54 protein-coding genes (1 of these 54 only partly in view) are annotated in these 55,971 nt (G+C 67.7%); 27 read left to right on the forward strand and 27 right to left on the reverse strand.

Annotated elements, in window-relative coordinates:
* Positions 1–23 precede the first annotated feature (23 nt).
* Together ACQP2T_RS40860 and ACQP2T_RS40865 are read left to right on the forward strand one after the other, a co-directional pair.
* Complete coding sequence (locus ACQP2T_RS40860) at positions 24–857, forward strand: hypothetical protein (protein WP_433510201.1); 834 nt, start codon at positions 24–26, stop codon at positions 855–857.
* Positions 858–1,006: 149 nt separating this feature from the next.
* Complete coding sequence (locus ACQP2T_RS40865) at positions 1,007–1,534, forward strand: hypothetical protein (RefSeq protein WP_433510202.1); 528 nt, start codon at positions 1,007–1,009, stop codon at positions 1,532–1,534.
* A 225-nt stretch (positions 1,535–1,759) separates the two neighbouring features.
* Here ACQP2T_RS40865 and ACQP2T_RS40870 read toward each other — a convergent pair whose 3' ends face one another.
* From ACQP2T_RS40870 to ACQP2T_RS40910, 9 genes are all read right to left on the reverse strand, one after another.
* Positions 1,760–2,329, reverse strand: coding sequence for a transposase (locus ACQP2T_RS40870; protein WP_433509575.1), 570 nt, complete (start codon positions 2,327–2,329; stop codon positions 1,760–1,762).
* Positions 2,284–2,829 (reverse strand): winged helix-turn-helix domain-containing protein, encoded by a 546-nt coding sequence (locus ACQP2T_RS40875; RefSeq protein WP_433509576.1) that lies wholly within the window; start codon positions 2,827–2,829, stop codon positions 2,284–2,286. The genes ACQP2T_RS40870 and ACQP2T_RS40875 overlap by 46 nt, the downstream gene beginning before the upstream one ends.
* 95 nt (positions 2,830–2,924) lie before the next feature.
* The gene (locus ACQP2T_RS40880; RefSeq protein WP_433510203.1) at positions 2,925–3,407 is read right to left on the reverse strand and encodes a hypothetical protein; all 483 of its coding nucleotides are present in this window, start codon (positions 3,405–3,407) and stop codon (positions 2,925–2,927) included.
* A 126-nt stretch (positions 3,408–3,533) separates the two neighbouring features.
* Positions 3,534–4,019, reverse strand: coding sequence for an SUKH-4 family immunity protein (locus ACQP2T_RS40885; protein ID WP_433510204.1), 486 nt, complete (start codon positions 4,017–4,019; stop codon positions 3,534–3,536).
* 510 nt (positions 4,020–4,529) lie between these two features.
* Positions 4,530–4,985, reverse strand: a complete 456-nt coding sequence (locus ACQP2T_RS40890; protein WP_433510205.1) for a hypothetical protein — start codon at positions 4,983–4,985, stop codon at positions 4,530–4,532.
* A complete protein-coding gene (locus ACQP2T_RS40895; protein ID WP_433510206.1) occupies positions 4,985–5,713 on the reverse strand; it encodes a polymorphic toxin-type HINT domain-containing protein in 729 nt (242 codons plus the stop codon). Before ACQP2T_RS40895 ends, ACQP2T_RS40890 begins: the two co-directional genes overlap by 1 nt.
* A 248-nt stretch (positions 5,714–5,961) precedes the next feature.
* Positions 5,962–6,303 carry a hypothetical protein gene (locus ACQP2T_RS40900; RefSeq protein ID WP_433510207.1) on the reverse strand — a complete coding sequence of 114 codons (342 nt, stop codon included), beginning with the start codon at positions 6,301–6,303 and terminating at the stop codon, positions 5,962–5,964.
* 46 nt (positions 6,304–6,349) lie between these two features.
* Complete coding sequence (locus ACQP2T_RS40905; RefSeq protein WP_433510208.1) at positions 6,350–6,769, reverse strand: hypothetical protein; 420 nt, start codon at positions 6,767–6,769, stop codon at positions 6,350–6,352.
* A gap of 5 nt (positions 6,770–6,774) precedes the next feature.
* Positions 6,775–13,452 carry a polymorphic toxin-type HINT domain-containing protein gene (locus ACQP2T_RS40910; RefSeq protein ID WP_433510209.1) on the reverse strand — a complete coding sequence of 2,226 codons (6,678 nt, stop codon included), beginning with the start codon at positions 13,450–13,452 and terminating at the stop codon, positions 6,775–6,777.
* Between the two features lie 604 nt (positions 13,453–14,056).
* Between ACQP2T_RS40910 and ACQP2T_RS40915 the strand changes: the two genes are divergently transcribed.
* Both ACQP2T_RS40915 and ACQP2T_RS40920 read left to right on the forward strand, forming a co-directional pair.
* The gene (locus tag ACQP2T_RS40915) at positions 14,057–14,485 is read left to right on the forward strand and encodes a hypothetical protein (protein WP_433510210.1); all 429 of its coding nucleotides are present in this window, start codon (positions 14,057–14,059) and stop codon (positions 14,483–14,485) included.
* A gap of 91 nt (positions 14,486–14,576) precedes the next feature.
* Positions 14,577–14,822 (forward strand): hypothetical protein, encoded by a 246-nt coding sequence (locus ACQP2T_RS40920; RefSeq protein ID WP_433510211.1) that lies wholly within the window; start codon positions 14,577–14,579, stop codon positions 14,820–14,822.
* A gap of 67 nt (positions 14,823–14,889) precedes the next feature.
* Here ACQP2T_RS40920 and ACQP2T_RS40925 read toward each other — a convergent pair whose 3' ends face one another.
* Complete coding sequence (locus ACQP2T_RS40925) at positions 14,890–15,894, reverse strand: metallophosphoesterase family protein (protein WP_433510212.1); 1,005 nt, start codon at positions 15,892–15,894, stop codon at positions 14,890–14,892.
* Positions 15,895–15,977: 83 nt separating this feature from the next.
* Here ACQP2T_RS40925 and ACQP2T_RS40930 point away from each other — a divergent pair, with 83 nt between their 5' ends.
* Positions 15,978–17,216 (forward strand): hypothetical protein, encoded by a 1,239-nt coding sequence (locus ACQP2T_RS40930; RefSeq protein WP_433510213.1) that lies wholly within the window; start codon positions 15,978–15,980, stop codon positions 17,214–17,216.
* Positions 17,217–17,419: 203 nt separating this feature from the next.
* On the opposite strand, the gene ACQP2T_RS40935 is transcribed toward ACQP2T_RS40930, so the two are convergent.
* Complete coding sequence (locus ACQP2T_RS40935) at positions 17,420–18,436, reverse strand: MFS transporter (RefSeq protein ID WP_433510214.1); 1,017 nt, start codon at positions 18,434–18,436, stop codon at positions 17,420–17,422.
* A gap of 96 nt (positions 18,437–18,532) precedes the next feature.
* On the reverse strand, positions 18,533–18,964 hold the full coding sequence (locus tag ACQP2T_RS40940; RefSeq protein WP_433510215.1) for a hypothetical protein: 432 nt from the start codon (positions 18,962–18,964) through the stop codon (positions 18,533–18,535).
* Positions 18,965–19,440: 476 nt separating this feature from the next.
* Here ACQP2T_RS40940 and ACQP2T_RS40945 point away from each other — a divergent pair, with 476 nt between their 5' ends.
* On the forward strand, positions 19,441–20,424 hold the full coding sequence (locus ACQP2T_RS40945; protein WP_433510216.1) for an MBL fold metallo-hydrolase: 984 nt from the start codon (positions 19,441–19,443) through the stop codon (positions 20,422–20,424).
* A gap of 80 nt (positions 20,425–20,504) precedes the next feature.
* Here ACQP2T_RS40945 and ACQP2T_RS40950 read toward each other — a convergent pair whose 3' ends face one another.
* Together ACQP2T_RS40950 and ACQP2T_RS40955 are read right to left on the reverse strand one after the other, a co-directional pair.
* Complete coding sequence (locus ACQP2T_RS40950; protein WP_433510217.1) at positions 20,505–20,723, reverse strand: hypothetical protein; 219 nt, start codon at positions 20,721–20,723, stop codon at positions 20,505–20,507.
* Positions 20,724–20,821: 98 nt separating this feature from the next.
* Positions 20,822–21,967 (reverse strand): lipase family protein, encoded by a 1,146-nt coding sequence (locus ACQP2T_RS40955; RefSeq protein ID WP_433510218.1) that lies wholly within the window; start codon positions 21,965–21,967, stop codon positions 20,822–20,824.
* A gap of 211 nt (positions 21,968–22,178) precedes the next feature.
* On the opposite strand from ACQP2T_RS40955, the gene ACQP2T_RS40960 reads away from it, so the two are divergent.
* On the forward strand, positions 22,179–22,757 hold the full coding sequence (locus ACQP2T_RS40960; protein WP_357961346.1) for a hypothetical protein: 579 nt from the start codon (positions 22,179–22,181) through the stop codon (positions 22,755–22,757).
* A 3-nt stretch (positions 22,758–22,760) separates the two neighbouring features.
* On the opposite strand, the gene ACQP2T_RS40965 is transcribed toward ACQP2T_RS40960, so the two are convergent.
* Positions 22,761–23,699: a helix-turn-helix transcriptional regulator gene (locus tag ACQP2T_RS40965; RefSeq protein ID WP_433510219.1), complete on the reverse strand. Its 939-nt coding sequence runs from the start codon at positions 23,697–23,699 to the stop codon at positions 22,761–22,763.
* A 100-nt stretch (positions 23,700–23,799) separates the two neighbouring features.
* On the opposite strand from ACQP2T_RS40965, the gene ACQP2T_RS40970 reads away from it, so the two are divergent.
* Positions 23,800–24,633 (forward strand): NAD(P)H-binding protein, encoded by an 834-nt coding sequence (locus tag ACQP2T_RS40970; RefSeq protein WP_433510220.1) that lies wholly within the window; start codon positions 23,800–23,802, stop codon positions 24,631–24,633.
* Positions 24,634–24,684: 51 nt separating this feature from the next.
* On the opposite strand, the gene ACQP2T_RS40975 is transcribed toward ACQP2T_RS40970, so the two are convergent.
* The gene (locus ACQP2T_RS40975) at positions 24,685–25,110 is read right to left on the reverse strand and encodes a ClpX C4-type zinc finger protein (RefSeq protein WP_433519900.1); all 426 of its coding nucleotides are present in this window, start codon (positions 25,108–25,110) and stop codon (positions 24,685–24,687) included.
* Positions 25,111–25,216: 106 nt separating this feature from the next.
* Between ACQP2T_RS40975 and ACQP2T_RS40980 the strand changes: the two genes are divergently transcribed.
* From ACQP2T_RS40980 to ACQP2T_RS41015, 8 genes are all read left to right on the forward strand, one after another.
* Positions 25,217–26,515 (forward strand): alpha/beta hydrolase domain-containing protein, encoded by a 1,299-nt coding sequence (locus tag ACQP2T_RS40980; protein WP_433510221.1) that lies wholly within the window; start codon positions 25,217–25,219, stop codon positions 26,513–26,515.
* A gap of 43 nt (positions 26,516–26,558) precedes the next feature.
* Positions 26,559–27,716: an epoxide hydrolase family protein gene (locus tag ACQP2T_RS40985; protein ID WP_433510222.1), complete on the forward strand. Its 1,158-nt coding sequence runs from the start codon at positions 26,559–26,561 to the stop codon at positions 27,714–27,716.
* Between the two features lie 88 nt (positions 27,717–27,804).
* Positions 27,805–28,911 (forward strand): winged helix DNA-binding domain-containing protein, encoded by a 1,107-nt coding sequence (locus ACQP2T_RS40990; protein WP_433510223.1) that lies wholly within the window; start codon positions 27,805–27,807, stop codon positions 28,909–28,911.
* Positions 28,912–29,265: 354 nt separating this feature from the next.
* Positions 29,266–30,768: a hypothetical protein gene (locus ACQP2T_RS40995; RefSeq protein ID WP_433510224.1), complete on the forward strand. Its 1,503-nt coding sequence runs from the start codon at positions 29,266–29,268 to the stop codon at positions 30,766–30,768.
* A gap of 55 nt (positions 30,769–30,823) precedes the next feature.
* Positions 30,824–31,234, forward strand: a complete 411-nt coding sequence (locus ACQP2T_RS41000) for a roadblock/LC7 domain-containing protein (protein WP_433510225.1) — start codon at positions 30,824–30,826, stop codon at positions 31,232–31,234.
* A complete protein-coding gene (locus tag ACQP2T_RS41005) occupies positions 31,231–31,578 on the forward strand; it encodes a DUF742 domain-containing protein (protein WP_433510226.1) in 348 nt (115 codons plus the stop codon). The genes ACQP2T_RS41000 and ACQP2T_RS41005 overlap by 4 nt, the downstream gene beginning before the upstream one ends.
* Positions 31,559–32,137: a GTP-binding protein gene (locus ACQP2T_RS41010; protein ID WP_433510227.1), complete on the forward strand. Its 579-nt coding sequence runs from the start codon at positions 31,559–31,561 to the stop codon at positions 32,135–32,137. Before ACQP2T_RS41005 ends, ACQP2T_RS41010 begins: the two co-directional genes overlap by 20 nt.
* Positions 32,134–33,459: a cytochrome P450 gene (locus tag ACQP2T_RS41015; RefSeq protein WP_433510228.1), complete on the forward strand. Its 1,326-nt coding sequence runs from the start codon at positions 32,134–32,136 to the stop codon at positions 33,457–33,459. Before ACQP2T_RS41010 ends, ACQP2T_RS41015 begins: the two co-directional genes overlap by 4 nt.
* Before the next feature lie 82 nt (positions 33,460–33,541).
* Here the strand turns inward: ACQP2T_RS41015 and ACQP2T_RS41020 are convergent, their stop codons facing one another.
* Positions 33,542–34,495 carry a LysR family transcriptional regulator gene (locus ACQP2T_RS41020; RefSeq protein WP_433510229.1) on the reverse strand — a complete coding sequence of 318 codons (954 nt, stop codon included), beginning with the start codon at positions 34,493–34,495 and terminating at the stop codon, positions 33,542–33,544.
* Between the two features lie 73 nt (positions 34,496–34,568).
* Between ACQP2T_RS41020 and ACQP2T_RS41025 the strand changes: the two genes are divergently transcribed.
* Positions 34,569–34,820, forward strand: a complete 252-nt coding sequence (locus ACQP2T_RS41025; RefSeq protein WP_433510230.1) for a CBU_0592 family membrane protein — start codon at positions 34,569–34,571, stop codon at positions 34,818–34,820.
* Positions 34,817–35,461, forward strand: coding sequence for a cyclase family protein (locus ACQP2T_RS41030; protein ID WP_433510231.1), 645 nt, complete (start codon positions 34,817–34,819; stop codon positions 35,459–35,461). Before ACQP2T_RS41025 ends, ACQP2T_RS41030 begins: the two co-directional genes overlap by 4 nt.
* Before the next feature lie 136 nt (positions 35,462–35,597).
* On the opposite strand, the gene ACQP2T_RS41035 is transcribed toward ACQP2T_RS41030, so the two are convergent.
* Positions 35,598–35,948 carry a hypothetical protein gene (locus ACQP2T_RS41035; protein WP_433510232.1) on the reverse strand — a complete coding sequence of 117 codons (351 nt, stop codon included), beginning with the start codon at positions 35,946–35,948 and terminating at the stop codon, positions 35,598–35,600.
* Between the two features lie 469 nt (positions 35,949–36,417).
* Between ACQP2T_RS41035 and ACQP2T_RS41040 the strand changes: the two genes are divergently transcribed.
* On the forward strand, positions 36,418–37,779 hold the full coding sequence (locus ACQP2T_RS41040) for a S41 family peptidase (protein ID WP_433510233.1): 1,362 nt from the start codon (positions 36,418–36,420) through the stop codon (positions 37,777–37,779).
* A gap of 30 nt (positions 37,780–37,809) precedes the next feature.
* Here the strand turns inward: ACQP2T_RS41040 and ACQP2T_RS41045 are convergent, their stop codons facing one another.
* Complete coding sequence (locus ACQP2T_RS41045) at positions 37,810–37,986, reverse strand: hypothetical protein (RefSeq protein ID WP_433510234.1); 177 nt, start codon at positions 37,984–37,986, stop codon at positions 37,810–37,812.
* 32 nt (positions 37,987–38,018) lie between these two features.
* Here ACQP2T_RS41045 and map point away from each other — a divergent pair, with 32 nt between their 5' ends.
* Positions 38,019–38,867, forward strand: coding sequence for a type I methionyl aminopeptidase (gene map / locus ACQP2T_RS41050; RefSeq protein ID WP_433510235.1), 849 nt, complete (start codon positions 38,019–38,021; stop codon positions 38,865–38,867).
* Here the strand turns inward: map and ACQP2T_RS41055 are convergent.
* The 5 genes from ACQP2T_RS41055 to ACQP2T_RS41075 all read right to left on the reverse strand — a co-directional run bounded on the left by ACQP2T_RS41055 (position 38,854) and on the right by ACQP2T_RS41075 (position 45,138).
* On the reverse strand, positions 38,854–39,243 hold the full coding sequence (locus ACQP2T_RS41055) for a sensor histidine kinase (protein ID WP_357961296.1): 390 nt from the start codon (positions 39,241–39,243) through the stop codon (positions 38,854–38,856). The genes map and ACQP2T_RS41055 overlap by 14 nt on opposite strands.
* Positions 39,244–39,451: 208 nt before the next feature.
* Positions 39,452–41,428, reverse strand: coding sequence for a cytochrome c oxidase assembly protein (locus tag ACQP2T_RS41060; protein WP_433510236.1), 1,977 nt, complete (start codon positions 41,426–41,428; stop codon positions 39,452–39,454).
* Complete coding sequence (locus tag ACQP2T_RS41065; RefSeq protein WP_433510237.1) at positions 41,425–42,060, reverse strand: copper resistance CopC family protein; 636 nt, start codon at positions 42,058–42,060, stop codon at positions 41,425–41,427. The genes ACQP2T_RS41060 and ACQP2T_RS41065 overlap by 4 nt, the downstream gene beginning before the upstream one ends.
* Before the next feature lie 44 nt (positions 42,061–42,104).
* Positions 42,105–43,388 (reverse strand): helix-turn-helix domain-containing protein, encoded by a 1,284-nt coding sequence (locus ACQP2T_RS41070; protein ID WP_433510238.1) that lies wholly within the window; start codon positions 43,386–43,388, stop codon positions 42,105–42,107.
* A gap of 232 nt (positions 43,389–43,620) precedes the next feature.
* Positions 43,621–45,138: a helix-turn-helix domain-containing protein gene (locus ACQP2T_RS41075; protein WP_433510239.1), complete on the reverse strand. Its 1,518-nt coding sequence runs from the start codon at positions 45,136–45,138 to the stop codon at positions 43,621–43,623.
* Between the two features lie 93 nt (positions 45,139–45,231).
* Between ACQP2T_RS41075 and ACQP2T_RS41080 the strand changes: the two genes are divergently transcribed.
* The 3 genes from ACQP2T_RS41080 to ACQP2T_RS41090 all read left to right on the forward strand — a co-directional run bounded on the left by ACQP2T_RS41080 (position 45,232) and on the right by ACQP2T_RS41090 (position 49,121).
* Positions 45,232–47,400: a xanthine dehydrogenase family protein molybdopterin-binding subunit gene (locus ACQP2T_RS41080; RefSeq protein ID WP_433510240.1), complete on the forward strand. Its 2,169-nt coding sequence runs from the start codon at positions 45,232–45,234 to the stop codon at positions 47,398–47,400.
* A gap of 29 nt (positions 47,401–47,429) precedes the next feature.
* The gene (locus tag ACQP2T_RS41085) at positions 47,430–47,660 is read left to right on the forward strand and encodes an EF-hand domain-containing protein (RefSeq protein WP_433510241.1); all 231 of its coding nucleotides are present in this window, start codon (positions 47,430–47,432) and stop codon (positions 47,658–47,660) included.
* A gap of 75 nt (positions 47,661–47,735) precedes the next feature.
* Complete coding sequence (locus tag ACQP2T_RS41090; protein ID WP_433510242.1) at positions 47,736–49,121, forward strand: NCS2 family permease; 1,386 nt, start codon at positions 47,736–47,738, stop codon at positions 49,119–49,121.
* Between the two features lie 15 nt (positions 49,122–49,136).
* Here the strand turns inward: ACQP2T_RS41090 and ACQP2T_RS41095 are convergent, their stop codons facing one another.
* Positions 49,137–50,123, reverse strand: coding sequence for an excalibur calcium-binding domain-containing protein (locus tag ACQP2T_RS41095; RefSeq protein WP_433510243.1), 987 nt, complete (start codon positions 50,121–50,123; stop codon positions 49,137–49,139).
* A 221-nt stretch (positions 50,124–50,344) separates the two neighbouring features.
* On the opposite strand from ACQP2T_RS41095, the gene ald reads away from it, so the two are divergent.
* Complete coding sequence (gene ald, locus ACQP2T_RS41100; protein ID WP_433510244.1) at positions 50,345–51,466, forward strand: alanine dehydrogenase; 1,122 nt, start codon at positions 50,345–50,347, stop codon at positions 51,464–51,466.
* A 66-nt stretch (positions 51,467–51,532) separates the two neighbouring features.
* Here ald and ACQP2T_RS41105 read toward each other — a convergent pair whose 3' ends face one another.
* Positions 51,533–52,114: a DinB family protein gene (locus ACQP2T_RS41105; RefSeq protein ID WP_433510245.1), complete on the reverse strand. Its 582-nt coding sequence runs from the start codon at positions 52,112–52,114 to the stop codon at positions 51,533–51,535.
* Between the two features lie 93 nt (positions 52,115–52,207).
* Here ACQP2T_RS41105 and ACQP2T_RS41110 point away from each other — a divergent pair, with 93 nt between their 5' ends.
* Entirely contained in the window at positions 52,208–52,762 is a 555-nt protein-coding gene (locus ACQP2T_RS41110; protein WP_433510246.1) for a cysteine hydrolase family protein, read from the forward strand.
* Positions 52,763–52,805: 43 nt separating this feature from the next.
* Complete coding sequence (locus ACQP2T_RS41115) at positions 52,806–53,003, forward strand: hypothetical protein (protein ID WP_433510247.1); 198 nt, start codon at positions 52,806–52,808, stop codon at positions 53,001–53,003.
* A gap of 23 nt (positions 53,004–53,026) precedes the next feature.
* Here ACQP2T_RS41115 and ACQP2T_RS41120 read toward each other — a convergent pair whose 3' ends face one another.
* Positions 53,027–54,496 carry an alpha/beta fold hydrolase gene (locus tag ACQP2T_RS41120; RefSeq protein ID WP_433510248.1) on the reverse strand — a complete coding sequence of 490 codons (1,470 nt, stop codon included), beginning with the start codon at positions 54,494–54,496 and terminating at the stop codon, positions 53,027–53,029.
* Positions 54,497–54,666: 170 nt separating this feature from the next.
* Here ACQP2T_RS41120 and ACQP2T_RS41125 point away from each other — a divergent pair, with 170 nt between their 5' ends.
* Positions 54,667–55,971 carry the 5' portion of a sensor histidine kinase gene (locus ACQP2T_RS41125; RefSeq protein ID WP_433510249.1) on the forward strand. It continues 18 nt past the right edge of the window, so 1,305 of the gene's 1,323 nt are visible here — the first part of the coding sequence; it begins with the start codon at positions 54,667–54,669; its stop codon lies off the right edge, out of view.

Here is a 55,971-nt window from a genome sequence, read left to right on the forward strand (position 1 = left end):
ACTGCCGTATTACGCTAGTGATCATGAATCGCCTGAATTTCGATTTCGAGTACGCCAACGGCATCACCCATGCCCGGCTGATCGCCGAGTTCGGGCAGGGCGTCATCGAACGCCACTGGACTGGCCTCTACGAGCTCGACTATCCCGACGACCCGCAATGCAATCCCTTCCTCCGCTACGGCGTGAACAACAACAACCAGGAAGAAGTTGCGGTCTATCTCGGTCTGGCCTGGGCGTTCACCGCCGGACAACATCGGTTCGCTGTCCCGACCTGGGCACGCGACGAAGCGATCCGTTATCTGGGGCGGCACGCCTACGACTTCATCACCTGGGAATACGAGATCGATGCCGAGCGACCGGACTGGCCGACCCGCGACCGCGGATTCGTCGTCCCCCGCGTCATGCTGCCCACTCGACCGGCTCCCACCGAATGGCAACGCGCGCATCTGCACGAGGCCGGACTTTTCCCTGCCCGCGACCTGCGTGAACTGACGGCCTTGACCACCACCACGCTGATGGACGTCGACGGCAACGTGAACCTTTTCGGTCTCGCTGACGCTGACCGCAAGAACCGGCTGCTTGAGTCACTGCGCGGACAGTCGCAACCCGAACTGGCGACCCTGCTCACCCCAGGTGACGTTTTCGTCAACATCACCATCGGCTGCGACCTGGGAACCTACGACTCCCTCCTCGTGGTTGCCACCGGCGACCACCGACATACCTGGCAAGCGATCACCGACGAGTACCGACGTCGCATCCACGCCTACGAGAAGGCCATCGACTCCTTCCATACCTTCAATGGCCTCTGCTTGGCATTAGCCGCGCTGCAGAGTCCAGTCAACGACAACACCGAATAGCACCCAAGCGATCTCCAGCAGTCCCTCGCACTCAGTACGCGCCACGCCGCCGACGATCGCGTGTCCGCCTGGCATTTGGAGCGAACCGAGCTGCTGCCGGCCAAAACGGCGCTGACAAAGGGAATTCCGAGATGACCTTCCATGATCACATGCGGAGCGCAGCGGCCACAGCGCTCTCCTCCATCCCCGCCGCTGACGCATCGGACATCTACGCGATCTCCTTCTACGTCTATGACGAGGACGATGATCCGCGGCGCCCTACTCTCACCATTGGCTACAACACGGAATCCCAGGTCCGCCGGGTTACCGATCCCAGCAGCCGCTACCCCGATCCGACGGAGGCCCGGTGGAACTACGCCTACTGGCTGCAGAACGAACTCATCGTGATTGCCGACATGATCCTCGACCCCGACGGCTCGATCCACCGTGACCAATGGATCACCGAGCTTCCACACGCCGCTCACCAACACGACCATGTCACCGCCCGCTTCGTCGAAGCCTGCATCCACCTGGCCAGCGACCTCCACACGGCCGGCGTGATCGAACGCGCGATCGGGCGTCCAGCTCCCGTGCTGATCCACGAGCTGGAGCACTACGAGCAGATCGCACGACAGACCGAGGCCGCCAACCCGCCAGGCCTCGCCAACGAATTCACGGAGTGGGTTCGTGATCAGTAGGCATTCGGACAGTTGGAATATCCGAACGCGGCAGTACTCGGGTACGGACTCCGAGGAACCATCGCACGCCTCCAGACTCACATCCCCGAGCCCCGTCAGCATGACTCGCCCGACTCTTTTCAGACACCCTCGACTGCCGTCACCCCACGCAGAAGCCCCGCCAGGACGCACCTGACGGGGCTTCAAATTTGCGCGGCTGGATCTAGAGAGTTTCAAAGGCTGTGGTTATGGCGGTTTGAAGTCGAGATGGGTCTTGGCGATGAAGCCGCTGATCAGCTGAGGCCGGTACTGCATCTTCTTCAGCCTGGTCTTGATCAGTCGGGCGAGCTCGTCGAGGGTCTTCTTGGTCAGGTTGGCCAGCGAGCGCTTCAAGTGGGCCCAGACCGCCTCGACCGGGTTGAGTTCGGGTGCGTAGGTGGGCAGTCGGATGACCGTCAGCCATGGGCGGGCGTTGATCAGCGTGCGCATCTTCACGCTGATGTGGGTGTTGAGGTTGTCCCAGCAGACCACGATCGGGCCGCCGAGCTGCTGGTGGGCGGCGTCCAGCAGGGCCGCGTAGTCGCGTTCGGAGAAGGACTTGCGTTCGCCCTTGCGTCCGCGGCGTAGCCGGATCCGGTAGATCAGCCGCGGGGCGCAGCCGGGTTTGGTGGCCACCAGGCCAGCGATCATGACCGTGCCCGAGCCGCCGCCCGACACCTTCACCACCGGGGTGGTCCCGCGCGGTCCCCAGCTACGGCCCTTGGGCGGCCTCAACCCCTGGCCAGCCTCGTCCTCGAAACATAACCAGGCGCCCAATCGTGCCGCGGTCCTTTTCCCTCGCTCCAGGCATGTTCCCGCCAGGCGGCGATCGCGTCCTCGTCGCGTTCGGCGGCCCGGCGGGCGGGCGCCTGCCAACTCCACCCCATCCGATGCAGCAGGTAGTCCACCCCGCCCACCGTGTAGGACACCCCGAACAGCCGACCGATCAGATCCGCGATCCGGGCCAGGGTCCAGCATTGGTCCTCGGCCCAGCCGTGCGCGGCAGGCCCTTGTTCCAGCGCCGCCGCCAAGGCCTCCACCTGTGGGCCGGTCAGTTTGCACTTCTCCCCGCCCGGCCCCTTGGAGGCCAGCGCGTCCATCCCGCCTTGGTCAAAGGCCCGGTGCCAGCGGTTGGCCGACATCAGGCTGACCCGGAAGTGTTCGGCGACCTGCCGGTCACTCGCCCCGGCGGCGAACATCTCCCCGGCCGCGAACCGCACCTGCTCCCGGCGGGCCCGCGCCTGCGCGGTCAGCCCGCCACTGTCGGGATATCTCATGTCTCCGGTATGAACGGCGACCGCCCACATGTCACCCCAGCCGTGACGATACAACTACATAACGTCAACCTTTGAAGCTCTCTAAAGGCGGTCCCCTACGTTTCGGGAATCTCCAGACCTGCTTCCCGCGCGAGCGCACGCACATGCTGGTTACGAGCGAGCGAGGGATATTCCGTTACTACCCGCTCCAGCTCCTCCCGAATGAAATTGATGCCTGCCGCCACGAATTCATCGACGGAGCAATGCAGTTCGGATTCCAGGTAGGTCGGAACTACGCGGAGGCCATCTCGGTCCAGCTCGAAGCTAATGAATTCGTCATTCTCGGTGAAGTCGATCTTCCCAAGCGCGTTTCCCCCTTGAGCGAAGACCATCACCTGCTGCACGCAGTACATCGCATCGAACAGCGGCACCCAACCCCACGGGGGTCCAACCTCAACGCCGGAGCGGGAGATCGAAAGACGTCCGAGGAAGTAGTACCACCTCAGATCAGCCCTGGATACGGCAGCCAGATCACCCCCCTGCCTACGCTCTCGACCATGATCGGCGTAGTCGGGGCTTGGCGAGTAGGAGATCTTCACTGGGATCTCACTTCACCGGGAAGGCGCGTCCCAGGTCTTGAGCCAGGCTGAACCCGGCTCCGGGAGATGAAAGGAGAGACGAATCACGTTTTCCTCACTTGCTAATGCCCTAGTACGGAAACGCCGTCACGACTCGCCATTCACATAGTCTCCGATTGCCACATCGAAGAGAATTGAACGCCAAAAACCTGGATCATCCTCTAGGGCCGCCGAATCAATCTCTCCGAGTGATCTACCCAGCTGATCGGCCAGCTCTTCCAGCGCGGCCTGATCGTCCTCACCTGCGGATCGAGTGATTTCAAGATCAAATACGTTCAAGCATTCAGAAAGTTTCTGTGGCGATGAATTTAGGAGAACTGTAGATGAATCGTCAAGGCCAACATAGAAGACCTGTCCAGTTTCGCAATCAATGCAGCAGACATCGTCACCGCCCCCTCCGGATTCCAATTTCAGGAGATCGCGGCCCTCAACTCTCTCGATGCCGCCATCAACTGCTTCCGAAGCCGAAAAGAGGACATGCCCAGCAGGAAGGCCAACCGAAGAAAGATACTCTCGCGCAGTAGGGTTTCTCACGCACGCGACGTATTCGATTGAATAGCGATGGTTTGCCATCAACACTCCTGCTCATCTCGTACCGATGCGGGTGGCCCGCCATCCGGGCTGGCGACGGGCCAACCGCACATCGAAATCACCGCTTTGCCCTTGGCGGACCTTGCGGTAGTACCCTCGGCCGAAGTGGCTCCCCGGCCTCACGACATGACAAAGCTTCGGCCCTGACGGCCGGCCAGGAAAAACGCACGACCGTGGCCCACACGGGAGCCTCGTTACAGGCGACGTCACGTAGTCCTTCCGCCATCACCAGCGCCATCGCCACAAGCGGCGCTGACGGCGAATGAGCAACCGCCCGGCCACCTGTCTGCCAGGTACCACGAAATGGAGTCCCTTGCCCGGCGGGCCGATCACGGTCCGAGCGCCCGAGCCACGAATTCAGCCCACGTAGTCGACCAGCCCAGGCACGCATCAAATTAGGAACTTGGATGAATGGATCCAGGGATTCACAATAACGAATCCCCGAAAGGGCATAACCCTTCGGAGATTTGCTATTCCGCCACGAACTGACCCCTACTCCCACGTGGCCACGAGATCGGCAGCGACAACTAGAATCGAACCACACGTGAAGGAAATTTCGTGCGACATACCCGACGACTGCGGAAGCACTTCATCCAACTGCAGGGCGCCTAGACGAGGCAACATGCCATCAGTCTCCGCAGCGTCCACGCGGAAAGACTGGACGTCCGAGTAGCGAATACACAAACCGCTCTTATGTTTCCACTCGTTCGGAGTCAAGGTAAATTCGAGAAAAATTTTCCCTTGATCGTCAACTAGAGTTGCCTTGCTCAGCTCCAGATCCTTAACGCACCGAGCACTCCGGAAGTCGTAGTGATCCGGGTGAGCGGCAAACGCCGCCGCGCCAGGGGGAAGGTCGCCGGAGAGCTGCGGGAGGACCTGTAGGTAATTCTGCGGATCCAGGTGGTACCCGTACCGGTCCTGCAATGGCTCCACATGCACGTACTTCATTAGCATCCACCACCCGTGATGCGTGGACGCTTCCAATTGTCGCCCTTCACGTTCTCCGTTCCCTTGGGGCCGATACGGCCATCTCGTCTCAATTCGCCCACGGCCAGCCCCTTCAGGTTGTTGTAGACAGCTCGCGGAACATCGACGTCAGCACTCTTACCGTGCTTCGAGAACCATCCGTCACTGCCGAAGATCCCTACTTCCTTACCCTTGTGGTAGACGTGAACCTCAAAGTCAGTCGTACCGCCGATATCGAATCTGTCGACGCGCCCGGTGTAATTTCTACCGAAACTCAGAGGATCTTTCGGACCGCGTACATGAAGCCCTCCTGCATTGTGCACGAGGACCGGAGTCTCGCCCGCCAGCACATAGTACGTGTGGATGTCGTCAACTGTCAGGTTGTACATGTACCGCAAGCCCTCGAAGGCTCGCGCCTTGACGACTGTGACGTGCTCGCCACGGGATGCCCGAAGGGTATCGCCGGGGTGCAGGTCAGCGGCATCCACCCATGTCTTGTTGGTGGCGTTCCAGAAGGGGTGGTGCTGGGTCGTGTGGATGGTGGCGTGGCCATCGGCGGTCGGGATGGTGACGTCGGCTAGGTCAGCGTCGCGGTCGCGGTGCAGTCCTGTGACCTTCTTGGCACCGCTCTTACCTGACTCGGGGTCGTCGGCGAGCACTTTGTCGCCGACCTTGATGGCTTCAATGGACTTCTTGGCTCCGTCGGCCATGAGCACCTTCGTGCCAGGAACGAAGGTGTTGCAATTGGAGGCTTTCTTGCCAGGCTTCTTGAACTTGGCGTCTACGAGGGCATCGAGGCAGCTCTTGTCCGTCAGAGATCAGTTTTCGACTTGGAAGGACGGGAAGTTCGCCGACACGACCTGCAACCGCGTCGCGCGTACAAAGGCTCCAACAGAAACAATGAGTCCCCCACACGTGTGGAGGACTCATTGTTATTCCCTGCCGGTCAGGTGACGGGCTACGGAGCCCCTATGCTCAGAAATTCAGCATAGATTTGATGCAGCAAAACTGCATATCGATAATGGGCGTCGACAACTTCTCGCTCTTCGACGGCCATGCTTTCGCCGAATCGTTCCAGGCGAGAGATGACCCCTTCGAGCAACATCATGACGTCCGCCCGGCTCGGCCTGAATATCCCCTCGTCGACAAAAAGGATCACCTGGGTCACATGTTCGTCGGCGAGAGCTAGGTCGCCATGAATGAGTGCAAGGTCCTCTCCCACGCGCAACAGATTCTCACCGCAGCGTAGACCGGGAAACGGCAAGGATCGCCAGAGAGCGTAGCTCTCCATGAAATCCAACGACTCGCCCTCTCATTAGTCTATCTGGAATCGCAGTGGATGTTCTCTATCGGTGTTGGGCCTGCAAACGGCGGACATCTGCCTGCTCGCCCCATCCACGCTCCAGGCACACACGGACCAGATCGTCACGCACCGCCGAGAGCGATTGAGTCACGCCGTGAGCGCTGGCCGTCGCCGACCGCCCTGCACCATGGGCATTGACTGAAATGCTTATGACTCCGACGCCCTGACCGACCAGATCGATCCAGAACGGACCATCGAAGAACCTCACCCTCCTGCGCCTTCCTTCAGCGGCGCTGACATACGCAACCGCGTCGAGCAGCTCAACCAGAAACGCCACCGGCATGTCGTTCCAGTTCGATTCCGGGAAGGAGCATCCTGAGATGTCAATCCAGACGTTTCCCCAGATGGCACCCGACCTGGCGAGATCGAGAGATTCCACGTCACAGAAAAGTTCAAATTCCATCCAATTTACCTCCAAACCGGGTAGGCGGTGGCGATCATACGGGTTTCTTTGTCCACCCACATTTCGATTTCCAGCCCATTTGCCGATCCCCGCAAGAAGACTCGATTCCCCTGAGAACGCCCTGCGACCGAAGATGACTTGTATGCCTGGCGAATCGTGGACTCTATTTCTCCTCGAGACATGTAATCCGGGAACTTCGTCTTAATCCCACTCTGCTTGTAGGTCTTACCCTCTGCGGTGTGCCGGTCGAGGATATGACCCATATCGACGCCCACTTTTCGCCACCCGGGGAGGTTAACTGGCTTCGTGCATGGGCTGTTGTGAACGAGGACCGGCGTCTCGCCCGCCAACACATAGTACGTGTGCAGGTCGGCTACTGTCAGGTTGTAGACGCGCTGGTCAGCAGCGGTCGACTTCTCGATCGCATCAACCTTTAGGTAGGCGCCCTGACTGGTCTGCAGCCATTCCCCCGGCCGAAGCGTGCTCGCCTGCTTCCACTGCCGAGCCGTGGGCGCCCAGAAGGGGTGCCCGTCGGTGGCGGTGACCATGCCGGTCTCGCTGCCTTGATAGCCATCGCTGTCCACCGCGACCCGCACCAGATTCTTAATACCTTTACTGGTGATCGGAGTGATGACGGATTTCGCCTCGCTCTTGCCTGTTTTTGGATCAGTCGCGACGACTTTATCGCCTACCTTGATATCTTCAATGGACTTCTTGATTCCGTCGGCCATGAGCACCTTTGTGCCGGGAACAAAGCTGCTGCAATCGGAGGCTTTCTTGCCAGGCTTCTTGAACTTGGCATCCACAAGAGCATCGAGACAGCTCTTGTCTGGCTTCTGAGCACAGGTGGTTCCGACGGTGACGATGTCGTAGTACTTCTTCAGCCAAGTGAACACTCCTATTTCCAGCGGCGTGAACTCAGGCTTGATATCGCATTTACCACTGTGGCAATCCAGATTTACATGAGCAATCTCCTCTTTCGGCTTTCCAGGCTTGGCTTTCTTGGCTTTCTTGGCCTGTTTGGCCTGTTTGGCCAGTCTCTTCTTTTCGTTGTTTTCGAACGTGATCTCCCATTCCTTCTTTTTTTGACCGCTGGGCTTATGCGTCTTGGCGAAGTTGGCGTTGGCTTTGCGGCTTGCGTCGGGGTCGGTGCCGCCTCCGGCGTCGACGCGGCGGCCGTCGGGGTCGGATTGGGTGATGGGGTCGTTGGCGGCGTAGCTGTAGGGGTTGGCCCATTCGGGGGTGCGTAGGTCGAGTTCGGGGTCGGTGGAGATGAATTTGGCGATGGTGGGGTCGTAGTAGCGGGCGCCGAGGTAGTCCAGGCCGGTGGAAGCGTCTTCGATCTTGCCGAGGAAGCCGCGGTCGGTGAAGGGCAGGTCGTCGCCACCGCGGCGTTGGCCGTAGGGCAGGTAGCGTTCGCGGTTGATGGTGCCGGTGGTGGCGTTGATGGCCAATTGGGTGCTGCCATGCTGGCCGGCCATCAGCCAGGTGACGCCGGTGGCGTCGCGCATGGCGACCTGCGATCCGTCTGAGGCGCTGTAGTACCGCTTGCCGGCGACCAGACCACCGGACAGGCGCAGTTCCATCGGGCCGAGGTAGAGGGTGGTGCTGCCGTCAGGATCACGGCGGATCAGCCGCTGCCCAGCGGCGTCGTAGACCATCGAGGTCTGCTTGCCGTCGACCGTGGCCTGAGCGAGTTGGCCGAGTTGGTCGAAGTCGAAGGTGGCCTGCTTGCCGGCCACGGTGCGAGCTGACAACTGCCCGGCGTTGTCGTAGGCGTAGGTGTCAGTGCCGGTGGAGCGGGTGATGGAAGTGACAGCGTTGGGCCGGACGGCGGTGGCGCCGGGGGTGGGGTAGGTGTAGGTGGCGGTTTGGCCGTTGTCGGTCAGGCTAGTGATGTTGCCGACCTTGTCGTAGCCGTAGGCCTGGCTGTAGGGGTCGAGGCCCTTGGCGTCGCCGGTGCCGGTGCACGAGGAAGCGGTTGTGGTGTAGGCGGTCTTCAGCCGGAGCAGGCCGTCATAGGTGAAACATTCGGACTGGCCGTCCGTGCTGCCGGGGATGGCCGAGGCGGCGTCCAGGACGCGGGTGATGGTGCCCGCGACGTTGTAGCTGTAGCGGTCGTCCTGGACAGTGTCGGGGGTGCTGGTGTCGGCCTTGGTCTGGGTGGAGACCCGCGACAGCCAGTCGGTGGTGGTGTCGCGTTCGAGGGTGCGTTTGACCTGACCGGCGGCGCCCAACGAGCGGGTGGCGAGTTTGCCGGTGGGCGTGAAGGCGGTGTCCTTGACGTAGGTGAAGCCGCCCAGGTCGGAGGTCAGTCCCTTGGCGAAGCCGAGGTCGGTGTAGGCATAGGTGAGCTTCTCGGCGGCTAACCCGCCGGCATCGGGCAGGCTCTGCTCCCGCAGGTTGCCTGCGGCGTCGTAGGCGGAGGTGAAGGTGTAGTCGCGGCCGAGGTTGCCTTCGCTGGCCGGGATGGTGAGTTTGGTGGCGGTCGGCCGGTAGTCGCTGTCGTAGGCGGTGACGGTCTGGGTGTAGGGCTGGCCGCCCGTGTAGCGGGTGGCGGCACCGGGCTGGCCCTTGGCGACAGTGTCGTAGCTCCACTCGGCGAGCTTGGTGCCCGTGGACACCTCGCCAGCCCATTGGACGGTGCGCCGGCCCAGGTCGTCGTAACTGTTGGAGATCTTCTGGTTCTTGCCGTCGATGCTGAAGGCCAGCCGACCCGCCAGGTCATAGCCGTAGCTGGAGGCACCGGCGTCCGGATCGGTGGCGGCGGTGCGCCGGTTCAGCCAGTCGAAGGTGTAGGTGCGAACGTTGCCGTTGGCGTCCGTCATCTTCGTGAGGTTGTCGTGCAGGTCATAGCCGTAGCTGGAGTCCTGGTGGGCGGTGGCGTCGGCCCACTCCTCGACCTTGACGGCGCGGTCGAAGACGTCGGTGACGGTGGCGGTCTTGCCGCCGACAGGCGGGGTGACCTCGGTGCGGTCGGCGCCGGGGTAGGCGGTGCTGGTGCGGCGCAGCTCAGTGTCGAGGTGGTAGGCGATCGAGGCGACTGAGCGTTCCTGGTCGTCGTAGACGGTCTTGGTCCACTGCGGCAGCCCGGTCAGTGCGGGGTTGAGCAGGCCGCTGCCTGGCTGTCCGGTGTTGTGCACGGGCTCGGAGACCGCGCTGGTCAGGCCGCGCGGGTCGTAGGTGGTGGCGGTGACGATCCGGCCGCCGGACGGGGAGTCGGTCTGCGCCTCGCGGGCCCGGCCTAGACCGTCCTCGTAGCTGATGGCACTGGTGTACTTCGTCCCGGTCAGCAGTTGCTTGATCGTGGTCTTGATCGGCGCAGTGGGCTGGCCCAGCCAGCCGTTCCAGGTGATGTCATAGGCCACCGTCGCGCTGGGAGTGCCGCCGCTACGCGGCTGGCCCGGCTTCCATAAAGCGGTGGTACGGCCGAGCGCGTCGTAGTCCATCTCGGTGGTCTTGCCGTTGGCGTCGGTGACCGAGACCGCCTCGCCCAGCACGTGTGACAGCCGGGCGGTGACGGTGTGGCCGAGCGGGTTGGTCGTCGTGACGCCAGTGGAGGGCCAGCCGACGGGCGGGGTGTAGGTGGTGGAGGTGGTCTTGCCCAACGGGTCCACGCTGGTCAGTTGGCGGCCGTACTCGTCGAAGGTCGCCTTGGTCGTGGAGATCGTGCTCGCGTTGGCGTAGGAGCGGACCTCGGTCGGGTTGCCGTCACTCGGCTTGTTGGTGGCCGGGTCGGTGCCCAGGTCGTACAGGCTGACCGTCTTGCCGATCAACGCTCCGGCGGCGCAGTCGTCGCCCGAGCGCTCCTCCACCACGGACGGGAAGTCCAGCAGCCACTGACCGGCGTCGGCGTTGCGCGCGTACGTGGTCGTGGTGCACGTGTTGTCAGTGGTGACGCCGTCCTGGCCGTAGTCGTTGACCTTGTTCGGCAGGCCGTCGGCGTTGTAGCCGGTCTTGGAGTCGGTGTAGCGCCAGGCGCCGCCCGTTATCTTGTCGCGGGAGCGCTCGCGGGTCTGCAGCACCAACCCCGGATCCATGGCGCCGGGGCCGTTGCCGGTGGTCTGGATCGTGTACTCCCACCGGGTGGAATCCACCTCGGTATAGGCGCGCGGGCTGAGCGCGGTCATCTTCCACGACTGCTCCTGCAGTACGTTGCCCTGCAGGATCGGCTTGTCCACCAAGGTGCCGCCGTCGAAGTCGGTGACGGTCTCACCGGTGCCGCGCAGGAAGTTGCGGGTGGTGACGGTGTAGCCGGCCGGGTCGGTGCCGGAGCCGTCGATAGTGCGGACCTGGCTGTAACCACGCCAGTCCGAGGTCGGCGGCGCCTGGCCGGGCTCGGCGAACTGGATCGGTTTGGTCCAGCGCGGGCTGCCGATGAACTCGTACTGATGCACCATGTCCGGCGAGGCGCCGACCATGTCCCGTTCGACGACCTTGACCGCGAGCTGCTTGAAGAAGCGTGACCAGCTCTCATAATCGGCTTCGGGGATGCTGTAGTCGACGTCGTAGCAGTCGCCGGTCTTGTCGGTGAAGTAATTGGAGCCGTCGCGGCCCTTGCCGCCGCCGCACGCATCGGCCTGGCCGTAGGTGACCTCGGTGCGGCCGCCCATCCCGTTGCCGATCGCGGCGATGCGCGGCACCATCCGCCATGACAGGAGGTCGGTCCAGTCCGACATGGAGTCGTAGTCCATTTTGCCGGCCAGCATCACCGCGTCGAAGTCCAGCGGCGGCAACGCCACCTCCTGCGGGGCGGCCAGCCCGATCTGCTGCACGGTGTCCAGCCACAGCGCCGGATCGTCGGCCGGCCCGAAGTCGGTGCGCTGGTAGATCCAGGTCTGCGTCAGATCCAGCCGGTCCACCGGATCCCACCCGTTCGAGGTGGGGTTGAGCGACTCGGTCAATACCGAGGTGAGCTTGCGGGTGGAGAAGAAGCCGATCGCGCTGTTGGCGCAGCCCGCGGCCTGAGTGCACTGCAGGTCGGTCGGTACGTCCACGCCGCCGCGATCGGCGGTGGTGAAGGTGGTACGCGCGGTCGGGACGCTGCCGGGCACCTGGGTGTTGTGGCCCCACTGCACCTTGGCCAGCGTGCCGCCCCGGTCATAGGGCAGCACCCGGTACAGCTCGTGCGCGCACGAGGGCAGGCAGAAGTAGTTGCTCTCCCGGTTGTAGGAGTAGTCGATCACGTTCTCGTTGGAGTCGAGCTCCTGATCCAGGTTCCACCGCCACACACCGGTGCAGGTCGGCGGAATATCCTTGTTCAGGAAACGGTCGTAGCACGGCTCGCCCGAGTCGTTGCCCACGTACGGCACCTGCCACTGGGCGTCCTTGGTGTAGCCGAACCGCCACACCGTGCCGTCCTGGCTGGTGACCTTCCAATACGGCTGGCTGTCGGCTCCCCCGGCGACCTGCTCGATCTTCCAGCCGAAGTCCGGAACCGTCTTCCAGCCCCCGCCCGCATTGCGGTCCTTGACGATCTGCGCCGACCGGCCACCCGCCGACAACACCAACTCCGACTGCGACCTGTCAGTGGTCGCGGCATCGTCGTCGTTCTCGTCCGGCGACTCCCAGCACAACGCCTCCCCGCCGATCCCCTGCTCCTCGGCGGTCCAGATGAGCTCCGCGGTGTTGTCGTCGTAGAAGTTGTCGACATAACAGCGGCGATAGCGCCGCTCGATGAACCCGGCACTCAGATCCCAGCCCGCACCCACCACGCTGGACTGGTTGTTGGACCACTGCCCCTGCCCATCCACCGACGACGCGTCGTACTGCAGCGACAGATCCGGCCCATCACCGCCCACCGAAGGCGCCTCCGGCAACGGCACGTCATAGTCGAATCCACCGCCCGACGTCCCCGCCTGCCACGTCCCCGACGGCTTCAAATCGGTCGCACCCCAGTTGCCGTTCGGCCCCGTCATCCCGACCGACAGCAGATACACCGACCCCGCCTGGAGCTGCGCCGCCAGCCGATCGCGCGTCACCTGAGCCGCCCACGCCTTACGATCCTTGCCCGCAGGCGTCGGCTTGACCGCCGCCGCACGCGCGCCGGCCGGCGTGGCCTCCACCTCCGCGGTCAGCGTCCCGGCCTTCACGTCGTTCGCGGACGGCACCACCACCGGGCTCACCACGCACGTCTTCGGCCGCGGCACCTCCACCGCGCACGCCGGCACCCGTGCCAGCCGCAACCGGCTGACGAAGTTCCCGCCGAACGCGTCCCGGAAGCCCGCATACGAAAACTCCGCCCGCACCTTGCCCGGCGCCGTCCCGTCATCGGCCCGCATCATCCGAGCGGCGATCCCCACCCCGCCCAGAGCACGGGCAGCCTCCGGCGACAAGGTCTCCACCTTGACCTTGTCCAGCCCGCCGCCCTTGACCTGGCCCACCTTGACCGGCAACGTCCCGGCCTCAGCCACCTTGCCGACGGCCGGCACCGCCACCTCGGCCGTGCCCGCCTTCGGCCACACCGGCTTACGCCGCTCCACCTTCGGCGCCGACTCCTCCGCGCCCTTGGGGGCCTCGCGTTTGGGCACAGGCCGGCCGTCCACGGACTGTTCAGGGTCCGGCGCGGCAGCGGCAGCCCGCTCCACCAGCTGATCCGGCACCCCGACACTCGAGATCAGCACCATCGCGCAAAGCCCGACGATCAATGCCGCCAACCACATCCGTACACGCCGAGCCCGCATACAGCACCCCTTCAAGGCACGCTGACGCAGACCCCGGGCAACGGGGCCTGGACGCACCTAAGGCAGACATAAGAACGATCACTCGGAATGTGATCGACAAAGCAAGATCGGTCAACAACGGGAGGGTCACTTACCCGACACCGACCGTCAGGAGCCGTAAACCACACTTGCTATGCGCACTGGTCAACCGACATGTCAGGGAAGGCGCTTTCCTGAAGAAAAACGCACATGTGATCTACGTCACAGTCGCGACGGTTCGTGGCTCGTCAGCTACGAGACCGTGGGTGCCGGCTTGTCGTTTGCCCAGCTCAGAGCGGCATCGAACCTTGGCTTGGATCGAGCCTCCAGGCCTTCGATGTAGCCGACAGCTTCGACACATGCGGGTGAACGGCGGTCGATACGGTCTGCCAGCCAATCTTTCGGCCTCATTGAGCACGAAACGGATATCGATCCGCCTTTCCCTGGTTTTACCTCCAAAAACGCGCATTGAGTGAATGCGCGCCATCGCAATCACTGAATCTAGGGATCCCCCTCGTATGCCGCCGTGATGCACAGTCGGAGCAAGCATCCAGCCGAGGATGAATCATTTCTCATGGAGGTAGACATGAACAATTCAGTGCGACTGCCAATGATGCTGGCAGCCTCTGCCATCATCGCCAGCGGCGTGTTCGCCGTCTCAAGCGCGACTGCGGACACCAATTCCGCAGCACTGTCCGCCAATCGGGCTGCCCCGGGAATCCTCTGGGCCAAAGTCAGCTCGAACGGAACCCTGCTCGCCGCATCAGGCATCGGGAGCGTCAACAAATTCGGCGGGGGGCGCTACAACCTGACGACGGACTCCGATATCAGCCGATGCGCGCTGACCGGAACGATCAACACGTCGGGTGGCAATGACCCCGGTCCGGGCAGTGCGTCGATCCTGGTCGGCGCAGTCAGTGGAAGGACGCTTTTCGTTCGCACAGCGACGCCATCGGCTCAGAACCCGAGGACCGTCGACGACGATCGGCCGTTCTCCCTGGTGATCTCCTGCTGAGGCCCGTCGGCTTCTGAGCTGAGCAGACCAAACGCAAATCATCTTCGCGCCCACGCCGAAAACGGCAACAAATCGAGAAAAGGAGTTTGTCGTGAGTTACCGAATCCGCCTGCTTGCCGGTGTGGCCGCCGCGACCTGTCTGCTGCTGGGCGCAGGCACCCCCGCGATGGCCGCCGGCGAAAGAAGCGCCCTTAAGGCCCAGACCGTCCTCGGCCCTTATGCCAGCTTCGAAGTCTGCGCGGTATCCGGGCTGCAGGGCCAGCAGGCCGGTCAATGGGTTTCGTGGTTCTGCTCGCAGAACGGCACCACCCAATGGTGGTTGTTCACCACTCCATGACCTACCCCATAGCTCGATGACCCGGCCTTGGCCATCTCCGCGATCTTGGAGATGGCCAAGGCCGGGTTCAGTTGGGTGGCTCATCCAGGACCAGCCCCAACGCGGCCGCCAGGTCGATCGTTCTGCGCGGTGTTGCGCACTGCCTGGCCAGGCTGGTCTGGTCGAGGTGGCCGTTACGGGCTTGGAAGAGAACCTTCGCCGCAGGATGTCGGCGCAGTTCTTCCACGGTGAGCTCGTCCGCGACCCGATACGCCGAGGCGACCAGGGTGGGGAATGCCGACTGCAGATCCGCGGCCCACTCTTCGAGCGCCGCCAACCACTTCTGTGTGGCGGTGTCAGGTGCCGGAGCGAACCGCTCTATCGCCTGAGTCAGCTCCAGCCAGGTGGAGTCACCCCACGGTTTGGTCTGAAGGACGGGCAACTGCCACTGGCGCTTGATGATCGACCAATGGTCCACATGCGCCTTCACCGAGTGGACTGTGAATTCTGGGAGACACACTGCAGTCAGGTTCCAGCCGTGGCAGGCACCGGTGTCGAGACCGAAGATCCTGCCGTCGAGGATCATCGGTTCCCTGCCGGTCACGTGATGGCCGAACACCACCGGCTTGGTATCGGTGTAATGGTCGTACCAGTGGCTGTCCGGAAACAGCGCCGCGAGCTCTCGTTCGCCCCTCGTCGAGCCACAGAGTATTTCCTCCCTCTGGTCGGCCAGCGGAATTCCGGACTGCATCGCGGCGTGGACGACACGGACATGCTCGTTCTCGAAGTAGTAGGGCAGCGTCCGCATCCAGTCGACCGTTTCGGCGTAGTGGGTGCCGAGTTGCAAGCGGGTGATCTCTTGTGCGTAGGAGAAGATCCCGCGTACGTGCTTGCGCTCGTGGTTGCCCATGACCGCGACCGAATTCGGGCGCTCGCGGAACAAGCTGACCACGTCACCGGGCGCCGGCCCGCGATCGACCAGATCACCGACGCTGACCAGCAGGTCGTCCGGTCGGATGTCGACTTTCTCCAGCAGTTCAAGCAGTTCGTCGAAGCAGCCGTGGATGTCGCCGATGATGATCGTGCGCCGCATGCGGGCGATCCTAGGGAGGCATCGGTACGACGGACAAAGGATTTTGCGCGTTGTCCGTGCTGGCGACCTCTACGATGCCGCGTGTGGATCGTGATCAAATTCTCCTGACTCATCCCGGTACCTCGAAGCCCAAGTTCCTTGAACTCCGGGTCGATGGGGTTGAGCTGCACCGGAGTTGGTGGACCGGCACCGGGAAGCCTCAGGGGCGCACGAAGTCGTTCGACGACGGGGACGCCGCGCTCGAGGCCCTGGAGAAGATCGTCACTCAGAAGATGCGTGACGGGTACGCCCTACTCCGCGATGTCGCCGCGACCGAACCGGGCGATGTCGTCGCCCAGTGCGCGACGCGGGCGGAGAATGGGGCCGCAGCGAGCGCCCTGCACCCGGACGGCCACACCATCGCGGTCGCCCGCGGCATTCCCGGTAGCCGGATCGGTATTGCGGGCTCCGATGTGCAGACAGTCGATCTACGGACCGGTGTCCGCCAGGTGGTGTACACCAATGCTCTTCAGTATTCACTGATCCACACCGTGGCCTTTGAACCGGACGGATCGCACCTGACGTTCACCGTCCGCGACACGATCACCATGGTTGAGGTGAGCTACACGGTGGCGCTCGCCACCGGCCAGGTCCAGAGCCTGCCGCATACCCGTCCGGGGTGGGACACCGACCGCCGGCGGATGCTGGTCGTCGACACCGATCAGGCGGTGCGAGTGCTGGGCCCGGACGGCGGTTCGTGCCTCGATCTTCCGGCGGGCAAGCGCTTCCAGACCACCGCCGCACTGTCGCCATCGGGCCGGCTCGTCGGCCTCACCCACGACCCGGACAACCGCGATACGGAGTACGACCTCGAGATCTGGGATGTTGACACCGGTCAGCGCGTGCTCGCCGCCCCGTTCCCCTTCCCAGCGGGATACCAGGGGATCAGCCGCCGGTTCGACAAGCTGGCGTTCGACGGGACCGAGCAAATCCTCGTCGCAAGCGGCGCGACGTCGGGATGCTTCGGCCTCTCGGTGGAATCCGGTGCCTTGTGCTGGGCGATCGAGGACGAGCGGGACGGGTACGAGCGGTTGGCGGACTTCGCACTGTCACCCGACGGCACCCTGCTCGCCGCCGCCCCCTCCGATGGGCCGGTCACCGTCCACGACGTCGCGACCGGACAACCACTGGAGCCTAAGTTCGCCGTACCCGGCGAGTGGCCGAACTGGTACCAGGCGGTTGGTTTCTCCGCCGACGGCCGGTTTCTGGCGGTCGGCGACTACCCCGGCCGGGTTACGGTGTTCCGGGTTGACGGCGTGGAGTTCACCAAGCCCGGCGGCTGACGGTCGACACCCGGTCGTGACCGCCTCCTGCGGCTTGTCGGCATGGTCGAGGATGTCGAAGGAGTGGCCTTCTAAAGGGGCTGGTCAGCCGTAAGGTCCTCGGCAACCGCTGCGCCGCGATCCGCCGGCTGCGTAACCTGTTCGCCGACCCCGGAGTTCGATGCGCGGCAAACGTGATCGCCGCGGATCGGCGAGATGGGGTGTCATCGGAGGCTGTCGTTCCGGCGCGCACTCCACACTGCCGGCCCGGCCGCCAGGACGAGAACACCGGCGAGCCAGAGGATGCCCTGGAGTGGCAGGGCATCGACGATTGTGCCTCCGGCCAGCGCACCGAGACCGATCGAGAGGTTGAACACCGCTACCCACAGAGCGGAGGCTTCCTCGACCGCTTGTGGCGCGGACTTGATCATCCATGTCTGGAGGCTCGTGGAGACGCCGCCGTAAACCAGGCCCCAGACGACGAGCAGCGTTACCCCGCCCACGGCGGTGAGCCCTGCTAGGGGGTAGAGCAGCACGGTAACCCCCAAGGCGGTGGCGATGGTGAGGACCGTCCGATGGAGTCGTTTCGCCACGGCGGCACCCGCGATGAAGTTCCCTGCGACGCCTGCCAGGCCGAATCCGAACAACAGTGGCCCGACGAGTTGCGCGTCGATGCCGGACAGATCCCGCAGCACGGGGCTGATGAACGTGTAGGCCGCGAAGTGGCCGGTCACGATCAGGAAGGTTGCCAGAATGCCGATTCGGACGCCCTGGTTGCGGAGCTGGTCGGCCAGCCGCCGCAGGCCGACGGGTTGAGCAGCGGTCAACGGTGGCAGCACAGCCAGCAAGGCGACCAGCACGACCAGTGCGAAGGCGCTCAAGGCGCCGAACGCGATCCGCCAACTCGCCAGCCCGCCGATCACCGTGCCGATAGGGACACCGAAGACGTTCGCGGCCCCGACACCGCCGAAGATGATCGCCGTGGCCCGCGGCACGAGCGGGGCGGGGACGAGCCGGACAGCCAGACCGCTGGCGATGGCCCAGAATCCGCCGATCGCCACCCCGACCAGCACGCGGGCGGTGATCAGAAGCGGATAGCTCGGGGCCAGGGCGGAGGCCAGGTTGGCGAGCGTCATGAGTCCCATCAAGGCGACGAGCAAGAGCCGGCGATCCATCCTGCCGACGAGTACCGGGACCGATGGTGCCGCGACGGCGGCGACGATGCTGGGGACCGTGACCATCAAGCCCGAGCGAGGGATCGGCCCCCGCCGCCATTCGGCAGGTTGTGATGGCCGGGCCTGCCGGTACCCGGTGAGCCTGTTGGCACGTGGCCAAGGCTATTCGGCGAATTCGATTGTTACCTCATTAGTTTGGGCTTGCTGCGTCGCACCGACGACGACCTCGACCTTCTTGCCCTGCCATTGGCTGGTGACGCCGGCGATACATTCGACGTCGCACTCGTCCTTGCGTAGCTTGAGCTGGCTCCAGCCCTTCGCCGTGAAGCCTCCAAGAATCGTGCCGCTGGGTGTCTTCCCGTCCACTATGGCAGTCAGCCAGCCACCCTCATCACCCGAATCGCAGCCGTCACTTGCCTCAAGCGTGGCGGCGATGGACTCAGGAAGGAGCGCCGATGTTGCTTTCTTGAGCTCGACGGTCTCCTGGATCGCTTCCTGACGGCAGCCCGCTTCCGTCCAGCTTGGATATTTACAACCGGCAAGGGTGAATACCATCACGATCGCTAATACAGGAATGGTCCAGCGCTTGGTCATAGAGCCTGCTTCCTACAGTTGCATCCGCGACGGGAACGCCGCGTCACATCCCAATGCCCCACCAGGCTGGGCCGAGCACCAACACCGTGTGCCACTCAGGAGCCAGCTTATCCACCCCTTCTTATGGCCATGAGGGTTTCTTCGGGCATACTTCACCGGAAGGGCGGATTGGGCTCCGCGATGTGCGTCTTCTTGACTTCGGGCTGCGCCGGCGTCGATCGCCTTCGTCGACGACCCGCTTGACGGGCGACAATGACGCCTAATTCGATACCTCTTCGCGGGACGCTGTGCCAAGGTTCTGCAGAAGATCAAGCGAACCAGGGGGAGGTCACCGCGCCCTGCCGTGGTCGCTGTCTTGTGGTGCCAGGCGGGCAAGGGTCGCGAACTGGCCGCCAGGCCCTGTGGCAGGTGCGGTCCCGTTACGAGTACCCCACCGCCCAACGCCGCTTGAACGAGACGAATGGGATGAGCGAGAAATGACCAAGCTGGACCTGGCCCCGGCCGACCACCCCGCACGCCTTGAGCAGGGTCACCCGTTCAGGCAGTGGAAGACCTGGCGGATGCCCGGCAGCGAGTTGACCCTCACCGGCTACTCTCGCGCGAACGACAAGACCTTCTTCCACATCCCCGAGCTGCGGTGCAGCCTCGACGCGGGGCTGTGCGAGGGCCGGCAGGTGGACACGGTCTTCCTGACCCACACCCACCACGACCATGCCAAGGACTTGGACTACTTGGCCGCCAATCCCGCCGGCACGGACATCTACCTGCCCGCCGAGGCGGTGCCGTACGTGGAGTCCTACATACGCGCGTCCGCGGAGCTCAATCACGGAGCGGGGTTCGATCCCGCCCTGGCGGCAGGCCACCGCTTGCATGGAGTGCGGCGCGACGACGAGTTCAGCTTCGGCCGCCGGGGACATCACGTGCGGGTGGTGGGGTGTGAGCACAAGGTGCCCTGTGTGGGATACGCCTTCTCCGAGCGGAGCAAGGCGTTACGGCCGGAGTTCGAGCAGTTGCGGCAGTCCCTGATAGAGCAGGGCAAGGGCGGTGAGTTCGGCCAGCTCATGGCGCGGAAACGCAAAGAGGGGGTCGAAGTCGACCACGAGGTCCGGCGACCGCTGTTCGCCTTTCTTGGCGACACTCATGTGAAGGTGTTCGACCGCAACCCGTGGCTGTTTGAATACCCGGTCATCATCACCGAGTGCACGTTTCTGGATGACGCCGAGTTGGAGCGCGCGGACCGGGTCGGGCATACGGTCTGGAGTCAGCTGCGGCCCGTGGTCGAGGCACATCCGCAGACGCTGTTCGTTCTGACCCACTTCAGTCTGCGCCACTCCGATCAGGAGGTGCTCGCGTTCTTCCGGCAGCAGTGGGAGCAGGCGTCGCGGCCGGACAACAACGTTTTCCTGTGGGTTCACCCGGACAGCCACCTGCCCGAGCAGCACCAGCACCGCGCTCCCTAACCCCCTGCGGGTCCGCCCCCGGGAGAAGGGGGCGGACCCGTTCGTATCAGGGACCCGTTCGTATCAAGGACCCGTCCGTATCAGTAGGGGAAGACCGGGTAGCCGTTGTAGCCGCCGCCGACGCACGTGCGCCCGGTCGGGCTCAGCCAGTCAGGGACGACCACCCCGCCCGCGAACACGCACTGGGTGACGGTGATGTACTCGCGGGCGGCGGCCTGAGCCGTCGCGGCAGGGGCGAGCGCCAGCGCACCTGCGGCGGCCGCGGAGACGAGGGTGAGGGTGAGGAGCAGACGACGCATAGGACTCCCATCACGGAGGGTTGTTGATCCACTACCTATGGTTGCCTACGTGGTCGCCCGCCAAACTGCGACCGCCCCGCCAACCTGCGACAAGGCCGCTAACAGTTGCCGAAGGCCGGAAGGCCGAGGATGCGGAGCGCGAGCCATTCGATGGCCAGCGGCCCGCCCTCGATGGCCCCCGTCACATGGCTGGGAGCCGGGAGGGACGTCCAGCGGAGGTTGACCCCCGCCCGGCAGTACTCCGAGCGCAGCGTGGCCGAGATCGCCTGCGGGATGATCTCGTCGCCCTGGGCGTGGTAGATGAACATCGGGACCCGGGGCGCGATCGCCCCGAGGCGGTTCTCGGCGAGCCGGGCCAGCCACTTGGGCTGGTTCATCAGGTCGACGGGGCTCAGGTCGGAGAAGCGCAGGCCGGCGAGCTTGCTGCCCAGGTCGCCCACGCAGTCGTCGGCCGCGTCCGCGAGCAGGGCGCGCCCGCGGTCGTTGAGGTCGGCCTCGAGGTCGAGCTCCGGATAGGCGGCGTCGAAGCCGACCCCGGCCGCGGCGGCCAGCCCGAAGTTGGCGTCGCCGTCGAGGTGGTCCGCCACCGCGTGCAGGTCGGCCGGGACTCCGCCCGCGGCCACGCCCTTGAGCCGCAGCTCCGACGCGTACGACGGCTGGAGCTGGGCCGCCCAGGCGGCCGACGCGCCACCCTGCGAGTAGCCCATGACCGCGACCGGCCCGCCCGTGGACAGGCCCGAGCCCGGCACGCGCGTGGCGGCCCTGATCGAGTCCAGTACGGCGTGACCCTGCGAGATCCCCGCCATGTACGTGTGCACTCCGGGTGTGCCGAGGCCCTCGTAGTCGGTGATGGCCACCGCGAACCCCTTGAGCAGGAACAGGCTCACCAGCGCGAGCTCCGCCTCGCCACCCCGGCTCATGCTGGCCGAGGGCGCGCACTGGTCGCCGAGTCCGTGGGTGCCGACGGCGTACCCGATGATCGGGCGCTTGCCCAGCGGGTAGCTCGCCTTGGGTACGAGCAGGGTGCCGGACACGGCGTTCAGCGAGCCGGTGGCGGAGGTCGAGCGGTAGAGCAGGTGCCAGGCGTTCACCGGGACTTCGAGCAGCTTGCCCGGCAGCAGGTAGACGGTGGTGGGCTGGGCGGTGACCACGTCCCCCGCCGCGGCCGCGCGGGCGGGCGCCGCGACGAAGGACGCGATCAGTAAGAGGATCATGGTCATGCTGACGCGGACACGTAACCTCATGTGCTACCCCTCTCCGTGGGGTTCGCTCAGGGGAAGGCGGCGCCGCGAGCCGATCGTTACCCGTCGGTAACCTCGTGTCAAGGCCCGAAACGACGGCGAATCCGAGCCGTTGTCAGACTGCCTCCCGCGCCACATAACACTGGCCACGACCGCATCACCGGGCCGCCCCGAAACGGTGAACTCCACTGCGACGGTCGGGCACCATGGACGGATGGATGCTGGTTCGGTGACCTTTCTGCGCGAACTACTCGCCGAGACCGGCTGGGTGGAGCGCACCCGCGAGCTCGGCCTGGCGCTGCGGACCACCCGCTCGCCCGGCGGCCTGATGCTGGTGGGCACCCCCGACGACGAGCCGTGGCATCTGACGGCGCATCTCGCCGACGAGGCCCGGCTTTCCGAGCTGCCGCAGCTCGCACCCACCCTGGTCCGCTGGAAGCCGCCCGCCGACGCCCCGGCCCACCTGCGCGTCGGGCTCGACCGGATTCAGCGGGCGGGGCGCGGCGAGACGCTGTTCGTGGTGGCCGAGCAGGACGCGCCCGTGCCGCTGCTCGAACGGGTCAACGACGCCCGCCGTACGGGGGCGACGATCCTGGCGCTCGAAGGCGGTGACACGGCGCTGGAGGGGCTGGCGCACGACGCGATCGCCGTGCCCCGGCTCGGGCCGGTCACCTTCGACGGCGCCCAGCACCTGGTCAGCATGGCCGCGGGCGAGCTGCCGGCGCGCCCGGGGCTGCGCGAGCGCCTGGCCCGCCTGCTGGAGAAGGTCAACGGTCCCCAGGTCGCCGACTGACGCTCAGGACCCGGCGTTGGTGAGCCTGCCGGCGAGTGCCCGGACATGGTCCTTGAGCTCGGGCGGGTCAAGGACCTGGAAGTCGATGCCCTTGAGCGCGACGTAGAGGGCGATTTTGTCGAGAGAGTCGCCGCCGGCGTAGAAGAGGCAACTGTCCGCGTCGCGGTGTTCGAGACGGCCCGCGGTAGGTGAGGTGTGTTCGGCGACGACGTCGAGCGGCGCGTGGAACAGGATGGTCGCCCGATACCGGTACGGGGAACTCGTGAGGGCGTTGGAGACATAGGCGTGTACGCCCTCGGCGGGTTCGGGCCGGGGCGTGAAACGCGGCCCGGGTTGCGGCGCCGAGTCCATGCGGTCGACGCGGAAGGTACGCCAGTCGTCGCGGTCGAGGTCGAAGGCGAGCAGGTACCACCGCCGTCCGGTGTGGACGACCCGGTACGGTTCGACGCGGCGGGTGCGCTGCTGATACCCGAAGCGGATGCCCTCGTGGGCGCGGCAGGCGGCGGCCAGGGCGGTGAGCAGATCGGGATCCACCGTCGGGCCGGGGCCGGTCAGCGGCAGGATGGCCGACTGCATCGCGCCCACGCGGTGGCGCAGCCGGGAGGGCAGAACCTGTTCGAGCTTGGCCAGCGCGCGTAGCGAGGTCTCCTCGATCCCGGTCACCGTGCCCGTGGCGGCGGCGCGCAGACCGACCGCGACCGCGACGGCTTCGTCGTCATCGAGCAGCAGCGGCGGCAGGGCCGCACCGACCCCCAGTCGATAGCCGCCGGTGATGCCGGTGGCGGAGTCCACCGGGTAGCCGAGGTCGCGGAGCCGGTCGACGTCGCGGCGGACGGTCCGGGTGGTGACACCGAGGCGTTCGGCCAGCTCGGCGCCAGGCCAGTCGGGGCGGGACTGGAGCAGGGACAGCAGCCGCAGCAGCCGCGCCGAGGTTTCCAACATCCGCGCGAAACTCCCTCCGAGGACATGAGGACCGGAACTGTCCTCAATGGTTTCTAGTGTTCCTCATATCGGGATCACCCGCGAAACCTAGGAGAGCTTCATGATTCTCGTCACCGGTGCCACCGGAAACGTCGGCCGCCACGTGCTCGACGCGCTGGTCGCCAACGGCCACGCCGTACGTGCCCTGAGCCGGTCCCCGCAGCAGGCGGTGTGGCAGGCCGAGGTCGACGTCGTCGCCGGCGACCTGGCCGACCCGGCATCGCTGGACGCGGCCCTGGTCGGCGTGGAGTCGGTCTTCCTGTTCGCCGTACCGGGCAGCGGGCCCGCGTTCGTCGCCGCCGCCCAGCGTGCCGGCGTGCGCCGGGTGGTGCTGCTGTCCTCCGGCGGGGTCGACGACGACGCGGAGGTCCAGGACGGGCCGATCGCCACTTACCACGCCGAGATCGAGCAGGCCCTGCGCGGCTCCGGCCTGGCGTGGACATTCCTGCGCCCGGACGTGTTCGCCGCCAACAGCCTCATGTGGGCCGGGCAGACCAGGTCCGGCGACGTGATCCGCGGCGCCTACGCCGACGCGACGTCCGCCCCGGTGCACGAAGCCGACATCGCCGCGGTCGCCGTGGCCGCCCTCACCGAGGACGGGCACGCCGGTCAGGTCTATCGGCTGACCGGGCCGCAGTCGCTCAGTCATGCCGACCAGGCCGCCATCCTCGCCCAGGCGCTCGGCCGGCCCATCAGCTACGCCGAACTACCCGCCGAGAGCGTGCGCCAGGCGATGAGCGCCCACGTGCCGGGCCCGATCCTGGACAGCATTTTCGCCACCTGGGCCGCCTCCGTCGGCCGCACCGCACTCACCACCACCGACATCGAGAAGGTCACCGGTCGTCCCGCGCGCAGCTACCACGACTGGGTCCTCGACCACACCACCGCGTTCTAGCCGACCACACCGGCCGCGCACGCGCTCACCATTGAGCGGGCTGAGCGATCGTCAGCGGTCCTCGACGTCGGCGGCGAAGCGGTCCCAGGCGGCCTGGCGGGAGATGCCCAGGGCCTGGCCGATCCTGGCCCAGGTCACTCCGCGGTCGCGCAGGATGCGGACCCAGGCTCGCAGGTCGCGCTCGGCCTGTTCGATGGTGAGCGCGTGACCCGGCAGTGAGGCCAGCAGGTCGTCGTCCGACATGCCCGGAAGCCACTCGGCCTCCGGGTCGGGCCCGCGGTGCACCCGCTGGGGTTCGCTGCCCGGTGCCGGGTCGGAGAGCAGCTGATGGGCCAGCTCAATGCAGGCGTCGCAGATGTAGACACCCGGCCCCGCCACGACCCTTTTGGCCTCCGCGTGGGGCTTGCCGCAGAACGAACACCTGGTGGCGACCTCCTCCACCGGCGTCACCCGGCGACGGCCCTTGCTTCGCGTCATCACCGCGTCAGCCTGCCCTTGACACCGCGCCGCGTCAAGGGCAGGCTGACGGCCCCGGAGACGTCAAGGACGGGCTGACAAGCCTGGGACGAGAGGAGACGCGCCCATGGATCTCGAACGATGCCCGGACGGACAGGCCATCGAGGTCGCCCGCGGCCTGGCCACGGGCTACACCGAGGAGGAGTACCTGCTGCGCGGCACGGCCGCCTCGTACGCCGACGAATCGGCCCCGTACGTGACCCGGATCCTGGTACGCAGGCCCGAACACTTCAGCGGCACCGTGGTGGTGGAGTGGTTCAACGTCTCGTCGTACATGGACGCGGGCGTGGAATGGCAGTACATCCACAGCGAGCTGTTACGGAGTGGCATGGTCTGGGTCGGAGTGTCGGCCCAGTGCCTGGGGGTCACCGGCAGCGTGCATCCCGTGGACGGTCCGGCCCCGGGCGGGCTCAGGGCGTCGAACCCCGAACGGTACGGGATGCTCGACCACCCCGGCGACGACTTCTCGTACGACATCTTCTCCCAGGCCGGGATGGCCATCCGCGAGCTGTTCCCCGGCGCACGACTCATCGCGGCCGGGATGTCGCTGGGCGCCTACATGCTGACCACCTACATCAACGAGGTGGACCCGATCGCCCAGGTGTACGACGGGTTCCTGCCGCACTGCCGCATCGGCATCGCCCCGGCCCTCGTGCCGTCGCGGCGGTCGGCGACGGCAGGTCTCGATGGGATGCCGGTGCCCTTCCGCGCCGACCCGCGGGTTCCGGTGCTCGCCCTGGTGACGGAGACCGATGTGATCACGGCCGGGTACGCGGGGGGCAGGCGGCCTGACGGGCCGAACCTGCGTGTGTGGGAGCTCGCCGGGGCCTCGCACGCCGACACCTACCTCAACGCCGCCGTCCGCCTCGACCTCACCCGCGCCACCCCCATGGAGCTGGCCGCCGCGCTGGTCCCGACCACTCGCGTGATCGGCATGGACCTGCGGCACCTGGCCAACTCCGGCCCCCAGCACCACTACGTCGCCAAGGCCGCGATCCGACGGCTCGACCAGTGGGTGCGTGAGGACGTTCCGCCGCCGCAGGCTCCCCCGCTGGCCACCGTGCCTGGCCCCGCGCTGGAGCGGGACGACCACGGCAACGCGCTCGGCGGGGTCCGCACGCCGTGGATGGAGGTGCCCACCGCCGTACTGACCGGGGTCAGCCCGGACGACGACGTCCTGGGCAGGCTCTTCGGCCTGACCGTCCCGTTCTCTCCTGCCATCCTGGACAGCCTGTACGGCGACGGCTACCTGCCCGCCTTCGAGGCCGCCACCGACGACGCCGTCGCCAAGGGGTTCCTCCTCGCGGACGACGCCCACGAGATCAAGGCCCTGGCTGTTGCATCCATGGAGGCCAGGGTGTCCTGATTGAGGACACAAGCCGTCCGCAAGGCGTTCTACCGTGCCGGACATGAGCGAAACGATCACGCCGTTCCGGATCGATGTCCCCCAGAGCGATCTCGATGACCTGCACCGCCGGCTGTCCGCCGTGCGGTGGCCGAGCGAACTGCCCGACGTCGGCTGGAGTCGCGGCGTTCCCCTGGCCTACCTCAAGGAGCTGGCCGAGTACTGGCGCACCTCGTACGACTGGCGCAAGTATGAGGCCGCGTTGAACGACATCCCGCAGTTCACCACCGAGATCGACGGGCAACGGGTGCACTTCATGCACGTAAGTTCCCCACACCCGGACGCCCTACCTCTGATCCTCACCCACGGCTGGCCCGGATCGGTGGTCGAGTTTCTCAAGGTCATCGGCCCGCTGACCGATCCGGCCGCGCACGGTGGGGACCCGGCCGACGCCTTCCACCTGGTCATCCCGTCGCTGCCCGGCTTCGGATTCTCCGGCCCCACGCGAGAGACCAGGTGGAACAGCGGCCGGATCGCGCGGGCGTGGGCGCGACTGATGAGCCGGCTCGGCTACGACCGGTACGGCGCGCAGGGCGGCGACCTCGGCGCCCTGGTCACCCCAGAACTCGGCCGCGCCGCCACCGAGCAGGTCGTCGGCGTACATGTCAACGCCGCCTCTTTCGGGTTCATCCCGTTCGGGGATGTCTCGGACGAGGAGCGGGCCACGCTGACCGACGCCGAGCGGGCCCGGCTGGGGCGGGCGAAGGAGTTCATGGACGACCAGAGCGGCTACTTCAAGATCTCGGCCACCCGGCCGCAGACGGTGGCGTACGCCCTCACCGACTCACCGGTCGGCCAGCTCGCCTGGCTCGTCGAGAAGTTCAAGGAGTGGAGTTTCCCCGCCGCCGACCTGCCCGAGGCCGCCATCGACCGGGACCTGCTGCTGACCGACGTGATGCTCTACTGGCTCACCGGCACCGCCGGATCCGTCGCCAACCTGTACTACGAGAACATGCACGCCAACACCTGGCACTCCGAGCCGGCCACCACACCCACCGGCGTCGCCGTGTTCGCCCACGACCTGCCCATCCGCCGCTACGCCGAATACGGCAACAACATCACCCACTGGTCGGAATTCGACCGCGGCGGCCACTTCGCCGCCCTGGAAGCACCCGACCTGCTCACCGCCGACATCCGGGCCTTCTTCCGCCCACTGCGGTAGCGCCCTGCCAGGACGCGGCGGCCGGCCCAGAGGTGCCGGCCGCCGCGGCCCGGCAAGCCCTTGAGCCCTTGAGCCCTTGAGGACCCTCGTGCCACGACTCACCACCCGCGCGCTCAACCGCGCCACCCTCGACCGGCAACTGCTGCTGCGCCGCGCGGACCTGACCGTGCCGCAGGCGCTGGAACGGCTGGCCGGCCTGCAAGCCCAGACGCCGCACACCTGGTACGTCGGGCTGTGGACCCGCCTGGCCGACTACACTCCCGAACCCACCGCTCAGCTGCTCACTGACGGCGCCATCGTACGGATGGCGTTGATGCGCTCGACCATCCATCTGGTGACCGCCGCCGACTGCCTCTGGTTACGGCCGCTGGTGGAGCCGGTCATCGAGCGCAGCACGCTGGGTGCCTTCGGCCGGCACCTCACCGGCCTGAACCAGGCCGAACTCGTGTCCACTGCCCGCGAGCTGCTGGCACCCGAGCCGCTGACGTTCAGCGCCTTGGGCCAAAAGCTGGCCCAGCGGTGGCCGGAACGCGACCCGGCCGCGCTGGCCCAGGCGGCCCGCGCCTGGGTGCCGCTGGTGCAGGTCCCGCCGCGCGGGCTGTGGGGCCGCAGCGGCCCGGCCGCCCACACAACGGTCGAGACCTGGCTCGGCCGGACAGTGGACCCGGCCGCGTCGGTGGACACCCTCGTACTGCGCTACCTGGCGGCCTTCGGCCCGGCGACCGTCCTCGACGCCCAGCGATGGTGCGGGCTGACCCGGCTGTCCGAGGTCGTCGACCGCCTCCGTGCCCACCTGGTCACCTTCCGGGACGAGCAGGGCCGTGAACTGTTCGACCTTCCCGACGCTCCACGACCAGATCCGGACGCCCCGGCCCCGGTACGTTTTCTCTACGACTTCGACAACCTGCTGCTCTCCCACAACGACCGCAGCCGCGTGGTCAACGTCGACTACACCGACCAGGGCTTCGGCGGGACAAACGAACAGCCCCGGTCCGTACTGGTCGACGGCTACGTCGCCGCCACCTGGAAACTCGCCACCAGTCGCGGCACCGCGACCTTGACCGTACGCCCATTCCGGAAACTGACCGTGGCCGAACACGAACAACTCGACGCCGAAGGCGCCCGGCTACTCGCTTTCCTCGCACCCAGCACCGCCGTCCACGACATCGTGGTCCGGTCACCGCAGCAATATTGACATTAAACCCGACAAAGCGGACGAAAACGGTATTGCTCAACGCAGTGATTTCCTCACTCATAGTTGACTAAAACGGCCAAACGGGAATACTGGATTTCCCGTTTGGCTGTCGTCCCACTGAGACCGAGGATGCCCATGTCGCCTGGCACCGCCATGCCTCCGGCAGAACCGCACCAGGCACGTAGCCGTGCCGGCGTCGCGGAAGGGCTCGTACCACGCCGACGCGGCCCCCGTCGGCCGCCGCGTGAGACCGGCACGCGCCGCTAACAGGCCCTTCGGCGGCCGACACCCTCCCCGCCCGCTCTCCCCGACCCCAGGACTGTCATGCCGCCAGACTCCTTCAGCGTCCCGATAATGATCGGCGCCGCCGTTCTCGCCCTCGCCCTCGCGGGCGTCGTCATCTTCCACATACGCCTACGCCGCGACCTCGCCCAGGTCCGTGGGGAGCTCGTTCAGGCCCGTCAGGCTCACGAGCACCTGACGCGCGAGACGAGCGCCAGGACCCAGTGGCAGGCGCAGGTGGAGCGCCAAGCTCAGGAGAGCGTGGAGCAGATCCGCGAGGCGCGCGCCCAACAGGACCTCCTGCGCGCCGAGACCGAGCACCTGATCTCGAAGCGGATACCCGCCCTGCTGTCCCACCTGCGCGCCCCGCACGTGATCGTGCCCGGCGTGCAGAACCCGGCGCTGGCCGGCACGGACATCGACAGACAGCACCGCGCCATCCTCGAAGCGCTCACCCACGGCGTCCGCGAGGAAGGCGAGCGCATCGACGAGGCGGCCCAGGCCGTCGTCCGGGGCGCGATGTCCCGCGTGCAGACCCAGGCGCTGCGCGCCCAGGACCTGCTCGCCGGCGTGCAACAGCGCTACAGCGGCGACGAGCACACGGCGCTGCTGCGCGAGGTGCTGGGGCTCGACATGTTCAACGAACTGATGATCCGTCGCGTGCAGGTCACCGGCATCGCCTGCGGCGCCACGCCCGGTCTGTCACGTGACGACACCTACCTGGTGGACCTGATGGTCGGCGCCATCTCCCGCGTGGAGAACTTCGAGCAGCGCGTCGAGGGCCCGGCCAACCACCTGCGACGCCGGATCGGGGTCGCCGCCCGCGCCGCGGAGTCGATCCTGCTCATCACCGCCGAACTGCTGGCCAACGCGGTCCACCACTCCCACGGCACGCTCAAGGTGACCATCGCCGTGCACGAGACCAACACCGGCGCCGCCATCGTCATCGACGACGCCGGTGTCGGCCTCAACGAGGACCAGTACGCCCGCGCGACCCGCCTGCTGAGCGGCACCCACCCGGTCCGCCTGATCGACCTGGGCAACCCGCCCCACACCGGCTGGGCCGCGATCGGCCGCCAGGCCGCGCACTACGGCATGCAGGTCACGGTCAAGAAGAGCGCCTTCGGCGGCGTCCAGGCCGTGCTGAACATTCCCACCGCCCTGCTGGTGGAGATGCCGGAGGACAGCCGTCCCTCGGTGCTGGCGCCCGAGCCGATCCGCGCCGCCGTCCCGGCCGCCGCCACGGCTCTCCGGTCGGCGCACGTGGCAGCCGTCCCAGCCCCAGCCCCGGCACCGGCCATCCGGCTGGAGCCGGTGACGGTCTCACGGCCGGAACCCGCGACAACCCCCGAGCAACGACACGCCCCTGCGGGGGATCTCGCGCCACTGCCACGGCGCCGCCGCCAGTCCCCGACCGGGCCGAGGCCCAGCAGAAGCCAGGGCGGCTCGGACGACAGGGTGCTCACCACCCCGGAGGAGGCCCAGAAGCGGTGGGGAGACTTCCAGGTCGGAGCCGAAGCGGGCCGCCGCGAAGCGCTCCCGCCGCAGCAGCATGACATCACCGAAGGGATTTGACCGCTCCATGGATGCTCACAGCGCTTCCAGCCGTGTTCAGACCAAGGGTCGCCCGTTGTCCCTCGACGTGTCCTGGGTCCTGTCGCCTCTGCTGGCAGTGCCTGGTGTCGTACGCGGCGTGGTGCTGAGCCGTGACGGGCTCATCCTCGGCGGCTCCGCTGACGTGACGGCCGAGACCGGCGAGCGCGCCGCCGCCATGACGAGCTCCGTGCTGGGGGCGGCCCGCGCCCTGTGCGACGGCCTCAGCGACGGCGCCGACGGCGAAGTGGTCGACATCGTCATCTCCGCCGGCAGCGGCGGCTACTACTACATCGCCCCGGCCGGCGACCGCGCCGCCATCGTCGTCGCCGCCACCGGCACGGTCAACATCGGCGCGCTGGCCTTCGAGGTGCAGCTGCAGGTGCAGAAGCTGGTCAAGGCTCTCGACGAGGCCAGCGCGGCCAGGGTGCCGGGCGTCCGGACATGACCTCCGGACGGCGGCGGCGTGTCGTGCCGGACTACATGGCCGCCGCGAGGCTGACCGTGCCCGAGCACATCAACGTCGAGCGCACGACCCTGGTCTACATCGCGCCCGACGCCGCCACCAACGCGCTGGACCCTCCGGGGTCGCATCTGCTCGCCCTGCTGCGGGATGGGCCGTTGTCGGTGTACGAGTGCGCCGCGCACCTGGGCCTGCCGTACTGCGTGGTGCGGTTGCTGGTCGCCGGCCTGGTCGGGGGCGGAACGCTGCTGACCCGCGATCCGCCGACCGCCGACCTGCCCGACATCGAGATCTTGGAGTTGGTACTCAGTGGCCTCCGCGCTCTTTGACAGCGGCATCAGTACCGAACACATCCCGGTCAAGCTGGTCATCGCCGGGCCGTTCGGCGTGGGCAAGACGACCATCGTGAGCGCCCTCTCGGAGATCGAGCCCCTCAACACCGAGGAGGTGCTCACCCAGGCGGGCACGCTGGTCGACGACCTCACCGGCGTGAACGAGAAGACGACCACGACCACCGCGATCGACTTCGGCCGCCTCACCTTGCCGGGCGTGGTGCTCTACCTGTTCGGAGCACCGGGACAGACCCGGTTCCAGGTCCTGTGGAACGAGCTGGTCCGCGGCGCGCTGGGGGTGCTGGTGCTGGCCGACACCCGCCGCATCGACGACAGCTTCGCCGTCCTCGACCTGGTGGAAAAGGCCGGCATCCGCTACGCGGTGGCCGTCAACCACTTCGCCGACTCGCCGGACTACCCGCTGGAATCCGTGCGCGAGGCGCTCGACCTGAGCCCGCGCACGCCTCTGGTGGTGTGCGACGCCCGCGACCCCGCCTCCGCCCGCGCCTCGCTGATCGCGCTGGTGGAGCACATCAGAGAGCTGGTGCTGTCATGACCTTGCGCTATATGCCCGACGCCGGGCGCCTGTACGGGGACGAGTACGCCAGGGACCCGCAGGCGGTCTACGCGGATCTCCGCCGGCGGCACGGTCCGGTCGCGCCCGTCGAGATCGCCCCGGGCATCGAGGCCCACCTGGTGATCGGCTATCGGGCCGCCGTGGACGTGCTCACCAACGCCGGCGGCGTCTGGAGCAAGAACCCCACCGACTGGCAGACCCGGCTCCCCGCCACCCCGGAAGCCGCGGGCATGATAGCCATGCTCGGTCACCGGCCCAGCGCGCTGTTCTCCGACGGGGCCGAGCACGCCCGCTACCGGAAGGTGGCCTCCGACTGCTTCGCACTGGTCCAGCCGCACAAGCTGCGCCAGATGGTGATCGACGTGTCCGACTCGCTCATCACCCAGTTCGCCGCGAAGGGCGAGGCCGACCTGGCGGCCGACTTCGCCCGCCCCATCCCGCTGCGCGTCTTCAACCTGCTCTTCGGGCGGCCCGACTCCGACAGCGTCGGCCTGAGCAAGGCCCTGTCGGACATGATGGAGGCGGACGGCGAGGTGGGCGCGCGGGGCAGCGATGAGTTCAGCCGCTACATCGGCGAGCTGATCCAGGCCAAGTACGCCCAGCGGGGAGACGACCTGACCTCCTGGTTCATCGACCATCCAGCGGGGCTGGAGGGCGACGAGCTGGTGCAGGCCGTGGTGCTCGTGCTGGCCGCAGGCTTCGAACCCACGTCCAACCTGATCTCCAACACGATCTCCCGGATGGTCAGTGACGACCGCTACTACAGCTCCCTCTCCAACGGCGCGCTCAGCACCTACGACGCCCTCATGGAAGCCCTGCGCGCCGAGCCAGCCATGGCGAACTTCGGCCCGTACTTCGTCCGCCAGCCCCTGCACTTCCACGGCACCTGGATCCAGCCGGCCGAGCTGGTCCTCGTCTCCTACGCCGCGGCCAACACCGAGCCTGCCAACATTCCCGAAGAGCTGCGCTCCGACGGCGGCGCGTACCTGGGCTTCGGCGCGGGGCCGCACCGCTGCCCGGTCAGCGACCCGGCCGTGCTCATCGCCATGACCGCGATCGAACGCCTGACCTCTCACCTGTGCGACCTGGAACTGACCGTGCCGCGCGAGGAGCTCCTGTGGCGGCCCGGCCCGTTCCACCGCGCGCTGGCCCACTTGCCGGTGCGCTTCACCCCCATCCGCCCGGATCAGCCGGGAGAATCCCCTTGGATTGCGCAGCCTCCGTCGTCCTTGACCCCTTCGGAGCAGACCTCCCCGATGAGGTCCGTCGGCTACGTGACCTCGGCCCCCTGGTCCTCGTAGAGCTCGCGGGAGGCGTCCCGTCCTTCATCGCGCACGGCCGGAGCAGGCTACCGCTGACCCACCTCGGCGACGCCCGGCCGGGCTAGGGGTCGATGGGCTCGGGGGTGTGGAGGTGGCCGACGAGGGTGGCGTCCAGCGCGGCGGTGGCGTCCTCGATCGCGCCGATCACCACTGACTGCACCGGATCCGGCTCCCCCGATCTCGTACGGCTGACCCGCGTGACGGCGTCCAGCCGCCGCGCCCCCACATCCCGGATCTCACTGACCCGCACCTCCCCCTCCGGCACGTCCAGCAGGGCGAGCGACGGCACGATCGCCACCCCGTACCCGGCCGCCACCAGCGCCAGCGTGGGGTCGAACTCGGTGATGACGTGCACCTTGCGCGGCTCGAACCCGTGCAGCCCGGCCAGCCGGTCGAGCGCCTGCCCGCACGCCTGGTCGGGCTCGCTGGCCACCCATGGCAGCTCCGCCAGGTCGGCGACCGTGTGCGGGTCGGGCCCGTCGGGCGGCACCACGATGCGGTACTCGTCCACGTAGAGGGGGCGAACGGCCAGCGACGGCTGCGCCGGCACCGGCAGGCTCATGTCCTGCTCGGTGATCAGCACGTCCACGGCCCCCAGCCGCAGCTCCTGGAGCGCGGGCTGCCCGTACACCTCATGGATGACCGGCACGATCTTGGGGTGGCGGACGGCGAGGTCACGCATGGCGGGCACCAGAATGTGCTTGATCACCGTCGGGAAGGCGGCGATCCGCACCGGCCCGGCCAGCCGTTCGGTGAAGCGGGTGAGCTCGCGCCGGGCCTCGGCCAGCTCGTCCTCCACGCGCTCGGCGTATCCGGCGAGCACCCGGCCCGCCGGAGTGAGCGATACGCGGCGCTGTGAGCGGTCGATGAGGGCGAGACCCACCTCGCGTTCGAGCTGGGCGAGTTGCTGGGACACCGCCGACGGTGTCAGGAACAGGGCCTCGGCCGCGCGCATGACGCCGCCGCGGCGGGCGACCTCGTGCAGGACACGCAGCCGGCGGGGGTCGATGTCCATGCAGATCAGCTTACGTCAACCTTTAGCAATCTTTATTTGCGCTTCAGCGGAATAAGTCCGGACAATTGCGCGCATGAGCTTCCTCGTTGACGCCCTCGGCTGGCTGGGCGCCGCGTTATTGCTGTTCGGGTACGCCATGGTCTCCTCATCACGGATGTCCGGTGACGGCGCCCACTACCAGGTGCTCAACCTGGCCGGCTCGATCGGCCTGATGGTCAACAGCGCCGCCAACGCCGCCTGGCCCTCGGCGGGACTGAACCTCGTCTGGGCCCTCATCGGCGTCACGGCCATCTACAAGCTCACCAGGATCGGATTCGCTCAATGATCGTCGAACTCAGCCACCGCATCACCGACGGCATGGTGACGTACCCGGGCATTCCGGGGCCGGTGATCGGCACGCACCTCAGCAGGGAGGCCTCGCGTGAGGTCTACGCGCCGGGCACGGAGTTCCACATCGGCACGATCGCGCTGGCCGCCAACACCGGCACCTACCTGGACACTCCCTACCACCGCTACCCCGACGGCCAGGATCTGTCGCAGGTGCCGCTGAGCAAGCTGGCCGATCTGCCGGGGCTGGTCGTACGGGCCGAGGGCGTCAGGCAGGTCGTCCTGGAGGAGGACCTGGACGTGCGCGGCCGGGCCGTACTGATCCAGACGGGGTGGGACCGGCACTTCGGCACCGACAAGTATCAACGCGAGCACCCGTATCTGGCGCCACAGTCGGCGGCCTGGCTGGCGGCGCAGGGGGCGGCGCTGGTCGGCATCGACTCGCTGAACATCGACGACACCCCGTCGCGCGGCCCGCGCCCGGCGCACTCGCTGCTGCTCCAGGCGGGCATCCCGCTGGTCGAGCACATGACCGGGCTCGCGGCGCTGCCCGACGAGGGCTTCCGCTTCCACGCCGCGCCGCCCATGGTGGCGGGCATGGGGACATTCCCCGTCAGGGCCTATGCGGTGGTTCACTAATAGCCGGATCCAGACACCGGAATATTCATTCAGAAAGCAGACTACGGCGAGCCACCGCCCGGTCAGCGGCCCGCCGTAGGCTCAGAACTTACTGCGCACTATCGTCGCCGGGCCCCCATCCGAGCCCGGATCCGAATTATGAGCAGACCGATGCGATACAGACGTTGATCTTCTTGATGATAACCGTCGGGTTGAACGACGCGTACGTGTTGAAGACCGAGTTCTTGATGGCCGTGACGTTCACGGCGGTGTTGTTGAGGTTGTTCTGGAGGATGCCGATCTCGTTGCCGGTGAGCGTCCGGTTGCCCGTGACGTTGAGCGTCACCGGGATGCCGGCGACGGTGTTGTTGCAGGTGACGACGTTGGCCAGGCCGTTGGAGCAGGAATAACCGCCGGTGGCCTGGGCCATCGAAGCGCCACCCACCAGCGCGGAGCCGAAGAGACCGAGCATCAGTGCGACCGAGGCCACTCGCGTGTTCGCCTTCATGGAATTATCCATCCCCTCTTTTGCGTGGCGCCCTTTCCGTGATTACGGAAGAGCGTTTTCCTTTTACCGCTGTGCGGCTAATGCGAAAACGGCTCAATTTCTATCTCAACACAGTCCCCCCTTTCGCCGCCTCGAACTTTCTACCCCACGATGTCCGCCGATGACTAGTCCCGAGATTAACTCGAGACGATCTCGGCGCTTTATGGTTGATCACCGCCGGCGTTTTAATTCAGAACATTACGCACCCCGTACAAGTATTTTGAGGAAGCTTGTCCGATAAAGAGTTGATTTATTTGGGCGCGTTTGTCCGGCCAAAGCGAATTGGGGTCACAGGGAATCGGTCTTGGCCGTGACTCGTCTTCGGCCGCCAGGGCACGCGGGCTGACGCTTCGTTACCCGAAGCCGGGTAACAGTGGCGTCACGGAGCCGTTCACGGCGGTGTAACCCGCTTCCGGGCACGCTGGCGGCCATGATCAGAGTCCTCTGCGCCGCCGTGCTGACTGCGGCCTGCGCCCTGTCCGCACCCGTGTCCTCAGCGGCCGCCCCCCTGTCCGCGCCCGCGTCCGCACCGGCCGCCGCTTCAGACGACCGCTGCGCCCTCGCCACGGCGCCACCGCCGGAATCGGCGCCGCCTACCTCGGTGCGCACACTCCGGCAGGCGTACTTCTGCGTGCTGGACAACTACTACAGCGGTCCGGCCATGGATCCGACGGCCCTGCTGAAGAGCGCTTTCGCCGCCTACACCCAGGACCTGATGCGGCGCGACGCCGATCGGGCCGACCTTCGGCTGCCCGAACTGACCGGGAACCGCGACACCGACTGGGCCGCCTTCGCACGGGTCCTCGGCGCCGGCGACGTGTCCGCGCTGCGCGCCGCGATCACCGCGATGATCGCCGGACTGCACGACAACCACGCCCGCGCGATCAGGCCGACTCCGCCGCCGGAGGGCGGGCCGACCGGAACGGGCATCGTGGGCGTGTCGGCCACGCAGGGCCCGCAACTCGACCCGGCGGCCAAGCCGCCGCTGTTCATCACCCGCGTCTTGCCCGGCAGCCCCGCCGCCAAGGCCGGCATCAGGCCCGGCGACATCATCGTCAAGGTCAACGGCATGCCGCCGTTCATCGGGAGCACCGTGAACCAGGGCATCCTCGAAGCCTTGAGCGCCGACGCCGTAAAGCTCACGCTCAAGCGCCCTACGACGGGACTGACCCGCACCGTCGATCTCAAGGAGGGCCCCATCACGGTGCCGCCTCCGGCGGCGACCTCGAAGAGTCTTCCCGGCGGCGTCGCGTACGTCCGGCTCCCCGGGTTCTTCGAAGGCGCCGCCGACCAGGTCATCGCCAAGCTCCAGGACAAACCGAAGGCGGTGGTCCTCGACCTGCGCGGCAACGGCGGCGGGTCGCCCCGTGAGGTGACCCGGTTGCTCGGCGCGTTCGCCCACGGCAAGGTCACCAGTTACTTCTGCCCGTTCCGGGGAGACTGCCGGCCCAACCGGACCGACGACACCGTCGCGCTGCTGGGCCTACGCCTCGTCGTCCTCACCGACCGGGGCTGCGCCTCGGCCTGCGAGGACTTCAGCGCGGCCGTCAAGGACAACCGTCTGGGCACTCTCATCGGGACCCGTACGGCGGGAGCCGTCTCCGGCCCCGCCGAAGGCTACCTCCTCGACGACGGCAGCCTCCTGCTGCTGCCCAAGGTCCGGCACCTCGGGCCCGCCCGCGAGATCATCGACACGATCGGTGTCGCGGTCGACCACTACGCGCCGATGACCGCCCTTGACCTGGCCACCGGCCGCGACCCGGGCGTGGCGAAGGCGCTCGCGACGCTGTAGGTCCGCGAGCCCGTACGTTGGACCTACGGCCTAGTTGTCGTCCTCGTCGGCCTCGTCCCACGCCTTGTTGCGGTCGGCGGCGCGCTGGAGCGCCCCGGCCGCCTCTTGTTCGCTCTCGTAGGGGCCCATCCGGTCCTTGTTAGGACAGCCCTGGTCGGGCTCGACACGCATGTGCTTGAGGCAGAACCACCACTGGCCATCGCTCACGGGATCAATCCTGCCCCGTAGACTTGCCTTTCATGACGACATTGCTCCAGCCAGGGCGAGTTTCGCCCATTCGAAAGGTCCCCGCGCACATCCAGCGGCCGGAGTACGTCGGCAAGAAGCATCCCAAGACCGGCGAATCCGACGTCAAGACTCCGGAGACGATCGAGCGGATGCGGGTGGCCGGCCGGATCGCGGCGCAGGCGATGGCCGAGGTCGCCAAGCACATCCAGCCCGGTGTCACCACCGACGAGCTGGACCGGATCGGCCACGAGTTCCTTGTCGACCACGGCGCCTACCCGAGCACGCTCGGCTACAAGGGCTACCCCAAGTCGCTGTGCACCTCGATCAACGAGGTGATCTGCCACGGCATCCCCGACGACACCGTGCTGCGCGACGGCGACATCGTCAACGTCGACATCACCGCCTTCATCGGCGGCGTCCACGGCGACACCGACGCGACCTACCTGGTGGGCGAGGTCGACGAGGAGTCACGGCTGCTGGTGGAGCGCACCCGCGAGGCGATGATGCGGGCGATCAAGGCGGTCGCGCCGGGTCGGCAGCTCAACGTGGTGGGCCGGGTCATCGAGGCCTACGCCAAGCGGTTCGGCTATGGCGTGGTGCGCGACTTCACCGGGCACGGCATCGGCACCACCTTCCACTCGGGCCTGATGGTGCCGCACTACGAGGACCCGTCGCTGCGGGTCGAGCTGGTGCCGGGGATGACGTTCACGATCGAGCCGATGCTGACGCTGGGCACGATCGACTACGACATCTGGCCCGACAAGTGGACCGCCGTGACCAAGGACCGCAAGCGCACGGCTCAGTTCGAGCACACGCTCGTGGTGACCGACACGGGCAGTGAGATCCTCACCCTCGCCTAGGCACCACGCCGCTGACGGTGGTGCCCTCGCCCTGCGTGCCGGTGACCGACAGGCTCCCGCCTAGTTCGGTGAACGTGGCCCGCATCCGCGCGATGCCACGGCCCGCTCTGAGCGTGGTGAAGCCCCGGCCGTGATCGCGGATCGTCATCCGGAGGCCGTCCCTGCCCGAGGTCACCGCGACGGAGACAAGGCTCGCGCCGCTGTGCGCCTCGACATTGCCGAGGGCCTCGCGCATGGCGGCCAGCACGCCCGCCCCTATGCGGGACGGCACGTCGGTCGAGGGCAGCGCCCACGTCTCGACGGCGATGCCCGTGCGCTCCGACCACTCCGCCAAGTAGGTCTCCAGCGCCTCCGCCAGGCTTTGCCCCCCGCGCATGCGCGTCTCTTTCGACAACTCTGATCGCCTCTCTGAGCACATGGGGCACGCACCGGCCCCCATACCGATGTCCCCATGCGCGTGCGCGCACTTCCCCCCTCGGGCCTTACGCACACAGCTCATGAGGTTATGCCCGTCTCCCCTGCGAGCAAGGCTACCCGGCGGTTCGGTTACGCGCGGTGGAGGATAGAAGGCCGTGGCCGAACGGCTACTTGGCCCTGTCACTTCTGTTGAGCTTGGCGAGATAGGCGTTATAGGAGGCGAGTTCGGGGTCGCCCGCGCCGCCGCGATCGGCCTTGCGGTCCGCCCGCCGGGCCTGCCGCTCGTCGTCCTGGTACCACTGCATGGCGATGGCCAGCAGCACCATCAGGGTCGGGATCTCGCCGAACCCCCAGGCGATCGCGCCGCCGTTCTGCTGCTCCTCCAGCAGCGGGCCGCCCCACGTACGGCCGAGCTGGTCGTACCAGCCGGAGGCCAGCACGGTGCCGGTCATCATCAGCGCGACGCCGAAGAACGCGTGGAAGGGCATCGTGACGAAGAGGACCAGCAGCTTGCCCACGTACGGCAGGCGGTGCGGAGCCGGGTCGACGCCGATGATCGTCCAGAAGAACAGCGAGCCGCTGAGCAGGAAGTGCAGGGTCATGAAGATGTGCCCGAGGTGTTCCTCCATGGCCGACTCGAACAGCGGCGTGAAGTACAGCGCGTACGTCGAGGCGATGAAGATGGCCGTCGCGATGGCCGGATGGCCGACGACCTTGACGAACCCGCTGTGCAGGATCGTCGTCAGCCACTCGCGCGGCCCACGGTCGCCGCGCTTGGCGGCCGGCCTGAGCGCGCGCAGCGCCAGCGTGACCGGACCGCCGAGGACCAGGAGGATGGGCACGACCATGGAGAGCGTCATGTGCTCGACCATGTGCACGTCGAACATGACCTTGGCGTAGCGGGCCACACCGCTCTGGGTGGCCACGACCAGCAGCGCCACCCCGCCGAACCAGGCGGCGGTGCGCCCCCACGACCAGCTGTCGCCACGCCGCATCAGCCTGATGACCCCGGCGGCGTAGAGGCCGCCCAGGACGGCCGCGACCACCGCGAAGAACAGGTCGAGCCACCACAGCGAGGCCAGGTTGCCGATCGTGATCGGCGGCGGCATCGGGAACCCGAGCAGGTCGAAGGCCCGGTCGGCGGGCAGGCTGACCGGCGGCGGCGCGGTGCGCGAGAGCACGACGGCCAGGCCCATGGTGGCGGCCATGAGCAGCAGCTCACCGCAGGCCAGCCGGGTGAACGCGCCCTGGCGGCCGGCGCCCATCCCGGCCAGGGTGCGCTGCCGGTGCCACCAGCCCACGTAGCCGAGCAGGACGAACGCGATGATCTTCGCCACGATCAGCACGCCGTACGCCGACGTCCAGAGATCGGAGACCGAGGTCAGCCGGGCCAGCACGCTGAACACCCCGGACGCGCCGACCCCGATGTAGCACCAAAGGGCGAGCCTGGAGAACCTGGCCGCGGCGATCTCCAGCTGCGGCAGCTTCCGTACGGCGTGCAGGGCCACCACGGCGAGGCCGCCCACCCACAGCGACAGCGTGAGCAGGTGCAGCGCCAGCCCCGAGGTGGCCAGGTCGTGGTTGGGCGAGGAGGAGGAGTGACCGGTGAGCGCGGGCGGCAACAGCGTGGCCAGCGCGAGCACCAGCAGACCGGCCGCGGCCCCGGCGGTGATGGCACCCCGCGAGAACAGCGCGATGGCCACCCCGAACAGCACCACGAGCGTCAGCGCGATGCCCTGGCCGAACTGGGTGGCGAAGCCGGTCAGGTAGTTGGATTCGAAGATCTCGGTGACCGGGCGGGCGAAGAAGTCGGCCGCCCCGAACATGATCGCGGCGAACGCGGCGGCGGCCCAGGACAGCGCGGCCCAAGAGGCGGCCTTGACGTAGCCGAGCGCGGTCTTGCCCAGCAGGCCCTTGTCGTTGGGCAGCAGGAGGGCGGCGGTCAGCAGCAGGCCGATGGTGACCACGCCGGCCGCGTCCATCCACAGCTTGGAGACCGGCAGCCCCCATCGGGTGACCGGCCCGGCGTCGGGCAGGCCGGCGATGATGCGGGGGAACGCCGCGCCGCCGGCGACCATGGCGATCACCAGGGCGACGAGCGCCGCCCCCACCGCCGCGAGCGCGAGACGCGCGGCCCTGGTCACGGCTTCTTCTCGTCTCTGGACGAGTCTGCGGGCGGCCCGGTCGGCTTCTTGTTCCGCGCGCTGAGCAGGAAGCCGATGCCGACACCGACGAGCGCGCCGACCACGACGATCAGCCACACGGGGAAGGACGTCGAGGCGGCCCCCGCCTGCTCGGCCGGCGCGGACGAAGCCGGAGCCTGGGCCTGGGTTTGGGCTGCCGGAACCTCTGTGACGGGCGCCTGCGACTGCGCGCTCGGTGACGGCGCGCTCGGCGAGGACGACGGCGAGGGCGCCCCCTTGACCGTGAACGGGATCTCGCCCTCGATCGGGTGACCGTCGGAGGAGACGACACGGTAGGCGATCGTGTATTTCCCATCGGGCAACGCGCCCTTGAGCTCCTGCGTCACCACCTTGCCGTCGGCACGGGGATCGCCGCTCTGGTGAGCGGTGCCCTCGGCGCCGCGGACGACCACGACCGGGATGCGCACGCCCGAGGTGAACTCGAGCCTGACTTCGTCGACGGACTCGACCGTGGCGCCCTTGGCCGGGTCACTGCTCTTGAGAGCGTCGTGAGCCAGGGCCGGTCCGGCGGTGCCCAGCAGGACCAGGGCGGCGAGAAACGCGGTGAGAGCCGCGAACGGGGATCTCTTCATGACATCCCCAAGGCTACCGACGCCGCCGCCCGGTCCTGACCTCGCTACAGGCCCGCGCAGGCCAGCGCGCGCTGGTAGGCCTTCACGGCGCTGTCGGCGTCGCCCAACTGCTCCATGGTCTCGGCGGCGGCGTACCAGGTGGCGGCCACGCTGCGGGAGTCCGGCAGCGGGTCGATCCACTGGCGCACGGCATCGAGCTCGTTGGTGGCCTCACCGAACCTGCCCAGGCCGCCGTAGGTGCGGCTGAGCACGAGGCGCAGCTCGGCGTCGAGCGTCCTGGCCGACTCGGGCAGCAGCTCCGTGCCGGATCGCGCGTATCTGATGGCCTGCTCGTAGTTGCCGTCCAGGATCTCGGCGCGGGCCAGCTCCACCAGGCAGCTCGCCCGGTCGGCGGTGCTGGCGGAGGACTGGGCCAGCTCGTGGTCGGCCTTGAGCAGCAGCTGACGGGCCTCCTTGGCCGCCGACGGCCGGGCCCTGAGCATCAGCGCCGCGTACGCCTGGCGCATCCTGGCGAGGTTGCGCGGCTGGCCGGTCTCGGACTGGACGGCCAGAGCGCGCTCGGCGAAGCCGAGGGCCTCCTCACCGTGCCCGGTGCTCTCGGCCACGATGGCGGCGTTCCAGCAGGCGGCGACCATGGATCGCGGCGTGCCGAGCAGGTCGGCGGCGTTCAGCAGCTCGGCCGCGAACTGGCGGGCACGCAGGAGGTCGCCGCGCTTCAGGTAGACGTTCAGCAGGGTCGCGCCCAGCTCGATGATCAGGTCGGACCACGCCGGCCGGCTCGCCCCGCCCAGGACCCGCTCGCCGATGCCGACGGCCTCGGTGAGCCGGTCGCTCCTCATATAGAGGCGGCACAGCGCGATGGAGACCTCGATGCGGCGGTCGGGTGAGATGTCCTCCTCACTCAGCCGATCGAGGAGGGCGATGGCGCCGCTGTGGTCGCCGCAAGCCTCGGTGGCCAGGGCAAGTCCGAATTCGGTGTCTTGACGGAGAGACGTCAGACCTGTCAGGTTATTGTTCGCCATCAGCTCGGCGAAGCGGGTGCGGGCCTCGGTGACCTCACCGTTCTCCAGGGCCAGCCGCGCGTAGCCGAGTGCGAGCTCGATATCCTCCATCTGCTCTGCGGTTACGCCGTTGACCAAGTAGGACAATGAGCAGTCCAGCTTCTGGGCCAGCAGTTCCAGGACGGCAGGAGTCGGGGTACGCTTGCCACTCTCGATCAAGGAGACGTAGCTGTCCGAGAGTTCGGGATGCGCGAGTTGGGCCTGAGACAGGCCACGCTGTCGCCGAACGGTCTTAATACGGAGTCCGACCAGGTCAGATGTGGTCACAGTCGCCGCTCCTTGAGATGATGACAAACGCACAACCCATATAGGTGAGGGAGTCCTAGATGCGCAAGCGTCTTATCCTGTCCGCACTGATTGCGACTGTTTTGGTCGCAGCCACCAATGTTACGACCGCGGAGGCCATCGCGTCGCCCCCCGCTGTCGCTTCTGATGTCATCGCGTGCTGCTAGTTACCTCTAGGTAGGCCGTCCGAACCGCTCTCCAGGCCGCGGATCCCTCAGCGAGCCCGGAGCGCCAGAAAAAAATCGACCCGATCCGTCATCGTCGACAGGTCGCGGCCGGTTAGCTCCTCCACCCTCCTGATCCGGTATCGAACCGTGTTGACGTGCACGTGCATCCGCTCCGCGCACGCGTTCCACGAGCCGGCACAGTCGAGGAACGTGCCAAGCGTCCGCACCAGCTCTGACTGGTGCCGCCCGTCATAGTCGAGCAGCGGCGTCAGCAGCCGATCGGCGAAAGAGCGGCGCACATCGCCGGGGGCGGTGGCCAGCAACAGGGCGTGCGTGTAGATCTCATCGCTGGTCGCCACTCCGCCGCCGCGCACCTCCGCCAGCCGCCGGGCGTGCCCGGCCTCCTCGACCCCGCCCTTCACGGCCGCCGCGCTGGTGAGCGCGCCGCTCAGTCCGACGCAGATCCGCGTGCCGGGCAGCGCGGACAGCACCTCCGCCCCGGCGCTCAGCCGCTCGGCCACCCCGCTCACCGTCGAGCCCCGCAGCGGCACCAACCCCACCGCGCCGTCGGTCCGTACCGCGCCCTCGGTCCGTATCGTGCCTTCCGTCAGCACCGCGGCGACGATCTCGCGGTCCAGCAGCTCCTCCACGGTCTGCCCGCCCAAGGTCGCCGCGTCCGGATCACCTGGCCGGCCCGCCGTGAGGACGGTGGCGTTCACGATCGTGTACGGCTCGGCGGCGTCGAGCCCGCAGGTGCGGAGCCTGGCGTCCAGCTCGGCCGGGCCCGCCTCCGCCAGCGCCGCCGAGACGAGCTGCTCGGCCAGCCGCCGTTCGACCCGGCGCCCCTCCTCCATCCGGCTGTGCTCGACCGCGACGCAGGTCGCCAGCTCATAGCCGAGGTCGGGCCGGTCCAGCAGGTCGCCGTCGCAGGCCAGCAGCCAGCCCGCGGCCCGGTGGCCGCGCCCGACGCCGAAGATCGTGTGCTCGCCGACGCGGCAGGGCAGCCGGGAGGCCGTCAGGTACGCGCGGGCCAGCCGTACCGGATCCTCGGCGGAGCCCACGATCACCCGGCCGGAGGCGGAGACGACGGCGCCCGTGACGCCCAGCTCCGCGGCGGTCAGCGCGAACAGCTCGGGCAGCGCGGCGCCCTCGGCCACAGCGGTGAGCAGCCTGCGGTGCCGGCCGAGCGCGTCGCGCGCGTCGCCGGACAGGCGGGGCACGACGAGCTCCGCGAGCGTACGGAAGGAGACCTCGGTGGGCACCTCGACGAGCGTCAGCCCGGCCGCCGCGCACGCCGCCACGAGGTCTTCCGGAACGTGGCCGAGCCACGCCTGGCCCGCGCCGAGCGCGGCCACCCCGGCCTCGGCCAGCGCGGCGACGAAGCGGGTCGCGTCGTCCGGTGACGTGCGCCACATCATCCCCGTGAGCACCAGCTCGCCGCCCGACAGGTAGCGCCCCGGCTCGGGCAGGTCGGTGATGTGCACGCCGGTGAACTCCGTGGCCGGGTCGCCGGTCAGGAGCCCGAGGCGCAGGTCGCCGATGGCCAGCAGTTCACTGATGCGCACTTGGAGGAATATACAAGTCGGCCCGCCAAGCTCTGACCGGGATTTAACGTCACACGCATAGGACCGCCGCCACGCTGGTGCTCTACTCGGAGCATGACCGAAACGTCGAGCGAGACGCGGCGGCTCGAGTCCATGGGCGTGGGCGAGAGCGCGCGGCGGCCGGACGCCACTCTGAAGGTGACGGGCGAGTTCGCCTACGCCTCCGACCTGTGGCTCGACGGCATGGCGTGGGGCGTGACACTGCGCAGCCCGCACGTCTCGGCGTGGATCCGCTCGATCGACGTGGGACCCGCGCTGGCGATGCCGGGGGTGTTCACGGTGCTGACGCACGAGGACGTGCCCGGCGAGAAGTTCTACGGCCTGGAGCTGAAGGACCAGCCCGTGCTGGCCATCGACCAGGTCCGTTACCAGGGCGAGCCGGTCGCGCTGGTGGCCGCCGACCATCCGGAGACCGCGCGCAGGGCCGCGGCGGCGATCGTGGTCGAGTACGAGCCCCGCCCCGCCGTAACAGACCCCCGTGAGTCCCGAAATTTCGTACGGCATCAGCCGGTGCGGGTGGGCGACACCTTCGAGGCGGACGTCGTGGTGTCGGCCGAGTACGAGGTCGGCATGCAGGACCAGGCGTTCCTCGGCCCCGAGTCCGGCCTGGCCGTCCCCGCCGAGGACGGCGGTGTGGACCTGTACATCGCCACCCAGTGGCTGCACGTGGACCGCGACCAGCTCGCCCCCTGCCTCGGGCTGCCGCCGGAGAAGGTACGGCTGACGCTGTCGGGCGTCGGCGGCGCGTTCGGCGCCCGCGAGGACCTGTCGATGCAGGCGCACGCCTGCATGCTGGCGCTCCGGCTGAACCGCCCCGTGAAGATCGTCTACAACCGCGAGGAGTCGTTCTACGGCCACGTACACCGCCACCCCGCCTGGATGCGCTACGAGCACGGCGCCACCCGTGACGGCAAGCTCGTCTACGTCAAGGCCGACATCCTGCTCGACGGCGGCGCGTACTGCTCCTCCTCCCCCGCCGTCGTCGGCAACGCCGCCTCGCTCGGCGCCGGCCCGTACGAGGTGCCGAACGTCCGGATCGACGCCACCGGCGTCTACACGAACAATCCGCCGTGCGGGGCGATGCGCGGGTTCGGCGCGGTGCAGGCGTGCTACGCGTACGAGTCGCAGATGGATCTCCTGGCCGAGGCGTGCGGCCTGTCGCCGGTCGAGATCCGGGTGCGCAACGCGGTGTCGCAGGGTTCGTCCCTGGTCACCGGCCAGATCATCGACTCGCCCGCGCCGCTGGCCGGCATGCTCCGCGAGCTCGCCGCGATGCCCCTCCCGCCCGACCGGGAGTCCGATCTGCGCGCGCTGCCGGGCGGCGTCTCGCAGACCACCCACGGCGAGTCCGTACGGCGAGGCGTCGGGTACGGCGTGGGCATCAAGAACATCTGCTTCTCCGAAGGCTTCGACGACTACTCCACGGCCCGGGTCCGGGCCGAGCTGATCGGCGGCGAGCCGCACGTCACCGTGCACACCGCGGCGGCCGAGGTCGGCCAGGGCCTGGTGACGCTCCAGGCCCAGATCGCCAGGACCGAGCTGGGCGTCGAGAACGTGACGGTGGCGACGGCCGACACCACGGTGGGCTCGGCGGGCTCGTCGTCGGCCTCGCGGCAGTCGTACGTCACCGGCGGGGCGGTGAAGGCGGCCTGCGAGGCCGTACGGGCGCGCTTCGAGGGGCTGCCGGCCAGGGAGGCGCTGGAGAAGTACGGGACGATCGAGGAGACGCGGGAGTATCGGCACCGGCCCACGTTCCCGATGGACCCCGAGACCGGGCAGGGTGACTCGCACACCCAGCTCGCCCTGTGCGTGCACCGGGCCGTGGTGGACGTGGACGTCGAGCTGGGCCTGGTCAAGGTGGTCGAGCTGGCCGCCGTACAGGATGTGGGGCGGATCATGAACCCGCAGGCGCTGGAGGGCCAGATCCACGGCGGCTCGGCGCAGGGGCTCGGGCTGGCGCTGATGGAGGAGATCCAGATGCGTGACGGGCGGCTGCTGAACCCGTCGTTCACCGACTACCTGATTCCCACCATTCTCGACATGCCGCCAATGGCGCTGAAGATCCTGGAAAATCCTGACCCTGCCGCCCCGTACGGGCTGCGTGGCGCGGGTGAGCCGCCCACGCTCTCGTCCACGCCCGCCATCGCGGCGGCGGTGCGGGCGGCGACCGGACGGCGTTTGACGCGCGTTCCCATCAGACCCGAAGATATCGCCCTGTTGTAATAGGCGGATCGACTACGGGGAGGAATCCGATGACCAGCGCACGCGACGCCGCCAAGGCGGAGTTCGAGCGGTTCGACACCGACGGCGACGGCCTGCTGTCGACCAGCGAGATCAGGCAGGTCAACGCGGCCCTCGGCGGGCACGGCGTCACCGACGCGGAGATCAGCGCGTTCATCGACGCCATCGACAAGGACGGCGACGGCCGGATCGGGCTGGAGGAGTTCATCGGCCTGGTGGGCGGCGGCAAGCACGAAGCGTGACATATCCGCGGCCCGAGGCGTGATCACGTTCCGGGCCGGGTAGAGCACCCGGCACTCCCCCTTGATCGAGGGGGGATGGCCGTGCTCGACAGGTTCTTCGAGCTCTCCGGCCGGTCGACGACGGCCGGGCGCGAGGTGCGCGGCGGCATCACCACGTTCATGGCGATGGCCTACATCATCCTGCTCAACCCGATCATCCTGGCCGGCGCCCGTGACATCACCGGCGCCAGGCTCTCGATCGTCCAGCTCACCACCTCGACCGCCTTGGCGGCGGCCGTCTCGACGCTGCTCATGGCCTTCATCGGCAACGCGCCGTTCGGGCTGGCGGCCGGGCTCGGCCTCAACGCGGTGGTGGCCTACCAGGCCGCGCCCCACATGACCTGGGCCCAGGCGATGGGCCTGGTCGTCCTCGAAGGACTCGCGATCGTCATCCTGGCCGTGACGGGCCTGCGTACCCTGATCATGAACGCGATCCCGCTGGCGCTCAAACACGCGATCAGCGTGGGGATCGGGCTGTTCATCGCGCTGATCGGCCTGGTCGACGCGGGCTTCGTGGCGGCGGGCTCCGGCACGCCCGTGCAGCTCGGCGCGACCGGGCACCTGGCGGGCTGGCCGGTCACGGTGTTCTGCTTCGGGCTGCTCCTGATGATCGTCCTGTACGTACGCAGGACCCCGGCGGCCATCCTCATCAGCATCGCGGTGACTACCGTCCTGGCCGTGGTCGTGAACTCACTGGCCACCATCGACCCCAAGACCTGGGGCGTGGTGACGCCCCGGGTGCCGAAGTCGCTGGTCGCGGCGCCCGACTTCGGGCTGGTGGGACGCTTCGACCTGTTCGGCGGGTTCGTGAGCGCGGGGGCGCTGACGGCGGCCGTGGTGCTGTTCACGCTGATTCTGTCCGGGTTCTTCGACGCCATGGGCACGATCATCGGCGTCAGCGACGAGGCCGGGCTGGTGGACGAGCAGGGGCGGGTGCCTCGGCTGGGCGCGATCCTGACCGTGGACGGGGTCGCGGGCATGATCGGCGGGGCGACCAGTTCGTCGGCCAACACCGTCTTCGTCGAGTCGGCCGCCGGCGTGGGCGAGGGGGCCAGGACCGGGCTGGCCAGCGTGGTGACCGGGGCGCTGCTGGGCCTGGCCCTGCTGTTCACGCCGCTGGCCGGGATGGTGCCCGCGGCCGCGGCGGCGCCCGCGCTGGTGCTGGTCGGGGCGCTGATGATGACGCAGAGCAGGAACGTGCCCTGGGAGGACCTGGAGCTGGCCGTGCCCGCGTTCCTGACGATCGCGCTGATGCCGTTCACGTACTCGATCACGAACGGGGTGGGGGCCGGGGTGATCTCGTACACACTGATCAAGGCGGCTCGGGGAAAGTTCGCCGAGATTCCGTGGCTGCTGTGGGTGGTCTCGGCGATCTTCCTGGCCTATTTCGGGATCACCGCGCTGGAGGAGCTGTTCGGGTAGCCACTTGGTTGGCTGTCAGCGGATGTCGGCTGTGTTGCAGGCCACGTTGTTCTTGTCGAGGTCCGGGTACCAGGCGTACTCGGGGTGGACGCCCTTGGTGTACGGGCCGTCGCCGGCGGCGACGGCCGCCTTGCAGCTCGCGTAGTGGGGGTCCAGGCTGCCCCGGACCGGAGAGGTGGCACGGGTGGCCGGGGCGGAGGCGCCCGAGGTCGGCGCTCCCGCGTTGGGCACGCCCGTCGTGCCCGTCGTACCCGTAGTGCCGGTCGTGCCCGTGGGGGCCTGGCCCGTGCTGGTCGGCGCTCCACCCGTCGGGGCTCCACCGGTCGGCGCTCCACCCGTTGGCGCTCCACCCGTTGGTACCCCCGCGGTCGGGGCGGCGTCGGTCGGCGCTCCGCCGGTCGGCGCTCCGGGCGACGGTGTGGAGCCGAGCAGGCTCGCGGCCAGGGCCTCGGCCGCCGCCTTGTCGAAACCCACGATGCTCAGGCTGTCGCCGTCCATGGGCTGCGTGACGATCGGTGCCGCCAGGACGGTCTTGGGCACCTGGACGACGGCCACCTGCCGCTGGTTGGTCACCATCTCGTCGATGAGGTCCGACACCTTCTGCTTGAACGCGGGCGCGATCGCGATGCGCACCGAGTAGGTGCCGTCCTTCTCGCGTACGGCCTCGATCCGCTGTACGGCGTTGACCGTGACCCCGTCCTCCAGCAGGTAACAGGTGCTCTGCTCCTTGTCGAGCACGGCCGTGTCACCCGGGCACGGCGCCGGCTTGGTGTCTCTGACCGGCGCGAAGTGGATCGGCGTCGCCAGCCGCTGCGGCGGGACGCCCCCCAGGAGCGGCGCGTCGGGGCTTCTGGTCATCAGGACGGCGACCGTCCCCAGCACGCCGGAGATGAGCACGACGACCACCAGCGAGATGATCAACACGATGGTGGTGAATCTGCTGGCCTTGGGTTCTCCGGGCTCTCCGGGCTCCGCGGGTGGCGGCTCTTCCGGCTTCTCCATCGTTGGCGACCCCATCCTGACGTTCGGGCTGCGGGTGAGCCTATCGAGGACCGGCTGTAGCGGGGTAATCAGGCGAACAATCCTCATCGTCCAGCAAGAAATGGGGAAGATTGGAGAAAGAGCTACAGATTCTCGATGGATCCTCACGGCAGCCGAGAAGAAAGCGCAGCCGTGATTCTCCCCCGCCTGAGGGCAGGGGTTTCCACGCTCAAGGAGTCTCGATGAAGGTCGGAGTTCCCCGCGAGGTCAAGGACAACGAATATCGCGTCGCGCTCACCCCCGCGGGCGTCCACGAGCTGGTACGGCACGGCCACCAGGTCCACGTCGAGCACGACGCGGGCCTCGGCTCGTCGATCCCCGACGCCGACTTCGCGGCGGCGGGTGCCGTCATCCTCGACCAGGTCGACGACGTCTGGGCCGAGAGCGGCCTGGTGCTGAAGGTGAAGGAGCCGATCGCCGAGGAATACCACCGGATGCGCAAGGGCCAGATCCTGTTCACCTACCTCCATCTGGCCGCCTCCCGGGCCTGCACCCAGGCGATGCTCGACTCGGGCGTCACCGGGGTCGCCTACGAGACCGTACAGACGCCGAACGGCGCCCTCCCGCTGCTCGCCCCCATGTCGGAGGTCGCGGGTCGGCTCGCTCCGCAGGTCGGCGCGTACCATCTGATGCGCTCGCAGGGCGGCAGAGGCGTGCTGATGGGCGGCGTGTCAGGCGTGCGCGCGGCCCACGTCGTGGTGATCGGCGCGGGCGTGTCGGGTATGAACGCCGCCGCCATCGCGCTCGGCATGCAGGCCGAGGTGCTCCTCCTCGACAAGAACATCGACAAACTCCGCCAGGCCGACATGATCTACCAGGGCCACTGCCAGACGGTCGCCTCCAACACCCTGGAGATCGAGAGCGCCGTACGCGAGGCCGACCTGGTCATCGGCGCGGTCCTGGTGCCCGGCGCGAAGGCGCCCAAGCTGGTGACCAACGAGCTCGTCAGCCGGATGAAGCCCGGCTCCGTGCTGGTCGACATCTCGATCGACCAGGGCGGCTGCTTCGAGGACTCCCGGCCCACCACGCACGCGGAGCCGACGTACCAGGTGCACGAGTCGATCTTCTACTGCGTGGCCAACATGCCGGGCGCGGTCCCGTACACCTCGACGTTCGCCCTGACGAACGTCACGCTCCCGTACGCCCTGGCCATCGCCGACCGGGGCTGGGCACCGGCCATGCGCCAGGACCGGGCGCTCGCGCTGGGGCTGAGCACGCACGAGGGCCGCCTGACCAGCCGGCCTGTGGCGGAGGCCCACGGGTTCGCATGGACGCCGTTGGAGGACGTACTGACCCGAGCATGACGAGGCGACCGCCGACCACCTAGACCTCGGCTACCGGCTGGTGGTGGCGTGATGCTGGTGGGGTGATTACTGACCTATGCGGCCGTCGATGCGCTCACGCAGCAGGTCGGCGTGACCCATGTGGCGGGCGTACTCCCAGATCATTCCCATCGCCGCCTCGCGCAGCGACATCAACCCTCCACCGCTGCCATGCAGATTCGCGGCATCGTCGGCGGTGATGTCGAGACTGGGCGCCTCGGCCATGAACCGCTCGGCGAAGTCCACCTCCGCACGCCATGCCTCCCACGCCTCCGCTACGACCTTGGGGTCGGCGACAGCGCCGTCGAAGTCACCGTCGCGGTCGGTCTCGGAGGTGAACAGCTTGGGGACGTCCTGTCCGGCCATCAGCACCCGGAACGTCCCACGCTCCACCTCGGCCAGGTGCCGCACAAGGCCCAGGAGCGACATCGTCGACGGCTCAACGGACCGCCGCGCCATGGCCTCCGCGTCGAGATCCGCGCATTTCATCTCCAAGGTGAGGCGTGCGCAGCGCAGGTTTTCGATCAACGTGGTGCGCTCGTCGCCCAGCGTTGGCCCGTTCTCACGTGGGTCGTCGTCAGATGGCTTGCCGTCCGCGGTGAACATGTCGGCTCGTCGTGTCGTTGCCATGGCCGCCATCTTCGGCGAAGCGCCTGGCGGCCGACAACTGATTAACGGTCCCTAGACTCATGGTCATTCGCCGCAACTCACGGAAGGACGACAGTGGCCAAGACCGCTCTCCTGGTGATGGATGTCCAACGCGTCATCGTGGACCGCTACCCGGACCCCGCCTACCTGCCGCGCCTGCGCGAGGCGATCGACGCCGCCCGGGCCGCCGGCCTCCCGGTGATCTACGCGGCCGTCGGGTTCCGTCCCGGATATGCGGAGATCAGTCCCCGCAACAAGATGTTCGGCGCTATCGCCCGCATGGGGGGAATCGCCGGAAACGAGCAGGCCATGGAGATCCATCCGGACGTGGCACCGGAGCCTGGCGACGTCGTCGTCACGAAGAAGCGGGTCAGCGCCTTCGCCGGCAGCGACCTCGACATGGTGCTGCGGGCAGGCGACATCGATCACCTGGTCCTCACCGGCATCGCCACGAGCGGCGTCGTGCTGTCCACCCTGCGGCAGGCGGCCGACCTGGACTTCCAGCTCACCGTGCTGTCCGACGCCTGCCTCGACTCCGATCCCGAGGTGCACCGGGTGCTCGTGGAGAAGGTGTTCCCCGGCCAGGCGGACGTCACCACCGTGGCGGAGTGGGTCGCGACGACCAAGTGATCCGAAGCTGTTTCCCTGACACCCCGACGGGTACGCCGACGTGATGCACGAGCCCATGGCAGACCGGATACGACGACGTGCCGAGCACCTGCTGCCCGAGGAACAGGCAGCAGGCAGCGACGACACCGAGATGCAGGCGGCAAGCATCCTGGCCGACTCCGACGCCCGCGAGGCGTACGCGGAATCAACACCCGACCTGCGGATCGACCACCGGACGTCCGAGGAGACCGTCGACCCTTGAGGCTCGACGTCGTCGATGGCCCGTCATTCGGCAGGGCAGATGGTGCCCGGCTTGGGCAGTCTCAGGTCGGTCAGGTACGTGGTGGCGTACTGGATGGGGCACTTCTTGCCCGACAGGTACAGGACATGGCCGGGCCCGTCGTAGCCCACGGTGACTGATCCGGGAATCATCCTGGTGAAGCTCTCAGTCCACACGTAGTCCCCCCACGTGCTGCCGACGCCCAAGAAGGGCGGCAGGCCGCGAGTCGGCAGCGGGCGGGACGGGTTGGCGACCTTCAGCGGCCAACCGGCGCATCCCAACCCGTCGAACCCGACCGTTCCAGAGTTCGGCGAGATCTTCCGCGCCTGACGGCGGAACTTCTGCAGCTGGGCATAGCTGGTGTAGCCACGGTCGTCCGCGCAGCTCATCGCCAGCACCCCGGGCACGGACCAGATCCGCGCGTTACCGAGGGCGTAATCGGCGAAACCGGACCCGTCCCCGTGCCGAGCCTTGTCCACAGCCTCGGCGAACGCCAGCCAGCGCGAGTTGTCAGGCCCCGGATCGTTGGTGAAGCCGAAGCTCCTCAGATGTATCCCGGCCAGCTTGCCCTTGCCGAACTCGGAGGACGTGACCGGGATCGGCTTGCGATCGGCGTCTCGGGTGAGCTTGCGCCAGACCGCCCCGGCGTCCTCTCCGTGCAAGGCGCAGGCGGGAGTGTCGGCACACCAGGTGGCGAACTTGGTGAACAGCCGTTCCTGGAGGGAAAAGGCCCGTAGTGCCTGGTTGAGCCAGCCGTCGGCGTGGTTGATCGTCCCGTCGAGGTACATGGCTCGGATGCGCTGCGGGAACAACCGGACGTAGGCGGTGGCGGTCACCCCTCCGTAGGAGTTGGCCATGAAGCTCAGTCGTTCCTCGCCCAGAGCTGCGCGAACCGCGTCCGTGTCCCTGGCAACCGACAGGGAGTCCATATGAGCGAACAGGCCGGTTTTATCCGCATTCTGGCACTCGTTGAACGCCTTGGTCATCGCCGCGGCCTGAGCCTTGTACTCCTTCCGGCTCTTGGGTTCGAGCAGTGACGTTCCGGGCTGCCTACAGGATGGGGGCAGTTGCTCACGCCACACGGTGGTGCGCGGCTTGTAGCCGACGAGGTCGAACCTGCGCCGCAGTTCGGTGAGGCCGGGCGCGGCGCGCTTCAGGTCGTCGATCCCATTGGCCCCGGGGCCGCCTGGGATGCCCAGGACGCTGCCGATCCGGCGCTCCGGCTCGGTGGCGGGCAGGCGGGCCAGGTCCAGTTTGACCTTCGGCCCATCTGGTTTGGCCCAGTCCACGGGCACCTCGATCGCGGCGCACTGCATCCCGGCGGGCGTGCCCTGGCCCGCGCAGTCTTGCCAGGTCGGCTGTGTCTCTTGAGCGGCGGATGCTGCTGGGGTCACTCCTGCCAGCGCCGCCACCGCTACACCGATGACCAGCCCCCTGGTCCTGCCGCGCCCGCGCCGCTGCTTGGTTGTCGTCATGATGATCACTTTGGCGATGCGGGCCGAGCGGCCACCACCGGGACATCCTCCGTCTTGGCTTCGGGATGTCCCCCACGGGCTGTCCGGCTGTTCGCAGGGGGTGGATGTTCGTCAGGCTGTACGGCATCCGGTTGTGATCACCGGCAGGATGTGGTCAGGCGAGGAGGGGCGTGGACAAGCAGGCAGAAGGCGGCTTTGGCCGATGGCATGTGCTGATCGCTGCTCTGGTGCGGGCATGGGCGTGGCGTGTGCTGATCGCCGCTCCGGTGCGGGCGCGGGCGCGGCGTGAGCTCGCTTATGCGCTGATGCTGCCGTTGATGGCGGGAATCGGTCTGGCGCATCTTGTTCTCGTGTGGGTGAGCATTCTCTTGGCGGTCAACCTGATCGGAGTGCCGGTGCTGGCTCTGTGCGTACGGGCGGCCAGGGGCCTGGGCACGGTCAACCGGCGGCTGGCGCGGGTGCTGGCCGGGGTGCGCGTATCCGATCCCGCTCCGTTCCGCACCGGGCCGGGTCTGCTGAACCGGATCACAGCGGCGCTCAGCGACGTGACGGGATGGCGTGCCGTCATCCACGAGTTGGTCCGGCTGCCGGCGGCCATCGCCGCCGTCGCCGCCGCGGCCGGACTGTGGGGAGGCGGCCTGCTCCTGCTCAGCTGTCCCCTGTGGGGGCGGTCCTCCACCTTGGCGTATTTGTCCCCCAATGGTCTGTCCCCCAACGGCTGGCCGGACGCGGTGCTGATGAGCGCGGCCGGGCTGGCGTTGCTGCTGCTAGCCCCCTGGGGCGTCCATCTCGCCCTGACCCCCGAGCGCGCTCTCGCCCGGAGCCTGCTCGGGCCAGGGCCGGGCGACACGCGGATCCGCCGCCTGGAACAGGCTCGGGCGCTGGCCATCAACGACGCGGTCGCCAGACTCCGCCATATCGAGCGGGACCTGCACGACGGGACGGCGGCCCGCCTGGTGACGCTGGCCATGAGCCTGGGCATGGCCCAGGAAGAGCTCGAACACGCCCACGATCCCGACCGGCTGCTGCGCGCCCGCGCCCTGGTCGACGGCGCGCACCATGCCACCAAGGAAACGGTGGCCGAACTGCGCGACCTGATCCGCGGCATCCACCCGCCCGCGCTCGACCAAGGGCTGGAGACCGCCCTGGCCACGCTCACCGCACGGACTCCCATCCCCGTCCAGCTCAACGCCGATCTGCCCGAACGGCCCGCTTCAGCCATCGAGGCCATCGCCTACTTCTGCACGACAGAACTGCTCGCCAACGTGATCAAGCACAGCGCCGCCAAGCACGCCACGGTCGACGCACGGATGACAGATGGCCTGCTGTCCCTGATGGTGCGGGATGACGGCGTCGGCGGCGCGGCGATGAAGCCCGGATCCGGGTTGCATGGCCTGGCTGCCCGGATCCGGACGGTGGACGGCACGATCGACATCCGCAGCCCGGCGGGAGGGCCTACGGTGATCACTGTCGAG

It is taken from the genome of Nonomuraea sp. CA-143628 (assembly GCF_050942315.1).
Classification (GTDB): Bacteria; Actinomycetota; Actinomycetes; order Streptosporangiales; family Streptosporangiaceae; genus Nonomuraea.

What these genes read in the sequence shown, in the direction of transcription:
- ACQP2T_RS40860 (WP_433510201.1), top strand. Translation starts at nt 24, where the DNA reads ATGAATCGCCTGAATTTCGATTTCGAGTACGCCAACGGCATCACCCAT.
- ACQP2T_RS40865 (WP_433510202.1), top strand. Translation starts at nt 1,007, where the DNA reads ATGCGGAGCGCAGCGGCCACAGCGCTCTCCTCCATCCCCGCCGCTGAC.
- ACQP2T_RS40875 (WP_433509576.1), bottom strand. Translation starts at nt 2,829, where the DNA reads ATGAGATATCCCGACAGTGGCGGGCTGACCGCGCAGGCGCGGGCCCGC.
- ACQP2T_RS40885 (WP_433510204.1), bottom strand. Translation starts at nt 4,019, where the DNA reads ATGGCAAACCATCGCTATTCAATCGAATACGTCGCGTGCGTGAGAAAC.
- ACQP2T_RS40890 (WP_433510205.1), bottom strand. Translation starts at nt 4,985, where the DNA reads ATGAAGTACGTGCATGTGGAGCCATTGCAGGACCGGTACGGGTACCAC.
- ACQP2T_RS40895 (WP_433510206.1), bottom strand. Translation starts at nt 5,713, where the DNA reads ATGGCCGACGGAGCCAAGAAGTCCATTGAAGCCATCAAGGTCGGCGAC.
- ACQP2T_RS40905 (WP_433510208.1), bottom strand. Translation starts at nt 6,769, where the DNA reads ATGGAATTTGAACTTTTCTGTGACGTGGAATCTCTCGATCTCGCCAGG.
- ACQP2T_RS40910 (WP_433510209.1), bottom strand. Translation starts at nt 13,452, where the DNA reads ATGCGGGCTCGGCGTGTACGGATGTGGTTGGCGGCATTGATCGTCGGG.
- ACQP2T_RS40915 (WP_433510210.1), top strand. Translation starts at nt 14,057, where the DNA reads ATGAACAATTCAGTGCGACTGCCAATGATGCTGGCAGCCTCTGCCATC.
- ACQP2T_RS40925 (WP_433510212.1), bottom strand. Translation starts at nt 15,894, where the DNA reads ATGCGGCGCACGATCATCATCGGCGACATCCACGGCTGCTTCGACGAA.
- ACQP2T_RS40935 (WP_433510214.1), bottom strand. Translation starts at nt 18,436, where the DNA reads ATGGTCACGGTCCCCAGCATCGTCGCCGCCGTCGCGGCACCATCGGTC.
- ACQP2T_RS40940 (WP_433510215.1), bottom strand. Translation starts at nt 18,964, where the DNA reads ATGACCAAGCGCTGGACCATTCCTGTATTAGCGATCGTGATGGTATTC.
- ACQP2T_RS40945 (WP_433510216.1), top strand. Translation starts at nt 19,441, where the DNA reads ATGACCAAGCTGGACCTGGCCCCGGCCGACCACCCCGCACGCCTTGAG.
- ACQP2T_RS40950 (WP_433510217.1), bottom strand. Translation starts at nt 20,723, where the DNA reads ATGCGTCGTCTGCTCCTCACCCTCACCCTCGTCTCCGCGGCCGCCGCA.
- ACQP2T_RS40955 (WP_433510218.1), bottom strand. Translation starts at nt 21,967, where the DNA reads ATGAGGTTACGTGTCCGCGTCAGCATGACCATGATCCTCTTACTGATC.
- ACQP2T_RS40960 (WP_357961346.1), top strand. Translation starts at nt 22,179, where the DNA reads ATGGATGCTGGTTCGGTGACCTTTCTGCGCGAACTACTCGCCGAGACC.
- ACQP2T_RS40965 (WP_433510219.1), bottom strand. Translation starts at nt 23,699, where the DNA reads ATGTTGGAAACCTCGGCGCGGCTGCTGCGGCTGCTGTCCCTGCTCCAG.
- ACQP2T_RS40970 (WP_433510220.1), top strand. Translation starts at nt 23,800, where the DNA reads ATGATTCTCGTCACCGGTGCCACCGGAAACGTCGGCCGCCACGTGCTC.
- ACQP2T_RS40975 (WP_433519900.1), bottom strand. Translation starts at nt 25,110, where the DNA reads ATGACGCGAAGCAAGGGCCGTCGCCGGGTGACGCCGGTGGAGGAGGTC.
- ACQP2T_RS40980 (WP_433510221.1), top strand. Translation starts at nt 25,217, where the DNA reads ATGGATCTCGAACGATGCCCGGACGGACAGGCCATCGAGGTCGCCCGC.
- ACQP2T_RS40985 (WP_433510222.1), top strand. Translation starts at nt 26,559, where the DNA reads ATGAGCGAAACGATCACGCCGTTCCGGATCGATGTCCCCCAGAGCGAT.
- ACQP2T_RS40995 (WP_433510224.1), top strand. Translation starts at nt 29,266, where the DNA reads ATGATCGGCGCCGCCGTTCTCGCCCTCGCCCTCGCGGGCGTCGTCATC.
- ACQP2T_RS41005 (WP_433510226.1), top strand. Translation starts at nt 31,231, where the DNA reads ATGACCTCCGGACGGCGGCGGCGTGTCGTGCCGGACTACATGGCCGCC.
- ACQP2T_RS41015 (WP_433510228.1), top strand. Translation starts at nt 32,134, where the DNA reads ATGACCTTGCGCTATATGCCCGACGCCGGGCGCCTGTACGGGGACGAG.
- ACQP2T_RS41020 (WP_433510229.1), bottom strand. Translation starts at nt 34,495, where the DNA reads ATGGACATCGACCCCCGCCGGCTGCGTGTCCTGCACGAGGTCGCCCGC.
- ACQP2T_RS41025 (WP_433510230.1), top strand. Translation starts at nt 34,569, where the DNA reads ATGAGCTTCCTCGTTGACGCCCTCGGCTGGCTGGGCGCCGCGTTATTG.
- ACQP2T_RS41030 (WP_433510231.1), top strand. Translation starts at nt 34,817, where the DNA reads ATGATCGTCGAACTCAGCCACCGCATCACCGACGGCATGGTGACGTAC.
- ACQP2T_RS41035 (WP_433510232.1), bottom strand. Translation starts at nt 35,948, where the DNA reads ATGAAGGCGAACACGCGAGTGGCCTCGGTCGCACTGATGCTCGGTCTC.
- ACQP2T_RS41040 (WP_433510233.1), top strand. Translation starts at nt 36,418, where the DNA reads ATGATCAGAGTCCTCTGCGCCGCCGTGCTGACTGCGGCCTGCGCCCTG.
- map (WP_433510235.1), top strand. Translation starts at nt 38,019, where the DNA reads ATGACGACATTGCTCCAGCCAGGGCGAGTTTCGCCCATTCGAAAGGTC.
- ACQP2T_RS41055 (WP_357961296.1), bottom strand. Translation starts at nt 39,243, where the DNA reads ATGCGCGGGGGGCAAAGCCTGGCGGAGGCGCTGGAGACCTACTTGGCG.
- ACQP2T_RS41065 (WP_433510237.1), bottom strand. Translation starts at nt 42,060, where the DNA reads ATGAAGAGATCCCCGTTCGCGGCTCTCACCGCGTTTCTCGCCGCCCTG.
- ACQP2T_RS41080 (WP_433510240.1), top strand. Translation starts at nt 45,232, where the DNA reads ATGACCGAAACGTCGAGCGAGACGCGGCGGCTCGAGTCCATGGGCGTG.
- ACQP2T_RS41085 (WP_433510241.1), top strand. Translation starts at nt 47,430, where the DNA reads ATGACCAGCGCACGCGACGCCGCCAAGGCGGAGTTCGAGCGGTTCGAC.
- ACQP2T_RS41090 (WP_433510242.1), top strand. Translation starts at nt 47,736, where the DNA reads ATGGCCGTGCTCGACAGGTTCTTCGAGCTCTCCGGCCGGTCGACGACG.
- ACQP2T_RS41095 (WP_433510243.1), bottom strand. Translation starts at nt 50,123, where the DNA reads ATGGAGAAGCCGGAAGAGCCGCCACCCGCGGAGCCCGGAGAGCCCGGA.
- ald (WP_433510244.1), top strand. Translation starts at nt 50,345, where the DNA reads ATGAAGGTCGGAGTTCCCCGCGAGGTCAAGGACAACGAATATCGCGTC.
- ACQP2T_RS41105 (WP_433510245.1), bottom strand. Translation starts at nt 52,114, where the DNA reads ATGGCAACGACACGACGAGCCGACATGTTCACCGCGGACGGCAAGCCA.
- ACQP2T_RS41115 (WP_433510247.1), top strand. Translation starts at nt 52,806, where the DNA reads ATGCACGAGCCCATGGCAGACCGGATACGACGACGTGCCGAGCACCTG.
- ACQP2T_RS41120 (WP_433510248.1), bottom strand. Translation starts at nt 54,496, where the DNA reads ATGACGACAACCAAGCAGCGGCGCGGGCGCGGCAGGACCAGGGGGCTG.